This is a genomic window from Methylobacter sp. S3L5C (genome assembly GCF_022788635.1).
In the GTDB taxonomy this organism is placed as follows: Bacteria; Pseudomonadota; Gammaproteobacteria; order Methylococcales; family Methylomonadaceae; genus Methylobacter_C.
In genome coordinates, this window is sequence record NZ_CP076024.1 from 1497535 (window position 1) to 1555205 (window position 57671).

At 43.0% G+C, this 57671-nt stretch carries 52 protein-coding genes (2 of these 52 only partly in view); 39 read left to right on the plus strand and 13 right to left on the minus strand.

Annotated features, from left to right (window positions below; genetic code table 11):
* Both KKZ03_RS06950 and KKZ03_RS06955 read left to right on the plus strand, forming a co-directional pair.
* A protein-coding gene (locus tag KKZ03_RS06950) for a pyridine nucleotide-disulfide oxidoreductase (RefSeq protein WP_243220793.1) crosses the window boundary here: on the plus strand, positions 1 to 2436 show its 3' portion. The gene continues 1275 nt to the left of window position 1, outside the view; 2436 of the gene's 3711 nt are visible here — the last part of the coding sequence; its start codon lies off the left edge, out of view; the stop codon is at positions 2434 to 2436.
* Between the two features lie 123 nt (positions 2437 to 2559).
* Positions 2560 to 3045: a YchJ family protein gene (locus tag KKZ03_RS06955; protein ID WP_243220794.1), complete on the plus strand. Its 486-nt coding sequence runs from the start codon at positions 2560 to 2562 to the stop codon at positions 3043 to 3045.
* Between the two features lie 215 nt (positions 3046 to 3260).
* On the opposite strand, the gene KKZ03_RS21885 is transcribed toward KKZ03_RS06955, so the two are convergent.
* From KKZ03_RS21885 to KKZ03_RS06970, 3 genes are all read right to left on the minus strand, one after another.
* Positions 3261 to 3737: a septal ring lytic transglycosylase RlpA family protein gene (locus KKZ03_RS21885; RefSeq protein WP_305852368.1), complete on the minus strand. Its 477-nt coding sequence runs from the start codon at positions 3735 to 3737 to the stop codon at positions 3261 to 3263.
* A gap of 378 nt (positions 3738 to 4115) precedes the next feature.
* Positions 4116 to 4880 carry a hydroxypyruvate isomerase family protein gene (locus tag KKZ03_RS06965; protein ID WP_243220795.1) on the minus strand — a complete coding sequence of 255 codons (765 nt, stop codon included), beginning with the start codon at positions 4878 to 4880 and terminating at the stop codon, positions 4116 to 4118.
* A complete protein-coding gene (locus KKZ03_RS06970; protein WP_243221557.1) occupies positions 4873 to 5757 on the minus strand; it encodes an NAD(P)-dependent oxidoreductase in 885 nt (294 codons plus the stop codon). Before KKZ03_RS06970 ends, KKZ03_RS06965 begins: the two co-directional genes overlap by 8 nt.
* 447 nt (positions 5758 to 6204) lie before the next feature.
* Between KKZ03_RS06970 and KKZ03_RS06975 the strand changes: the two genes are divergently transcribed.
* The 31 genes from KKZ03_RS06975 (at position 6205) to KKZ03_RS07125 (ending at position 39838) form a co-directional block, all read left to right on the plus strand.
* On the plus strand, positions 6205 to 6732 hold the full coding sequence (locus tag KKZ03_RS06975; RefSeq protein ID WP_243220796.1) for a DUF177 domain-containing protein: 528 nt from the start codon (positions 6205 to 6207) through the stop codon (positions 6730 to 6732).
* Positions 6732 to 6911: a 50S ribosomal protein L32 gene (gene rpmF / locus KKZ03_RS06980; RefSeq protein WP_243220797.1), complete on the plus strand. Its 180-nt coding sequence runs from the start codon at positions 6732 to 6734 to the stop codon at positions 6909 to 6911. The genes KKZ03_RS06975 and rpmF overlap by 1 nt, the downstream gene beginning before the upstream one ends.
* 83 nt (positions 6912 to 6994) lie before the next feature.
* Positions 6995 to 8023, plus strand: coding sequence for a phosphate acyltransferase PlsX (gene plsX / locus KKZ03_RS06985; RefSeq protein WP_256452000.1), 1029 nt, complete (start codon positions 6995 to 6997; stop codon positions 8021 to 8023).
* Positions 8020 to 8988, plus strand: a complete 969-nt coding sequence (locus KKZ03_RS06990; RefSeq protein WP_243220798.1) for a beta-ketoacyl-ACP synthase III — start codon at positions 8020 to 8022, stop codon at positions 8986 to 8988. Before plsX ends, KKZ03_RS06990 begins: the two co-directional genes overlap by 4 nt.
* A 17-nt stretch (positions 8989 to 9005) precedes the next feature.
* Positions 9006 to 9956: an ACP S-malonyltransferase gene (gene fabD, locus KKZ03_RS06995; protein WP_243220799.1), complete on the plus strand. Its 951-nt coding sequence runs from the start codon at positions 9006 to 9008 to the stop codon at positions 9954 to 9956.
* Positions 9949 to 10677, plus strand: a complete 729-nt coding sequence (gene fabG / locus KKZ03_RS07000; RefSeq protein WP_243220800.1) for a 3-oxoacyl-ACP reductase FabG — start codon at positions 9949 to 9951, stop codon at positions 10675 to 10677. The genes fabD and fabG overlap by 8 nt, the downstream gene beginning before the upstream one ends.
* A gap of 140 nt (positions 10678 to 10817) precedes the next feature.
* Entirely contained in the window at positions 10818 to 11048 is a 231-nt protein-coding gene (gene acpP, locus KKZ03_RS07005; protein WP_243220801.1) for an acyl carrier protein, read from the plus strand.
* A gap of 174 nt (positions 11049 to 11222) precedes the next feature.
* Entirely contained in the window at positions 11223 to 12467 is a 1245-nt protein-coding gene (fabF, locus tag KKZ03_RS07010) for a beta-ketoacyl-ACP synthase II (protein WP_243220802.1), read from the plus strand.
* A 30-nt stretch (positions 12468 to 12497) separates the two neighbouring features.
* On the plus strand, positions 12498 to 13331 hold the full coding sequence (gene pabC / locus KKZ03_RS07015; RefSeq protein WP_243220803.1) for an aminodeoxychorismate lyase: 834 nt from the start codon (positions 12498 to 12500) through the stop codon (positions 13329 to 13331).
* Complete coding sequence (gene mltG, locus KKZ03_RS07020) at positions 13321 to 14331, plus strand: endolytic transglycosylase MltG (protein ID WP_243220804.1); 1011 nt, start codon at positions 13321 to 13323, stop codon at positions 14329 to 14331. The genes pabC and mltG overlap by 11 nt, the downstream gene beginning before the upstream one ends.
* Positions 14328 to 14951: a dTMP kinase gene (tmk, locus tag KKZ03_RS07025; RefSeq protein WP_243220805.1), complete on the plus strand. Its 624-nt coding sequence runs from the start codon at positions 14328 to 14330 to the stop codon at positions 14949 to 14951. Before mltG ends, tmk begins: the two co-directional genes overlap by 4 nt.
* Positions 14948 to 15937: a DNA polymerase III subunit delta' gene (locus tag KKZ03_RS07030; RefSeq protein ID WP_243220806.1), complete on the plus strand. Its 990-nt coding sequence runs from the start codon at positions 14948 to 14950 to the stop codon at positions 15935 to 15937. Before tmk ends, KKZ03_RS07030 begins: the two co-directional genes overlap by 4 nt.
* Before the next feature lie 2 nt (positions 15938 to 15939).
* A complete protein-coding gene (locus KKZ03_RS07035) occupies positions 15940 to 16290 on the plus strand; it encodes a PilZ domain-containing protein (RefSeq protein ID WP_243220807.1) in 351 nt (116 codons plus the stop codon).
* Between the two features lie 11 nt (positions 16291 to 16301).
* Positions 16302 to 17066 (plus strand): TatD family hydrolase, encoded by a 765-nt coding sequence (locus KKZ03_RS07040; protein WP_243220808.1) that lies wholly within the window; start codon positions 16302 to 16304, stop codon positions 17064 to 17066.
* Positions 17067 to 17389: 323 nt separating this feature from the next.
* Positions 17390 to 18031, plus strand: a complete 642-nt coding sequence (hxlA, locus tag KKZ03_RS07045; RefSeq protein WP_243220809.1) for a 3-hexulose-6-phosphate synthase — start codon at positions 17390 to 17392, stop codon at positions 18029 to 18031.
* 2 nt (positions 18032 to 18033) lie between these two features.
* Positions 18034 to 18567 (plus strand): 6-phospho-3-hexuloisomerase, encoded by a 534-nt coding sequence (hxlB, locus tag KKZ03_RS07050; RefSeq protein ID WP_243220810.1) that lies wholly within the window; start codon positions 18034 to 18036, stop codon positions 18565 to 18567.
* Positions 18568 to 18696: 129 nt separating this feature from the next.
* Complete coding sequence (gene tkt, locus KKZ03_RS07055; RefSeq protein ID WP_243220811.1) at positions 18697 to 20691, plus strand: transketolase; 1995 nt, start codon at positions 18697 to 18699, stop codon at positions 20689 to 20691.
* 124 nt (positions 20692 to 20815) lie between these two features.
* A complete protein-coding gene (locus KKZ03_RS07060; protein WP_243220812.1) occupies positions 20816 to 21526 on the plus strand; it encodes an LPXTG cell wall anchor domain-containing protein in 711 nt (236 codons plus the stop codon).
* A gap of 3 nt (positions 21527 to 21529) precedes the next feature.
* Positions 21530 to 22318: a hypothetical protein gene (locus tag KKZ03_RS07065; RefSeq protein ID WP_243220813.1), complete on the plus strand. Its 789-nt coding sequence runs from the start codon at positions 21530 to 21532 to the stop codon at positions 22316 to 22318.
* Between the two features lie 213 nt (positions 22319 to 22531).
* Positions 22532 to 23518: a transaldolase gene (locus KKZ03_RS07070; RefSeq protein ID WP_243220814.1), complete on the plus strand. Its 987-nt coding sequence runs from the start codon at positions 22532 to 22534 to the stop codon at positions 23516 to 23518.
* Positions 23519 to 23614: 96 nt separating this feature from the next.
* Positions 23615 to 24694 (plus strand): class II fructose-bisphosphate aldolase, encoded by a 1080-nt coding sequence (fbaA, locus tag KKZ03_RS07075; RefSeq protein ID WP_243220815.1) that lies wholly within the window; start codon positions 23615 to 23617, stop codon positions 24692 to 24694.
* Positions 24695 to 25110: 416 nt separating this feature from the next.
* Positions 25111 to 27060 (plus strand): exo-beta-1,3-glucanase, encoded by a 1950-nt coding sequence (locus tag KKZ03_RS07080; protein ID WP_243220816.1) that lies wholly within the window; start codon positions 25111 to 25113, stop codon positions 27058 to 27060.
* 162 nt (positions 27061 to 27222) lie between these two features.
* Positions 27223 to 28452, plus strand: coding sequence for a nucleoside recognition domain-containing protein (locus tag KKZ03_RS07085; RefSeq protein WP_243220817.1), 1230 nt, complete (start codon positions 27223 to 27225; stop codon positions 28450 to 28452).
* Between the two features lie 3 nt (positions 28453 to 28455).
* Entirely contained in the window at positions 28456 to 29757 is a 1302-nt protein-coding gene (gene mtaB / locus KKZ03_RS07090) for a tRNA (N(6)-L-threonylcarbamoyladenosine(37)-C(2))-methylthiotransferase MtaB (RefSeq protein ID WP_243220818.1), read from the plus strand.
* 154 nt (positions 29758 to 29911) lie between these two features.
* Positions 29912 to 30925: a tryptophan--tRNA ligase gene (locus KKZ03_RS07095; protein WP_243220819.1), complete on the plus strand. Its 1014-nt coding sequence runs from the start codon at positions 29912 to 29914 to the stop codon at positions 30923 to 30925.
* Positions 30922 to 31635, plus strand: coding sequence for a hypothetical protein (locus KKZ03_RS07100; protein ID WP_243220820.1), 714 nt, complete (start codon positions 30922 to 30924; stop codon positions 31633 to 31635). The genes KKZ03_RS07095 and KKZ03_RS07100 overlap by 4 nt, the downstream gene beginning before the upstream one ends.
* A gap of 454 nt (positions 31636 to 32089) precedes the next feature.
* Positions 32090 to 33565: a carbohydrate porin gene (locus KKZ03_RS07105; RefSeq protein ID WP_243220821.1), complete on the plus strand. Its 1476-nt coding sequence runs from the start codon at positions 32090 to 32092 to the stop codon at positions 33563 to 33565.
* 274 nt (positions 33566 to 33839) lie between these two features.
* The gene (locus KKZ03_RS07110; RefSeq protein WP_243220822.1) at positions 33840 to 35195 is read left to right on the plus strand and encodes a TolC family protein; all 1356 of its coding nucleotides are present in this window, start codon (positions 33840 to 33842) and stop codon (positions 35193 to 35195) included.
* Between the two features lie 74 nt (positions 35196 to 35269).
* The gene (locus KKZ03_RS07115; RefSeq protein ID WP_243220823.1) at positions 35270 to 36421 is read left to right on the plus strand and encodes an efflux RND transporter periplasmic adaptor subunit; all 1152 of its coding nucleotides are present in this window, start codon (positions 35270 to 35272) and stop codon (positions 36419 to 36421) included.
* 12 nt (positions 36422 to 36433) lie between these two features.
* Positions 36434 to 39502 (plus strand): efflux RND transporter permease subunit, encoded by a 3069-nt coding sequence (locus KKZ03_RS07120; RefSeq protein WP_243220824.1) that lies wholly within the window; start codon positions 36434 to 36436, stop codon positions 39500 to 39502.
* Between the two features lie 9 nt (positions 39503 to 39511).
* Complete coding sequence (locus KKZ03_RS07125) at positions 39512 to 39838, plus strand: P-II family nitrogen regulator (protein WP_243220825.1); 327 nt, start codon at positions 39512 to 39514, stop codon at positions 39836 to 39838.
* Between the two features lie 1590 nt (positions 39839 to 41428).
* On the opposite strand, the gene KKZ03_RS07130 is transcribed toward KKZ03_RS07125, so the two are convergent.
* From KKZ03_RS07130 to KKZ03_RS07140, 3 genes are all read right to left on the minus strand, one after another.
* Positions 41429 to 42298, minus strand: coding sequence for a DUF6731 family protein (locus tag KKZ03_RS07130; RefSeq protein ID WP_243220826.1), 870 nt, complete (start codon positions 42296 to 42298; stop codon positions 41429 to 41431).
* Positions 42299 to 42359: 61 nt separating this feature from the next.
* Complete coding sequence (locus KKZ03_RS07135; protein WP_243217345.1) at positions 42360 to 43760, minus strand: transposase; 1401 nt, start codon at positions 43758 to 43760, stop codon at positions 42360 to 42362.
* Positions 43761 to 44303: 543 nt separating this feature from the next.
* Positions 44304 to 45233, minus strand: coding sequence for a Tim44 domain-containing protein (locus KKZ03_RS07140; protein ID WP_243220827.1), 930 nt, complete (start codon positions 45231 to 45233; stop codon positions 44304 to 44306).
* Positions 45234 to 45385: 152 nt separating this feature from the next.
* On the opposite strand from KKZ03_RS07140, the gene KKZ03_RS07145 reads away from it, so the two are divergent.
* From KKZ03_RS07145 to KKZ03_RS07165, 5 genes are all read left to right on the plus strand, one after another.
* A complete protein-coding gene (locus tag KKZ03_RS07145; protein ID WP_243220828.1) occupies positions 45386 to 45793 on the plus strand; it encodes a hypothetical protein in 408 nt (135 codons plus the stop codon).
* 105 nt (positions 45794 to 45898) lie between these two features.
* Positions 45899 to 47209 carry a TolC family protein gene (locus tag KKZ03_RS07150; protein WP_243220829.1) on the plus strand — a complete coding sequence of 437 codons (1311 nt, stop codon included), beginning with the start codon at positions 45899 to 45901 and terminating at the stop codon, positions 47207 to 47209.
* On the plus strand, positions 47206 to 48333 hold the full coding sequence (locus KKZ03_RS07155; RefSeq protein ID WP_243220830.1) for an efflux RND transporter periplasmic adaptor subunit: 1128 nt from the start codon (positions 47206 to 47208) through the stop codon (positions 48331 to 48333). Before KKZ03_RS07150 ends, KKZ03_RS07155 begins: the two co-directional genes overlap by 4 nt.
* On the plus strand, positions 48333 to 51395 hold the full coding sequence (locus KKZ03_RS07160) for an efflux RND transporter permease subunit (RefSeq protein ID WP_243220831.1): 3063 nt from the start codon (positions 48333 to 48335) through the stop codon (positions 51393 to 51395). Before KKZ03_RS07155 ends, KKZ03_RS07160 begins: the two co-directional genes overlap by 1 nt.
* Complete coding sequence (locus tag KKZ03_RS07165) at positions 51392 to 51697, plus strand: DUF3240 family protein (RefSeq protein WP_243220832.1); 306 nt, start codon at positions 51392 to 51394, stop codon at positions 51695 to 51697. The genes KKZ03_RS07160 and KKZ03_RS07165 overlap by 4 nt, the downstream gene beginning before the upstream one ends.
* A 263-nt stretch (positions 51698 to 51960) precedes the next feature.
* Here the strand turns inward: KKZ03_RS07165 and gstA are convergent, their stop codons facing one another.
* The 7 genes from gstA to KKZ03_RS07200 all read right to left on the minus strand — a co-directional run bounded on the left by gstA (position 51961) and on the right by KKZ03_RS07200 (position 57288).
* On the minus strand, positions 51961 to 52569 hold the full coding sequence (gene gstA, locus KKZ03_RS07170) for a glutathione transferase GstA (RefSeq protein ID WP_243220833.1): 609 nt from the start codon (positions 52567 to 52569) through the stop codon (positions 51961 to 51963).
* Positions 52570 to 52602: 33 nt separating this feature from the next.
* Positions 52603 to 53169 (minus strand): YceI family protein, encoded by a 567-nt coding sequence (locus KKZ03_RS07175; RefSeq protein ID WP_243220834.1) that lies wholly within the window; start codon positions 53167 to 53169, stop codon positions 52603 to 52605.
* A gap of 23 nt (positions 53170 to 53192) precedes the next feature.
* Entirely contained in the window at positions 53193 to 53837 is a 645-nt protein-coding gene (locus KKZ03_RS07180) for a bifunctional 2-polyprenyl-6-hydroxyphenol methylase/3-demethylubiquinol 3-O-methyltransferase UbiG (RefSeq protein WP_243220835.1), read from the minus strand.
* Between the two features lie 164 nt (positions 53838 to 54001).
* The gene (locus KKZ03_RS07185) at positions 54002 to 54499 is read right to left on the minus strand and encodes a hypothetical protein (protein ID WP_243220836.1); all 498 of its coding nucleotides are present in this window, start codon (positions 54497 to 54499) and stop codon (positions 54002 to 54004) included.
* A 24-nt stretch (positions 54500 to 54523) separates the two neighbouring features.
* Positions 54524 to 55018 carry a HugZ family protein gene (locus tag KKZ03_RS07190; protein WP_243220837.1) on the minus strand — a complete coding sequence of 165 codons (495 nt, stop codon included), beginning with the start codon at positions 55016 to 55018 and terminating at the stop codon, positions 54524 to 54526.
* The gene (locus KKZ03_RS07195) at positions 55011 to 56615 is read right to left on the minus strand and encodes a glycoside hydrolase family 57 protein (protein ID WP_243221559.1); all 1605 of its coding nucleotides are present in this window, start codon (positions 56613 to 56615) and stop codon (positions 55011 to 55013) included. The genes KKZ03_RS07190 and KKZ03_RS07195 overlap by 8 nt, the downstream gene beginning before the upstream one ends.
* 4 nt (positions 56616 to 56619) lie before the next feature.
* Positions 56620 to 57288, minus strand: a complete 669-nt coding sequence (locus tag KKZ03_RS07200; protein WP_243220838.1) for a DUF4912 domain-containing protein — start codon at positions 57286 to 57288, stop codon at positions 56620 to 56622.
* 292 nt (positions 57289 to 57580) lie between these two features.
* On the opposite strand from KKZ03_RS07200, the gene nadC reads away from it, so the two are divergent.
* Positions 57581 to 57671, plus strand: partial view of a carboxylating nicotinate-nucleotide diphosphorylase gene (gene nadC, locus KKZ03_RS07205; protein ID WP_243220839.1) — the start only. Its footprint extends 758 nt past the window's final position; the window shows 91 of its 849 coding nt (coding positions 1-91); the start codon lies at positions 57581 to 57583; its stop codon lies beyond the right edge, outside the window.

Sequence of the window (57671 nt, forward strand, 5' to 3'; positions counted from 1 at the left end):
CGCCCCACCATGTTGCCTTATAACGGTAAAAATGCCTTGGTGGTAGGATTAGGTCCTGCCGGCTATACCATGAGCCATTATTTATTAAATGAAGGTTTTGGTGTTGCCGGTATTGATGGCTTAAAACTGGAGCCTTTGCCTGTGGCTTTAACCGGCGATGCAAATAATTTGCCGGTACCGATTGTTGATTTTAACGATCTTTATGAAGATTTGGATAAACGCATTCTGGCAGGTTTTGGCGGTGTGGCTGAATATGGTATTACCGTGCGCTGGGACAAAAACTTTCTAAAAGTGATTTACCTGACGCTACAAAGACGTGAAGCCTTCCGCGCTTATGGGGGTGTGCGTTTTGGTGGTACATTAACTATTGATGATGCCTGGGGTATGGGGTTTGATCATATTTGCATCGCGTCGGGAGCGGGAAATCCAACCATTATCGGCCTGAAAAACAATTTGATGCGCGGCATACGTAAAGCCTCGGACTTTTTGATGGCGTTACAATTGACCGGTGCCGCCAAGGCTTCTTCAATGGCTAATTTACAGGTGCGTTTACCTGCAGGTGTTATTGGTGGTGGTTTGACAGCAATTGATACCTCTACTGAATTGATGGCGTATTATCCTGTGCAGGTTGAAAAAATCCTGCATCGTTATGAAAAGCTGTCTGAGACTTATGGTGAACAGACTGTTCGTGGTCGTTATGATAAAGAAGAAACCATTATCCTCGATGAATTTCTGGAGCATGGTAAAGCCATACACGCAGAACGCCAACGCGCCGAAGCTGAGGGCGAATTGCCGCATTTTCAACCGTTGGTGGAATCCTGGGGCGGCGTAACGCTGTTTTATCGCAAAGGCATGAAAGATGCGCCTGCCTATCGTCAAAATCACGAAGAAATTAACGAGGCACTGCAAGAAGGTATTGCATTGGCAGAAGGCATGAGTCCGCTCAGTGCAGATGCTGATGAATACGGGCATTTAGAGGTCGTAGAATTTGAAAAGCTGACGTTGGAAAATGACGGTTGGAAGAGTTCAGGACAAATTATCAAAGTTCCGTTACGCAGTTTATATGTCGCGGCAGGAACATCACCGAATATTATTTACCAAAATGAATATCCCGACACCTTTGTTATGGATAAATGGTTTTTCCAGCGCTATGAACCCGAATGGACAAACGATACTGTTGAATTAATACCGATGAGCGATGAAGCGTTCCCAAAGCTGGGCAAGCCTGCGCCGCTGACATCCTATCAAAAAGACGGTAAATTTATCAGTTTTTATGGCGATAATCATCCTGTCTATGCAGGTAATGTTGTTAAGGCCATGGCCAGTGCAAAAAATGGTTACCCTTATGTTGTTAAATTATTTGAAAAACAATTGGCAGGCTTAAATTCGGCGCAACAGCCGGAACGTGATGCCGACTTAAAAGCCTTGTTTGCACGTTTGGATTCAGCGTTTAAAGCAACTATTATCGCGATTAACCGACTGACGCCAACAATTATTGAAGTTATTGTAAAGGCGCCACTGGCTGCTGAAAAATTTCATCCGGGGCAATTTTACCGCGTACAAAATTATGAAGCTTTTGCGCCAACCGTTGAAGGTACCGTGTTGGTTGCTGAAGGTTTGGCGCTAACCGGTGCGGAGGTTGATAAAGAAAATGGCACGATTTCCTTGATCGCACTGGAAATGGGGTCATCATCTCGTCTTTGTGCGACCTGGAAAGTGGGCGATCCGCTCGTTATCATGGGCGTAACCGGAACACCGACTGAAATACCTACCAAGCAAACCGTATTGCTAATCGGTGGTGGTTTGGGTAATGCCGTACTGTTTTCTATTGGCAAGGCATTGCGTGCTGCCGGTAATCGCGTGATTTATTTTGCGGGTTATAAAAATACGCAGGATCGCTTCAAAATTGAAGACGTTGAAGCGGCCGCTGATCTGGTTATTTGGGCTGTTGACAAAGGTACTGATGTGATTGCTATTGAACCCACACGTCCGCAAGATAAAACTTTTGTCGGTAATATTTTGGAATGTATGGTTGCTTATGCTCAAGGTGATTTGGGTGAGCAGCCGATTTCGCTGGCTGATGTTGATCACCTGGTGGTTATCGGCTCGGATCGTATGATGGCAGCAGTTAAATCGGCCCGTTTTGATGTCTTAAAACCCTATCTTAATAAAGCTCATCATGCGGTTGGTTCTATCAACTCACCCATGCAGTGCATGATGAAAGGTATCTGTGCCCAGTGTTTGTGTAAACACGTTGATGCCGAAACGGGCAAGGAATATTTTGTTTATTCTTGCGACAACCAGGATCAGGATTTGGATAAAGTTGATTTTCCACATTTAAATGCACGTTTACGACAAAATACCGTGCAGGAAAAGCTGTCTAATTTGTGGCTGGATTATTTGCTGGAAAAGCAAAAATCTGGAGAAGTAGCATAGGTTGGATTAGTAGATAGCTGTAACCCAACATGTCGATGTCGGCAATGTTGGGTAATAGTGCAGTCACATGCAAAAGTCAAACAGCACAGCAACAAATGCCTAATGCCGTTATAAGGAATTTTTTTGAACAATCAAACACTTTGTCTCTGCGGCTCGGATATTGAATATCAACAATGCTGCGGGCCATTTCATTCCGGTGAAACAATACCGGTAACTGCCGAAGCCTTAATGCGTTCGCGTTACAGTGCTTATGTTTTACGCAATGGGGTTTATTTACAGGAGACTTGGGAGGTAACCAGACGACCTAAGGCGATAGATTTTTCCAGAGAAAATATTGCTTGGTTGCGGCTGGAAATTACTGACATAAAAAAAGGTGGAATTAAGGACAACAAAGGCGTGGTGACATTTAAGGCCTTTTATATACAGGATAATCAAGAGCATGTCATGACTGAAATTAGTCGCTTTACAAGAACAAATGGGCGCTGGTTTTATCTTGATGGGGTTATTAAATCAATGAGTAAAGTTGATCAGCAAACTAATCAGGGTAAAAATGCACCATGTTCTTGCGGTAGCGGGAAGAAATTTAAGCGGTGTTGCGGGGTTGGGTGAGCAGTTGTATTTCTATAGTCTTGGTAATATTTTATAGAAGGCAATGGTTCAATAGTAAGGATTTAATTTATTTTACAATGATGACAAATAATAGCTGAAGTTTACTATAGATTGGATAATTTTGTGTAGTAGAGTGTTTGGTTTTAGCCATACACCCTACTATGAAAATTGTAATAATTCATTGGATGTAAAAAGATTAACGAAGATTATTGAAGTTATTGGCTCAATAATGCCAATGTTTCATTGGATCCCAGCGGCGTGATTTGCACTGAAGCAATACCTTTGATGCCAAGTTTTTTGGCGGCAGCATAGGATAAATCCATTGCTCTTCTGCCATGAAAAGGTCCTCTATCATTGATGCGAACAACAACGCTACGATGATTTTTCAGGTTGGTGACTTCTGCGTAAGATGACAGAGGCAATGTTTTATGTGCCGCAGTCATTGCATACATGTTAAATCTTTCACCATTAGCGGTTTTTTTGCCATGAAACTCGGCACCATACCAAGAAGCTTTGCTTTGATGATTGTCATGTGAATGTGCTTTTGCCGCATGACTCTTATGACGACCTGCCGCTTCTGCAGATTGTATAGGGTTGGAAAGATAACTGCATATAACAACTAAAGAAACTGCTAGTATCAGTTTGTTCATAAATAAAAAACCTTTGTAATTAAAATCTATGGCCTGTTTCATAGGTGGCCATTTATAAAGAATCCAGAGGATTGGCTTGTGTCCAACTTGTCCTGATCCTAGTTTTAAAGCACTAAAGCAATTGTTTTGCTTTGAGTGTATTTTTAATGCGAAACAATTTTAACTTGGCGAGTCTTAAGGCTGCCTTAAATTGTAACGCAGGGTTAAAAAATACAGGTTAATAATAATCAATGGGTTATCTGTATATGCCAGGTGATTTTTGGATGTCTATTCTTTGATAAGTCACGTCTGATCATGTACGAAGAGCTCAGGATGATTAAGCGGGCAGGTTTTTCGAACAGGTTTTAAACGGTAGTAATATGGCTGGTTTTTTTTAGATGTTTCATGCTATGGGTGGCATGAGGTGCCTGTTTTTTAGGATTAAAGCCAGTCCAGGCTTTCAGTTGTTGTGCCAACCGGTTTGTATTCAGCGCCAGTCCATCCGGTATAAGTCGACCTTTCAATAACCGAGAAAAGTCGTTCAAAATTAATCTGTCCTGTACCTGGTTGGCCTCGTCCCGGGCAATCTGCAAATTGAATGTGACCGATTTTATCAGCATGTCGAGTAATAAATTCATTGGGCTTGTCACCCATCCTATGCATATGGTAAATATCGTATTGCATCAATAAATCAGGATGATTTAATTGCTTTAACACATTCAGCATTTGTTCGCTGTTATGGATAATAAACCCTGGCATATCATGGCTGTTAATGGCTTCAAAGACGGTTTTAATACCCAGTGATGAAAAAGCATCGGCAGCAAAATTCAGGTTTTCTTTAAAAGTTTCCAGATAGTCCTGTTCTCGTGTTTTATTAAAGCAACAGCCAGGTAATATATTGATGGCTTCCGGCTTTAATAGTGCAGCATATTTCAGTGATTGGGCGACCGCCTGACGAAATTGGTCTGTTTTTTCCGGTACACAAGCCAGCCCTTCGCCGCCATGAAGAAGGTCGCCCGCGTCTACATTAAATAATATTAATTTTAATTGTTGCTCTTCCAGAGTTTTTTTAAGGGTTTCTGCGCTCAAGCTATAAGGAAATTGTATTTCAACAGCATCAAACCTGCTTTGCTTTGCTGCTTTGAAGCGATTGATAAGTTCTACTTCAGTAAATAACATGCTTAAATTAGCCGTGAATTTAAGCATCGTTTTTAGTAAACAGTTTAATTAAAGTTGAAGGGTTTTGTTCCAAATAGCCATGACTGCCATGCAATTGCATAAGCTGCGCCGCCAGACTGGACATAGGGATAGCATTGCCTTGTTTAATGCCTAAATCAACTGCCATATTCAAGTCTTTTAACAAGGTTTTAACTCGCCATTTAACGGGTTCAAAAGTAGTTGTTGCCATTTCCGGGCCGACGATTTGCAAGGGTGTAGAATCAGCAAAGCCACCGGATAGCGCTTGCGGTATTTTCTCGGCAACTACCCCGGCTTGTTGGGCTAGTGCGATCATTTCAGCGATAACCAAAACATTGCAACTGACAATCATTTGGTTGCAGATCTTGGTGACCTGGCCGCAGCCTGTGTCGCCCATGTGGGTCAATTGTTTATAAAGCGGAGCCAGGACCATGCGGGCAATGTTGATATTTTCTATGCTGCCCCCCGCCATAATTGCCAGACTGCCTTGTTCGGCTCCGGCAACACCGCCTGAAACGGGTGCATCGACCCAAGACATCCCACATCGATTATGTAGCATTGCCGCTAGTTGTCGGGTATTTTCCGGGTGGATGCTGGATAAATCAATCAGCAACTGGTTTGCTGAACCGTTTTCCATAATAGCATTGCATACAACCGATTCAACAGCCAGAGTATCAGCCAGGCACAGTAAAATAATATTGGATGTTTTGACTAATTCAGCAACAGATGAGCAAGCCTTCGCTCCCGCATCAGTAACGGGTGATAGTTTTTCAGGACTGCGATTCCATACGTTGACACTAAAGCCGGCATTTAACAAGCGCAAGGTCATGGGATTGCCCATTAACCCGATACCTATGAAGCCAAGAGTGGGTTTTTTATCGAGCATATTTGTTTTTATGGATTTGGTTGTCATTGATTTTGAATTTAACGTCATACAAAACGATCTTGCAGCTAACTATAATGCAGGAAAAAACAGTAAATTAGCAATAGTTTGTCTTGATTGCCTGACATTGGTTGGCTCTGCTTGTGTTTGATAATTATAAAAGAAAAAATTAAACGATTTTTTAGTCATGGGTGCATTTAACGAAGAAAAATGCCGGATAATTTTTTGTCTTAAAGTATAATGGGCCGATATTATAAGTGACTCCAAGTCAGTGAATGAAGGTGCTTTATTAAGTCAGAAGAGTAACGCCTTTTAAAGGTTGCTATGTCTATGCGCTGTTGGTTTTATTCTAAATAGTGAAGCTTTTTAATGAGAGCCTTTCATTTTATATAATGAAAATTGTATTTAGAATTTGACGCTGTTATTTTTTCCCTATATTATTTCACGGTTATGTTAGATAGATTACCCGAATATATAGATCCTTTACATCTCGCTGACAAGCGTGGTGAATTGAAGGGTCAAATACCATTAAAAAATCTGGATCGGTTGGCGAAAATGCTGATTAACGACACCGGTACAGTTACTGTCGACCTTTTTTTTGGTCGGGAAGGGCGACTGGCCAAAGTTGAGGGGCATATTAAGGCTGTTTTGGAACTTGAGTGCCAAAATTGTCTGGAGGCTGTTGACTGGCCTATTGATTGTACGATCAAATTAGGTATTGTTAACTCGATGGATCAAGCGAACAGATTGCCTGAAGATTACGAACCATTGATGGTTGAAGAAGAAAAAATTCTTCTTAAAAATATTATTGAAGATGAGATATTGCTCATATTACCCGCTTTCCCAAAGCACCAACATGCTTGTTTTGTCCAGAAAATTGACAATAACAGCGTAGATCCATTAGTGAATGACGAGTCGTCATCCCCTGAAAACCCTTTTTCCATTTTAGCCAAACTTAAAAACACTGGAGATTTATAATGGCCGTACAGAAAAGCAAAGTGTCACGTTCAAGACGTGGTCAGCGTCGTTCACATGACGCCTTAACAGCAAAAGCATTAACTCAAGATCCAATCACTGGTGAAATGCATTTGCGTCATCACATGACTCCGGACGGTTACTTTAAAGGTCGTCAGATAGTAGGCGCAAGCGAAGAGTAATCGTTTTTTTTGCTCTGAAATGATGCTATGCCGAACCATATCTGGTTCGGCTTCCTTTAATAACTGCGGAGTTGTTCGTCGGCGTGAGTTTAACAATTTCAATTGATGCGATGGGCGGGGATCTCGGTCCTAAAGTCACCATTCCGGCATCATTGGATTGTTTAAAAAACAATCCAGACTTAAAACTGATTTTAGTAGGCGATGAAGCTGTTATTAAACAGTTAATGCCATCAGAATTAGCCGATTATCAAGACAGACTCACTATCTATCATGCATCCCAGTGCGTTGATATGGATGAGTCACCATCCAAGGCGCTTAAAAATAAAAAAGATTCATCAATGCGGGTTGCTATCAATATGGTTCGTGATGGCCATGCCGATGCTTGCGTGAGTGCTGGTAATACTGGCGCTTTAATGGCAACTGCGCGCTTTGTTTTGAAAATGATTCCAGGGATTGACCGTCCTGCCATTATTTCTACGTTACCATCAATTCATGGGCATACTCATGTGCTTGATTTGGGAGCAAATGTAGATTGTACTGCGGAGCATCTTTTTCAATTTGCCATTATGGGCAATGAATTGGTTAAAGCGGTTGATGCAATTGATAACCCAAAAGTTGGTTTGCTCAACATCGGCGAAGAAGATACGAAAGGTAATGGGCAGGTTAAAGCTGCTGCAAAATTATTGGAAAATTCATCGTTAAATTATATTGGTTATGTAGAAGGTGACTCTTTAAATGCCGGGCATATCAAAGTTGATTTGATTGTTACTGATGGATTTGTTGGTAATGTTGCGCTTAAATCAATTGAAGGAGCGGCCAAAATGATTGGCTTTGGATTAAAAGAGGCCTTTGGCAAAAACATTTTAACCAAGCTGGTTGGTTTGCTTGCCTATCCGGTTCTTAAGTCGTTTAAACAGCGTATAGATCCTCGTTTGTATAATGGCGCCAGTTTTTTGGGTCTTAGGGGATTAGTTATTAAAAGTCATGGTGGGGCGGATGTTCTTGCTTTTAAAACGGCTATTCAGCTTGCTGAAATTGAAGTTAAAAAAGATGTCATTAGAAAGATAAGCGAGCAAGTAGAGAAAATCTTGGCTCTGAGAGAGATTGCATGATTCGTTATTCAAAAGTAATCGGTACTGGTGGTTATCTTCCAGAAGAAATTCGCACTAATGAACAAATATCAGAGACTGTTGACACCTCAGATAGCTGGATATATGAACGGACAGGCATTAAAAGCCGTCGAATTGCAGGGCCGAATGAATCCGCTGCCAGCATGGCCGAAATTGCTGCCAGACAGGCCATAGAGGCCGCGGGTTGCGATCCGGAAGATATTGACTTGATAATTGTTGCAACAGGCACGCCTGATCTCGTTTATCCGAGTACAGGTTGCTTGCTGCAGCAACGTTTAGGCATTAAAAACGCCGTTGCTTTTGATGTGCAGGCCGCTTGTTCAGGATCGATTTTTGGCTTGAGTATTGCCGATCAATATATCAAGTCAGGTGCAGCCAAGACGGTGCTTGTTGTCGGCACTGAAATTTGTTCGCGCATTGTCGACTGGACGGATCGGGGTACCTGCATTTTATTTGGCGACGGAGCGGGGGCTATATTGTTGGGCGCTTCAGACGAGGCGGGTATTTTATCTACGCATATTCATTCCGATGGGGAATATAAAGATTTGTTGTATTGCCCAAATCCTCACGTTGCTACGGATGCAAATAAGCATGAAGCTGCTTACATCAGCATGTGCGGCAACGAGGTGTTTAAAGTCGCTGTTAATACCCTGGGCCGGATTGTCGATGAAACGCTGGAAGCAAATAATATGGAGCAGTCGGATATTGACTGGCTGGTTCCCCATCAGGCAAATATACGAATCATTGCCGCGACCGCTAAAAAATTAAAAATGTCCATGGACCAGGTTGTGGTGACGCTTGAAGATCAGGGTAATACCTCTTCTGCTTCGGTGCTGCTTGCCTTCAATGAAGCGGTTCGTGATGGCCGCATTAAGCGAGGACAAATGATCTTGCTTGAAGCCTTTGGCGGCGGATTTACTTGGGGTACTGTGTTAATTAAATACTAAAACAAGCATTTTTGAAAATGAGCAAGCAAATGAACAACTTGGCTTTTATTTTTCCCGGGCAGGGTTCCCAGTCTTTGGGTATGCTGTCGGATTTGGCGGTCAACCATGATGAGGTAAAGCATACCTTTGAGCGTGCCTCTGATGCGCTAGGCAAGGATTTATGGTCTATTGTGGTCAAGGGGCCAGAAGAGGATCTTAATCAGACGCAAAATACACAACCTGCCATGCTGGCTGCAGGTGTCGCCGTTTGGGAGGTTTGGCGTAAGCATAGCGCTATTCGGCCAGGCTGGATGGCAGGACATAGTCTTGGAGAATATACTGCGCTGGTTTGTTCAGGTGCCATGTCTTTTGAAGATGCTATAAAGCTGGTTGCAGTGAGAGGGCAATTAATGCAGGACGCTGTGCCTGTTGGTGTCGGATCAATGGCGGCAATTTTGGGGCTTGACGATCAACAGGTTGTTACTATTTGTGCTCAGGTTGCCGAAAATGAGGTGGTATCTGCAGTTAACTTTAATGCGCCTGGTCAAGTAGTTATCGCTGGTAATCTTGCTGCTGTTGAAAGGGCAATGCTTGCGGCTAAAGAAGCAGGGGCTAAGCGCGCCCTGTTATTGCCGGTTAGTGTGCCTTCTCATTGTGCCCTGATGCAATCAGCTGCTGATAAGCTGGATCAATATCTGCTGAATACAGTTATTGATGAGCCGAAAATAACTCTGATTCATAATGTCGATGTGGCTTCACATACTATGCAGGAATTAATTCGTCAGGCATTAAAAGAGCAGTTGTATAAGCCGGTGCGCTGGGTTGATACCATTAAGCTGATGCAGGATAGAGGTGTCACCCGTTTTGTTGAGTGCGGTCCTGGCAAGGTATTAATCGGGTTAAATAAGCGCATCGCCAAAGAGGCTGAACATTTTTCCATGTATGATCCTGAATCGTTAAATAAAGTATTGGAGCAATTCAATGGTTAAGCAAATAGCCTTAGTAACCGGTGCAAGCCGAGGTATCGGCAGGGCAATCGCCGAAAGATTGGCAGATGACGGCTTTTTTGTTGTCGGCACTGCAACATCAGATGCTGGTGCTGATTTAATTTCCGTTTATTTGGACGGGAATGGCAAGGGTATTAAGCTTGATGTTTCTGATGCTGAATCTGTTGCACAAGTTATCAAAGAAATTAATACCGAGTTTGGTGCGCCTACTGTATTAGTTAACAATGCCGGTATCACCAAAGATAATTTGTTGATGCGGATGAAAGATGATGAATGGGATGACATTATCAATACCAACTTAACATCTGTTTTCAGGATGAGTAAGGCGGTGTTACGCGGGATGATGAAAGCCAAGACAGGCCGTATTATTAATATTTCATCTGTGGTCGGGTTTACCGGTAACGCAGGTCAGGCGAATTACGCGGCTGCAAAAGCCGGAATGATTGGTTTTGCCAAATCAATGGCGAAAGAAGTTGGGTCGCGTAATATTACCGTTAATACGGTTGCTCCCGGATTTATTGATACTGATATGACCCGGGAATTAAATGATGATATTAAAAATGCCCTGTTGGCATCGATTCCTTTGTCTCGATTAGGGGAGGCAAAAGAAATTGCCCACACTGTTGCATTCCTTGCTTCTGCTGGTGCTGGTTATATTACCGGTGAAACCTTGCATGTAAATGGTGGGATGTTTATGCCTTAATATGGTGACAATGTTGGAATCTTTAGTATAATTGCCACGCCGTCTGGATTTGCCGGAGACGTGATTTCTAGTAAAAACTAATAACAATACCAGTGTAATTTCTAATAATTGAAAATTTACATTGTTTGAGGATAATAATTATGAGTAACATTGAAGAACGAGTAAAAAAGATTGTTGCAGAGCAATTAGGTGTTAAAGAAGATATCGCTATCGATGCTTCATTTGTGGATGATCTTGGTGCCGATTCTCTGGATACAGTTGAACTCGTTATGGCTCTTGAAGAAGAATTTGAATGCGAAATTCCAGACGATGAAGCTGAAAAAATTACTACTGTTCAGCAAGCTATTGATTACGTAGGAAAACACGCGTAATAATGATTATAAGAGGATGAACTTCTGGTTCGTCCTCTTAGTCGCTGTTTGTGAATAATTGTGCAACGTGTACTTATTTATTCTGTAAAATTCTGGGTTGTCAGTTATATTTAAGACAATCTTCAGATCATTATCCCATCATCTTCTTCTTCACTTTTCTTACGGTATACTACATTGAGCAAACGTCGAGTTGTAATAACTGGATTGGGTGCGGTTACGTGCTTAGCCAACTCTGTTCCAGAAACCTGGGATGGTATTATTAACGGTAAAAGCGGAATAACACCAATCGATTCTTTTGATATTTCTCTTTTTGCCAGTACTTTTGGTGGTGTCATAAGAAACTTTGACATTGCCCAGTATATTCCTGACAAAGATGCCAAGCGTATGGATGGTTTTATCCATTACGGCATAGCGGCGGGTTCTCAAGCCATTGAAGATTCAGGCCTTGAAGTTACCGAGGCAAACGCAGAACGTATTGGCGTAGCGATTGGCTCAGGTATTGGCGGCATCACCGGCATTGAAGAATGTTATGCCACTTATGAGAAAGGCGGACCCCGCCGCATTTCCCCATTCTTTGTTCCTGGCAACATTATCAATATGATTTCAGGTAATCTTTCCATTAAATACGGGTTAAAAGGACCTAATTTTGCCATTGTTACTGCCTGTGCCACAGGTACGCATAACATTGGTGATGCCGCACGTTTAATTAAATATGGTGACGCCGATGTGATGATTGCTGGCGGCGCGGAGCGCTGTACAACATCACCGACAGCTATGGGTGGGTTTGCTTCCTCCAAGGCGCTATCGCGTCGTAATGATAACCCGCAAGCGGCAAGTCGTCCCTGGGACAGGGATCGTGACGGCTTTGTCTTGAGTGATGGTGCGGGCGTCGTTGTTCTTGAAGAACTGGAGCATGCCAAGGCTCGTGGTGCAAAAATTTATGCTGAATTAGTCGGTTATGGTATGAGTTCTGATGCTTATCACATCACAACGCCTTCAGCTGGTGGTGAAGGTGCGGCTAGGTGTATGAGAAATGCGCTTCGTGATGCGGGCATAAACACCGATGCTGTTGATTATATTAATGCCCACGGTACCTCAACACCGGCAGGTGATGTCGGTGAAACTCAAGCAATGAAAGCTGCATTAGGCGATTCTGCCTATAACGTGGCAATCAGTTCGACAAAATCCATGCTTGGTCATATGTTGGGCGCTGCAGGCGGTATTGAGGCAGTCATTACGGCACTAAGTATTCAAAACCAAATTGCTCCGCCAACCATTAATCTTGAAAATCAGGATCCTGAATGCGATCTTGATTTTGTACCGAATACGGCAAGAAATATGAAAATTGACATCGCCATGTCCAATTCGTTTGGTTTTGGTGGTACAAATGGTTCTTTGGTTTTTAAGCGTTACGAGTAAGACAAAGGCGCGAGTATTGCGCCTTTACCGATGATTCTCGTTAATGGTGAATGCCGGGCGCATATTGAAATATCCGATCGTGGCTTTCAATACGGTGATGGTTTATTTGAAACAATAGCCATCACTAATGGACAGCCTGTTTTTTTTGATCAACATATGGCCCGGTTACAGGCAGGTTGTCGCCGCTTGGCTATTCCTTTTCCGGATATTGGGTTGCTCAGGCTTGAGGCTCAAAAACTTTCCCAACATTCCGGTAGTGCCGTTCTTAAGCTGATAATCACTCGTGGTTCCGGTGGGCGAGGCTATCGTCAACCTGATGTTATTCAGGCTACCCGCGTATTAAGTTTACATCCGTCTCCTGATTATCCTGATATCTTTAAACAACAAGGTATCGTTACCCGTTTCTGTGATATCCGTTTAGGATTAAATCCTGCGTTGGCGGGTATTAAGCATCTAAATCGGCTTGAGCAGGTACTGGCTCGTGCTGAATGGTCTGATCCTGCCATTCAGGAAGGAATTATGCTGGACATAAATGAGCATGTCATTGAAGGAACAATGACCAATTTGTTCTATGTTAAAAACAATACCCTGTACACATCATTACTTACGTTAGCCGGTGTTGCCGGTATTATTCGTGGCCTTATAATGATAAACTCATCTTGTGACGGAATTTCTGTCATAGAGCACACCTTTACTAAAGATGAATTGCTGTCTGCCGATGAGGTATTTGTCTGTAATTCGATTATAGGTATTTGGCCTGTCAAACAAATCGCCGGGACCTGTTTTTCGGTGGGAGCGATAACCAGGCAGTTACAAATCAAGCTGGCGCAATTTGAAAAGAAGGCCATTAGTAGTGGTCTTTAAAATCATAGTTTGTCTATTACTGGTATTCATTATCGGATCTGATTGGCTGTGGCGGGATTATCAGCGCGCATTGCATCAACCGGCGGTAGTGGGTAATTCGGTTATTATAGAAATCAATAAAGGCGAGTCTTTTAATCAAATTACCGAGAAGTTGTTAAGTCACAACGTTAATATTAAGCCGCTTTGGTTTAAGGTTATCGCTGTTCAGGAAAAAGCAATCAGCAAGCTTAAAACCGGGGAATATGAATTAGTTTCCGGTTTAACCTTGCCCGAAATATTGGCACTGTTTGTACAAGGAAAAACCAGGCAGTATGCGATTACTTTTCCGGAGGGCTGGAATTTTAAAGAAGTACTTCATGCCATTGAAAGTAATCCCAATATAGAACATACCTTGTCCAATAATAATTTTGGTGTGTTAATTTCGCAGTTTGGTACCGCAACGTCTGCACCCATGCCACCGCTTGAAGGGATGTTTTTTCCGGACACTTACTTTTTTGAAAAGCATACTTCTGATGTTGCTTTACTAAAAAGAGCCTATGAAAAAATGCAGGTAGTATTAAATCAGGAATGGAGTAATAAAGCCGAGGGACTGCCTTTTAAAACGTCTTATGAAGCATTAATTCTTGCCTCCATTGTCGAGAAAGAAACCGCAGTGGTTGCGGAGCGACCTTTAATCGCCGGGGTTTTTGTACGCAGGCTTCAAACCGATATGCTGCTACAAACCGATCCTACGGTTATCTATGGCATGGGCGAAAGTTACCAAGGCAATATCGGTTATAACGATTTAAAAACCGCGACACCTTACAATACTTATGTCATTAGAGGTTTGCCACCTACGCCCATCGCCATGCCGGGTCGGGATGCCATTTATGCGGTCCTGCATCCTGATCATGGTAATAGCCTGTATTTTGTCGCTCGTGGTGATGGCACCCATCAGTTTTCTGCGACATTAAAAGATCATAATATCGCAGTCGACAGCTATCAAAGGAAGAAAAAATGATCAGAGGCAAGTTTATTACGCTGGAAGGTGGAGAAGGTGTAGGCAAGACGACTAATGTTGCTTTTATAAAGGATTATCTGCAACAGCATAATATTTCTGTTGTTGTTACACGCGAACCTGGAGGAACGGCATTAGCCGAAAAAATACGCCATTTATTGCTGGATAAAGACAGTGAAGCCATTTCAGAACATGCTGAATTATTGTTGATTTTTGCGGCCCGCGCCCAGCATATCAAACATGTCATTGAGCCTGCTTTAGCTCAAGGAAATTGGGTGCTTTGTGATCGTTTTACTGATGCAACTTATGCTTATCAAGGTGGTGGTAGAAATATGCGTATTAGCTCTATAGAGTGGTTGGAAAATTTGGTACAAGGTAATCTAAAGCCTGATTTGACTGTGTTGCTGGATGCGCCTGTTGAAATAGGTATAGAGCGAGCCAGGGTAAGAGGTGTTTTCGATCGTTTTGAATCAGAAAAAATCAGTTTTTTTGAGAGTGTCAGACGGGCTTATTTATTACAGGCAGAGTTGCATCCTGAGCGTATCAAGCTCATTCAGGCTAATCAGCCGTTAGGAGATGTGCAAAGGGCACTGATTGATACTATTCGTACTTTTTTAAGATGACAATATTGCCTTGGCAGCAACAAAGTTGGGCACATCTCTGTGATTATAGAGCGCAAAACCGTGTCCCTCAGGCTTTATTAATAAGCGGTAATAAAGGTCTCGGTAAACAACAATTGGCCAAGCAATTTGCTTTTTCGCTGCTTTGTGATGCGCCACAAAACAACGGTTTGCATTGTGGTCATTGTGATCGTTGTTTATTGCTTAATGCGCAAACCCACCCGGATTTTCTGCAAATAACGCCTGATGAGCCGGGAAAAGCTATTACTATAGGACAAATTCGCGGTCTGGTAACCAGGCTGACCTTAAAGCCCCAGTTTGATTCCTGGCGCGTTGTTATTGTCAGTCCGGCTGATCTTATGAATAATGCCGCAGCGAATGCATTTCTAAAGTGTTTGGAGGAGCCGACAGAGCGCACAGTTATTATTTTAATTTCTGATAAACCGGCCTGTTTGCCGGCGACTATTGTCAGTCGTTGCCAGAAACTTGTTGTTGTCAAACCTGATAAAGAAGCTGTCTTTGCCTGGCTCAAGGAGCAGAATGTAGCGATAGTGCATAGCGATGTTATTTCGCTTTATGGATTAGCGCAGGGTTCGCCGTTACTGGCACTGGCTTACTCCAATGACGGTACGTTAACTCTGCGTAATGACTGCTTTAAGGCATGGATTGATATAGCCAAACAACGCAGGCATCCGGTTGTTATTGCCGAGGAATGGCATAAGTTACCTAATTCATCTTTATTATTCTGGATAACATCCTGGATTATCGACATGATTAAATGTTGTTACCCAATAAATGCCGACTGGTTATATAATCCGGACTTGAAAGAATCTTTGCAAGAGTTGTCTTTGCAAATTGAACTGAAAGAGCTTTATAAGTTGTATGATTTAATATTGGCGAGTCGGCAACGACTCAATACTCAAATAAACAAGCAGACAATGTTTGAAGAAATTTTAATAAAGTGGCTTGAACTTAATCTGGTTAAATAACCATGGCAGAATCCGCGCCCAGGCAAGGGATATTGACTGTTTCAATTAAGGATAAAAGCGCTTTATATGCAGCCTACATGCCGTTTGTTATAAACGGAGGCTTGTTTATTCCCACTAACCGGGACTATGACATGGGGCAGGAAGTCTTTCTATTACTTAATTTAATGGAAGAAACCGAGCGGTTACCGATAGTCGGAAAAGTAATTTGGAAAACACCGCCTCGATCAGGCAGTTATCGAACCAGTGGTATTGGTGTGCAGTTTAGTGATCAGGATGGTGGTGTCGCACGAAATAAAATAGAAACCTATTTGGCGGGCGTTTTAACGTCTGACCGATCAACCCACACTATGTAACTCTCTCATTCATGTTAATTGACTCACATTGCCACTTGGATCGTATTGATCTGAAACCTTATCAAAATGATTTTTCTTGTTTTATGCAGGAAGCAGAAGCGAATCAACTTGAGCACTTATTGTGTATTGCTATCGATTTGGAGTCTTATCCGGCCATGTTGGATTTGGTAGCAGGTTATTCAAAAATATCCGTGACGGTTGGTGTGCATCCAAATGTTCAGGATTGCAAAGACCCTGGTGTTGATGAGTTAATTGCTTTAGGGCAGTCCGACAAAGTGCTTGGTATAGGTGAAACGGGCCTGGATTATTTTCGTAGTGAAGGTGATTTGAGTTGGCAGCATCAACGTTTCAGAAATCATATTAATGCGGCAAAAAGTTTAAAAAAACCGTTAATTATTCATACCCGCGAGGCCAAGGAAGATACTTTACGCATTCTCAAAGAAGAAGGTGCCGGCGAGGTTGGGGGAGTTATTCACTGCTTTACCGAAGATTGGGAGTTTGCCCAGCAGGCGCTGGATTTGAATTTTTATATTTCTTTTTCCGGTATTGTTACGTTTAACAATGCCACGGTAATCAAAGAAGTGGCAAAAAAAGTACCTGCTGACCGTTTTCTTATTGAAACAGATTCGCCCTATTTGGCTCCGGTACCTTTTCGTGGCAGACCAAATTATCCAATTTATGTGCGCTATGTGGCAGAGCAGATAGCTGATTTGCGAGGTATGCCAGTAAATAAAATAGCCGATCTGTCAACCAGGAATTTTTATGATTTATTTTAATTATGTTGATTTGCGGCAGGGTTAAAAAATAGTAAAAAATGGCGAACTACCGCTAAGTTCTTCTTAGTAAGGCAAATTAGTTGCTGGGCCTTGTATTAACAACTCCATACTTGAGAGTAATCGTGTAAAATACCGTTAGACGCGTGAAATAAAAAAACATTTTGATGTTATTTAGACTATTTTATACCTATGCGGACCGGTTGGGATATTGATCATTGATCATTTGGGATTGACATCTGTCCCCATTCTACTTTACAGTTGTGTCCGCAAAACAAGTATGTAACCAAATATAATTATTAATATAACCCTTCGGAGCACTTATCATGGCAAAAGCATTAATTCAAATGGCATTAGATTCACTGGATTTTGACGCAACAGTAGGCCTTGCTACATTGGTAGCACCTTATGTTGACATTTTTGAAATTGGAACTCCTTGTATCAAACATAATGGCATCAATCTGGTTAGAGAACTAAGAGAAAGATTTCCGGATAAATTGTTGTTGGTTGATCTTAAAACAATGGATGCTGGCGAATACGAAGCAACTCCATTCTATGCAGCAGGCGCTGATATTGTTACTGTTCTTGGTGTATCAGGTCTGGCAACTTGCCAAGGCGTGATCAAAGCAGCTAATGCTCATGGCGCAGAAGCTCAAATCGATTTGATCAATGTTGACGATAAAGTAGCTTGTGCAAAAGCAACTGCAGAAGCCGGCGCTCAAATCATGGGTATTCATACAGGTCTTGATGCTCAGGCAGCAGGTCACACTCCTTTTGCTGATTTGAATGATATCGCAGCATTAGGTTTGCCTGTAAGAATTTCAGTAGCGGGCGGCATTAAAGCATCAACAGTACAAGATGTTGTTAGAGCCGGTGCAAGCATTGTCGTAGTTGGCGCAGCCATCTATGGTGCAGCATCACCTGCTGATGCAGCACGTGAAATTCGTGAATTGGTTGACGCCGTATAATTATGCATCAGCAACTTATCATAGAAAAGATTTCAGGTATTCTTGAAGCAACCGATGATACGTATGATGTTAAGCTGACCCACTTGCTTGATAATGCTAAACGCGTGTTTATCGCAGGCGCTGGACGGTCCAAACTGGTTGGCAATTTTTTTGCCATGAGATTGGTACATGGCGGTTACGATGTAAGTGTCGTTGGCGAAATTGTAACGCCAAGCATTAAAAGTGGTGATCTGTTGATTATCATCTCCGGTTCTGGAGAGACTGAACAACTGATAGCATTCACTAAAAGTGCTAAAAAAGTAGGTGCTAACATTGTGTTGATTTCGGCAAAAAACGATTCAACAATTGGTGATATGGCCGATGCAGTGTTCCAAATTGGTCGTTCAGATCTATATGGCAAAGTTTTAGGAATGCCAATGGGAACCGTATTTGAGCTTTCTACCTTACTATTTTTGGAAGCAACCATTGCTCATGTTATCCATGACAAAGGTATTGCTGAAGAAGTTATGAGAGAAAGACACGCTAATTTAGAGTAATGTCAAAAGAACGAGTGGTTATGCCACTCGTTCAAACGTCATATGACGCATCAAAAAAATTTCGTGACAAAATCGCCCAGTTGATAGAAGTCACTACACATAATTTATAAGAATAGTAAGGGGAACAATATGACTTCGCGCCGAGAATTAGCGAACGCCATACGCGCTTTGAGCATGGATGCCGTTCAAAAAGCAAACTCTGGACACCCTGGTGCTCCAATGGGAATGGCAGATATTGCCGAGGTTTTGTGGAATGATTTTATGCGCCACAACCCGACCAATCCACAATGGTCAAATCGGGACCGTTTCGTGCTTTCTAATGGCCACGGTTCAATGCTGATTTATTCTTTGTTGCATCTGACTGGCTACGCTTTGCCAATCGAAGAGCTAAAGAATTTTCGCCAACTTCATTCTAAAACGCCTGGTCACCCGGAATATGGCTATGCGCCAGGCGTAGAAACAACTACCGGTCCTTTAGGTCAAGGTATTACCAATGCGGTAGGTATGGCGATTGCTGAAAAAGCACTTGCTGCCCAATTCAACAGGGATGGACACAAAATTGTTGACCATCACACCTATGCTTTTTTAGGTGATGGCTGCTTGATGGAAGGTATTTCTCACGAAGCCTGTTCATTGGCTGGAACCTTGGGCTTAGGTAATTTAATCGCTTTCTGGGACGACAATGGCATTTCCATTGACGGTCATGTTGAGGGCTGGTTTACCGACAATACGCCGATGCGTTTTGAAGCTTACGGCTGGCATGTTATCGCTGATGTCGATGGACACGATTCTGTTGCGCTCATTAAAGCAATCCAAATGGCCAAGGCCATGACCGATAAGCCCACCATGATTTGTTGCAAAACAACCATTGGTTTTGGTTCGCCAAATAAAGCCGGTAGCCATGCCTGTCATGGTGCCGCTCTGGGTCAGGATGAAATTAATCTGACTAAAGCCGCTTTGGGTTGGGATCATGAAGCCTTTGTAGTCCCAGCGGATGTTTATGCGGGTTGGGATGCTAAAGCCAAAGGTGCTCAAGCTGAAAACGAATGGAATGAAAAATTCGCAGCTTATCAAGCAGCTCATCCTGAGTTAGCCGCTGAATATCAACGTCGTACTGTTGGTGAATTGCCCAAAAACTGGCAAGCTGATGCGGACGCTTTTGTCAGTGCAGTTGATGCTGAAGCCAAAACAACGGCTACACGTTTGTCTTCACTCGCTGCAATTGAAGGGTTTGCAAAGCTTTTACCTGAAATTTTTGGTGGGTCTGCCGATTTGGGCTGTTCCAACATGACTGAATGGACTGGCTACAAGCCTATGCGTGCCGATAAGCCTGATGCCAATTACATCAATTACGGTGTGCGTGAATTTGGTATGTCTGCGATTATGAATGGTATCGCCTTGCATGGCGGCTTTATTCCATTTGGCTCGACTTTCCTGATGTTCTCGGAATATGCCCGTAATGCCTTGCGTATGGCTTCTTTGATGAAGATTCGTGCACTTTTTGTTTATACTCATGACTCTATCGGTTTGGGTGAAGATGGTCCTACTCATCAACCTGTTGAACAAATCGCAACACTGCGTCTGATTCCAAATATACAAGTGTGGCGTCCTTGTGATGCAGTTGAAACCACAGTGTCTTGGAAAGCCGCTATAGAGCGTCAAAACGGGCCTTCTATTTTGGTTTTTTCCCGTCAGAATTTGCCTCATGTACCACGTACTCAAGAGCAAATTGAGGCGATTTCACGTGGTGGATATATATTGAGTGACTGCGATGGACAACCAGAAGCTATTATCATCGCTACCGGTTCAGAAGTTGAATTGGCACTGAAAGCGGCTGAGCAGTTAACTGCAGCAGGTAAAAAAATTCGTGTAGTTTCTATGCCGTCTACCAATATCTACGATGCTCAAGATGCTGCTTATCGTGAGTCAGTATTGCCTGCTGCGGTGACTCAGCGTGTCGCGGTTGAAGCGGGTGTGACTGATGGTTGGTGGAAGTACGTAGGAACCAACGGTAAAATTGTAGGTCTCGACCGTTTCGGCGAGTCTGCTCCAGCGGGTCAGCTTTTCAAAGAGTTTGGCTTCACCGTTGAAAACGTAGTCAAGAACGTAGAAGCAGTACTTTAGTTTTAAAACAAAATATAGAGTAGTTATACACATTAAATTTGGAGAGAGCTCCTCACTTTAGAGGCACTAATAATCTGGTGTGTCGGGCTCTCTAACCACTTCTTCCGACTTTTAGGTGAACAACGTGAAAAAGAATAATTTGACCAAATGTGCATTCGCGGCATTGCTATTAGCAAGTACCGTTGCTGGCGCAGATCAACAATACCCTGCTGCAGATTTCCAGCCTGAAGTGCTTTATCAGGATGCTGACTATATCGCCAAGAATAGCCCGGCAAAAGCTGCTGCCAAGGCTCCTGCTGCCAAAGCGCCTGTCTCTGCTCCAGCCGCTGCAGTTACTCCTGAAAGCACTGCTGATTCAAAATATCCTGCAGCAGACTTCCAGCCGGAAGTTTTGTATGTTGATCCTAACTACAAAGCTATCGAGTCAGTGAAAGCGACTGTAGCGAAAAAAGAAGCTGCTTCAACTGCGGTAGAAAGTGAAGCTGTCAGTGAAAGTATCACTGCTCCTGAAGCTACTGAAGAAGCATCCATGTCGAGCTATCTCATTGGCTTGGTAGTTCTTGCTTTAGCTGGATTTTATTTCTTCAAAAGACGTAGTGCTGTTGCTGTTGAGAAAAAAGCCTCAGAACCTGCTAAAAGAACTTATTCGCTTACAGGTGTTGGTAAGTATTTAAACAAAATATCAGGTACCGGCGTTACCAGATATCTGGAAAAAAATGTAAGATCCGCATCAGTAACCGGCGTTGCCAAATATATGGCAAAACAGGCTGCATCACCAAAAGAAGCAGGAAAAGCAGCAACTGGTGTTGAAAAATACATGCGCGACCGGGGATAATCAATGAGCCAGAATAACTTGAGTGGATTGTTTTTTCCTGCTGTTGCCGGCTTATTCTTTTTTATGAAACGGCCTAAAACCGAGGAAATTAAGGCTGTTTATCCTGTCTATTCCAGAGATTCCGACGGGCTTACTGGTGTTGCCAAGTATTTGGATCATCAGAATGCTTTAAGCAGAAAAGAAATTGAGCAGGAAAATCGGATGTCAAATCAATCGGCGACTGGAGTTGCCCGGTATTTGGAAAGCCAGAGCAAGTCTTCTGCCAGTCGTGTAGCCAAGTATATTCTGAGACAGTCAATAGCTGAAAAACAGAAAAGACAGTCCCTTGGTGAAAACGAAGTTACAGGCGTTGAAAAATACCTTAAAAATAAAAAAGCAGCACCAGGACTTAGTGGCGTAGAAAAATATCTGAAACATCAGGCAAGTTTGCCGCAACCTAGTAAAGTTGCCAAGTATCTGGCAAAACAATCAGCTTTGTCTGCCCTGCAAGTGCAGCACGCTCAAGTAGAAGTATCTGGAGTTGCCAAGTATTTACAACATCAGGCAAGTTTGCCACAGCCAAGCCGGGTTGCCAAGTATATGGCAAAGCAAGCGGTTTTGGCCGCTTTGGCAGCGAAGCAGGTTAAGCAAGCTGTAGGTCAAACCAAGGTTGATCAGTATCTGCAACATCAGGCGAGTCTGCCGCAGATAAGTAGGGTTGCCAAGTACATGGTAAGACAAGCTTTGGTTGACAGGCAAAAACCCGTTGCGGTTGAAACAGGTGTCGAAAAGTACATGCGGCACCAAGGTTAATAAATCTTTTGAGAAACAGACTGCCGTCATAGCGATTTTAACGATCGCTGGCGGAGTTTTTCTCTGTTTCTCCTCTATTGGGGCTGGTTTTAAATCACTTTGCCTTAATTATTATCGTTTCTACCAACGGCCAAATTCAAGCATTCGCGATACTGATTAATCATTACGCGCGACCATTCGATTTTTTAATTATAAATATAAAAGGCACCAATTATGGGAAAAAATTTACTAGAGCAACTTAAAGAATTCACTGTTGTTGTGGCTGATACCGGAGATATCCAGGCAATTGAAACTTTTAAGCCTCGTGATTCTACTACAAACCCATCGTTAATTACTGCAGCTGCACAAATGCCGCAATACCAAGGCATTGTTGATGATACGTTGAAAGCCGCCAGAGCCAGTAAAGGAAAAGCGGCTTCAGCTGCCGAGGTAGTTTCACTTGCCTTTGACAGCCTTGCTGTTTCTTTTGGTCTTAAGATTCTTGAGATTATTCCTGGCCGCGTTTCAACTGAAGTTGATGCCCGTCTTTCTTTCGATACTGATGCTACCATTGCAAAAGGTCGTGAGTTAATAGCGCAATACGAAGCAAATGATGTTGCTCGTGACCGTGTATTAATTAAAATTGCTGCTACCTGGGAAGGTATTCAGGCAGCTGCCGTTCTTGAAAAAGAGGGTATTCATTGTAATTTGACGCTATTGTTTGGTCTTCATCAGGCTATTGCTTGTGCCGAAAATGGCATCACTCTGATTTCTCCTTTTGTTGGACGTATTCTTGATTGGTACAAGAAAGATACCGGCCGTGATTCTTATGCGCCTGCAGAAGATCCAGGTGTGGTTTCAGTCACTGAAATCTACAACTATTACAAAAAATTTGGTTACAAGACTGAAGTTATGGGTGCCAGTTTCAGGAGTCTTGGTGAAATTACAGAATTAGCCGGTTGTGATTTGTTGACGATTGCGCCTTCTTTGTTGGCCGAGTTGCAAGCCACAGAAGGTGACTTACCACGCAAGCTTGATCCAGAAAATGCAGCAACATTGTCAATTGAAAAATTAACTATTGATAAAGCAACTTTTGATCGTATGCACGTTGAAAACCGCATGGCTAACGATAAATTAGCTGAAGGTATCAGCGGCTTTGCGGCTGCACTGGAAGCCCTTGAAGAGCTTCTTGCTGCCCGTTTGGCTAGCCTGGAAGGTTAAAAAAGCGCTACGTCATTGGGTATGGACGATTGTCATGTCCGAATGACGCCGAGTTTTATTACCCCTCAAGCAAATTGACTTAAACAGGATACCAAAATGTCACAAAAAATTTTAGATGTAGTTAAACCCGGCGTTGTAACCGGTGAAGATGTCCAAAAAATCTTTGCAATTTGTAAAGAAAACAAGTTCGCAATGCCGGCTGTTAATGTTATCAATACTGATTCAATTAATGCCGTATTGGAAGCCGCCGCCAAGGTGAAATCACCTGTTGTTATTCAGTTTTCTAACGGTGGCGCTCAATTTGTTGCAGGTAAAGGTCTTAAATTAGACGGTCAGGATGCTGCGGTTCTTGGTGCTATCTCAGGCGCTCAGCATGTTCACCTGATGGCAGAAGCTTATGGTGTACCGGTTATTCTTCATACAGATCACGCAGCAAAAAAATTATTGCCCTGGATTGATGGCTTGTTGGATGCTGGCGAAAAACATTTTGCTGCAACAGGCAAACCTTTATTCAGCTCGCACATGTTGGATTTATCGGAAGAAAGTCTGCACGAAAATATTGAAATTTGTGGTCAATACCTGGCACGTATGTCCAAAATGGGCATGACACTAGAAATCGAATTGGGTGTTACCGGTGGTGAAGAAGACGGCGTTGATAACAGCAATTTGGATCATTCATTGTTGTACACACAGCCAGAAGACGTTGCTTATGCTTATGAAGAATTAAGCAAAATTAGTCATCGTTTTACCATCGCGGCTTCTTTTGGCAATGTGCATGGCGTTTACAAGCCAGGTAATGTTAAATTGACACCTGCCATATTGGCCAATTCGCAAAAATATGTCACTGAAAAATATGGCATACCTGCGAATACATTGAATTTTGTTTTCCACGGTGGTTCGGGTTCTTCTGCGGCAGAAATCAAAGAATCGATTAGCTACGGTGTCGTTAAAATGAACATTGATACTGATACTCAGTGGGCTACTTGGGAAGGTATCATGAACTTTTACAAGGAAAATGAAGGTTATTTGCAAGGTCAAATCGGCAATCCTGACGGTGACGACAAGCCTAACAAAAAATATTATGATCCACGTGTTTGGCAACGTGCCGGTGAAGTGGGAATGATCACTCGCCTGGAACAAGCTTTTAAGGAATTGAACGCTGTACATACTTTGTAATAGCAGCAGACGATTCAATTAAAAAAGCCGGTGTTTGATGCATCGGCTTTTTTTATGCCCGACATTCCGCAACTTACCCCAAGAAACCTGGACAATAAAAAGTCGAAAAACAACTTTCGTATCGATAAGGGTATTTGGTTGATGGCGACCCCACGTGTTTCTTAAATCACCAAAGCGCATTATGGCGCTAATGATGATGATCCTCTGACTTTTAATAGTTGTCGATAGGTCATTTTGAATTGCAAGCTGCTGACAATTTGAATAAGAATGAATGCTGCCGTGTTGTGACGAGCCAACAGGTATTACTTATCGATAATATTTAAATAGCTATTTTATAAAACAGACTCGCCATACTGTACAATTAAGTCCGTTATAGTTGTTAACATATTAATTTATCTCTCGGTGATTTCCATGAAATGCACTATATCCTTCTTAAAGTTATCAATAATGTTTTAAGTTTAAATATGAAAATCTCCAGGCTCATTGTGTTTTTTTTATTGGTTATCGCTGTTAACGGTTTGTTGTCGTGGTTAAGCAATTTACCACAGGATGCAGGTCCCGATGTTCCTGACGGTAAAATCAGCAGCGTTTCTTTTGCCCCGTTTCGTGAAGGACAAAGTCCATTAACAGAAGTATTTCCTAAAGCTGAAGAGATAGACGAAGATTTACGGTTGTTATCTACCGAAACCCATACCATACGCACTTATGCCAGCACGCGCGGCTTGACCGATGTAGCGGCTATGGCTCAAAAATATGGCCTTAATGTTATACAAGGTGCCTGGATAGGTGGGATGACCATGGCCGAGGAAAATCAGGCCGAGATTGATCAATTAATTAAAGTCGCCAATCAATATCCGGATGTTATCAAGCGGGTTATCGTCGGCAATGAAGTCCTGCTCAGGGGGGAGTTGGAGCCGGAACAACTGCTGCAATACATCCGGCAAGTTAAAAAAGCAGTTAAACAGCCGGTTTCTTATGCTGATGTCTGGTCTTTTTATATGCGTTATCCGGAAATTGCCAAGGAAGTTGATTTTTTCACTGTGCATATTTTGCCATACTGGGAAGATGAACCCTTAACAATTGAAGAAACTGCTGCACATATAGAAAAAAATTACCGGAAAATCCGCGAAGCTTATCCAGATAAGCCGATTTTAATCGGCGAGTCGGGTTGGCCAAGTGCAGGACGTCAGCGTGGTTGGGCGGTACCCAGTGTCGTTAATGAAGCCAAGTTTATTCGCTCGCTGGTGCAATTGGCCAATAAGAACGGCTTTGACTATAACGTTGTCGAGGCATTTAATCAGCCGTGGAAAAGCCAACTTGAAGGCGTGGTCGGTGCTAATTGGGGGCTTTATTCTGCAGATCGCGAGCTGGTCTTTCCATTGACCGGCAAGGTAACGGAAAATCCTTTGTGGCCGAAGCGCTTGCTTTATGCAGCTTTGATTACGTTACTTGTGGGCGGCTGGCAAGCAAAAGCGCTCTTTAGGCTTGCGCCAATTCGCTTATTAGGTTTTCTCGGCTTTACTCAATTACTCAGTACTTTATTAGTTAATCAGATCGGTGATTATTGGTATACCAGCTATAGCCTGATCGAGCGACTACAAGTCTGGTTTATTGGCGGGTTGAGCTTGTTGTTGGGCTGCTTGATACTCGGTCGTACATTAGATGTGTTAAAAGACAGTATGAGCGAAAAATGTGGTCTATGGATACGTTATTTAATACTGGCCTTTGTTGCTATTGCGCTATATGAATCCCAGGCTTTGGCGTTGAATGGACGTTATCTTAGTATGCCTTATCCAATGACTTATATACCAGTGGTCGGCATAGTAGGTTTTATGGTTATTCGTTATTTTGTAAAAGGCGAAAATTATATCTTCTCGTTAAGAATTAATGACCTGTTCAGTACACAAGCCCTCTCAGTAAAATCGGCTAAAATAGTCAGTCTCGTATTAGCGTTAACAGGCTTGCTTTTAATTGTTATTGAAATGGATTTTATTATGCATAACTCAAATTATGAAGAGGCTTATCCTGTTTTATTTGACAGGATTTATGCGACATTCATGGTCACCTGCAACTATAGCCAGTTAATGGGCTGGCCTATGTTGATCGCGGCAGTTCTTTTTCGAATCCCTTTGCGGGCTTGCGCTTATGCGTTGATTTTTATGGTTCTAGCCATTATCATAGGCGAAACTTGTACGTTCCTTATGGGGCACGATTTTATCGAGAGCTACCCCAATGTTGGCGAAAGAGTATCGATGGCCTTTATTTATACAATAACTAACTGCGAGTTACTGCTTTGGTTAGCCAGTTTACTGATACTGGCGTTCCCGTTGTGGCAGTACCGAGACAATAAAACCTCTGGTGCGTAATCAGATTATTCAGCAAGTAGCAATACCCAGTATTGGTAAATTATATGTATGGGGTTGTAATTAATAATGCCATTACCTGCGCTTTTTTGTTCAGAACAAGACAATCCCTATCTCAGGCAATAGAATAGGTTGATCATTAGTTAACTTATTATATTTCCTGCCTTGTTAAATATCATCTGGATTTGCTTCTTCCTTGCCGCTTTTTTTACTGCGCTATTTAAACTGATTTTTCTGGGCGACCAGCAAGTTTTTGCACAAATCATGGAAGCCATGTTTAGCTTGTCTAAATCGGCTTTTGAAATTTCGCTAGGCTTAACCGGTGTACTGGCGTTGTGGTTAGGGATTATGCGGATTGGTGAAAAGAGCGGTTTTATTCTGTTATTAACGCAAAGTCTTACGCCTTTATTTAGCCGTTTAATGCCCGATGTGCCCAAAGGACATCCGGCCTTGGGCGCTATCGTGATGAATATTTCCGCCAATGCCTTGGGTCTGGATAATGCAGCAACGCCTTTAGGAATTAAGGCGATGAAGGAACTGCAAACATTAAATCCCAATCCTGACACGGCTACCAACGCGCAAATTTTGTTTTTGGTTATTAATACGTCAGGCGTTACGCTATTTCCCATTACTATTTTTACTTACCGTGCTCAGCTCGGTGCGGAAAATCCTACAGACGTATTTATTCCAATTTTAATTGCGACTTATATATCCACGCTGGTCGGTTTGCTTGCCGTCGCTTTTGTGCAAAAAATCAATTTGCTGGATAAAGTTGTAATGGCTTATCTGGGCAGCTTTACGCTGGTCGTTGGCGGTTTGCTGGTTTATTTTTCCAGTTTGCCGCAACAGCAAATGCTTCAGCAATCTGCGATTATCAGTAATATTATTCTGTTTTCGTTAATCATCAGTTTTATTTTTGGTGCCCTTTATAAGGGTATTAATGCTTACGATGCCTTTATAGAAGGTGCTAAAGAAGGTTTTCAAACGGCTATATTGATCATTCCTTATCTGGTGGCCATGCTGGTTGCCATTGGGGTATTCAGAGCCAGCGGTGCCCTGGAGATGCTCGCTGATTTGGCAAGAACTCTTGTGCATTATTTTGGCATTGATGACCGTTTTGTTGATGCTCTACCTACGGCTTTAATGAAGCCTTTCAGTGGCAGTGGTGCCAGAGCGATGATGATAGATACCATGAAGACACATGGTGCCGATTCATTTTCCGGCCGTCTGGCGTCTGTGGTGCAAGGCAGTACGGAAACCACTTTTTACGTATTGGCCATTTACTTTGGCTCAGTGGGTATCAAACGTATTCGTCATGCCGCTGCCTGTGGGATAATAGCCGATTTTGCAGGCATTATTGCCGCAATTTTTGTTACCTATTGGTTCTTTGGATAATTAATGAAAGTTCACCTTAAAACACTCGGCTGCCGTCTTAACGAAGCAGAATTGGAAACTTGGGCGCAAGCGTTTCAAAAGTCCGGGCATTCAATTACCAGACAGGCAGAAGCGGCCCAGCTGATTGTGATTAATTCCTGTGCGGTTACGCAGGACGCCGCCAGGAAATCACGTCAACTTATACGTCGTATACACCGAGATAATCCACAAGCCAAGCTGGTGGTCAGTGGTTGTTACGCGACCTTAAACCAGGATGAAGCGGCGTCTTTATTGGGTGTTGATTTGGTTGTGAGCAACAAGGATAAAGATCAGCTGGTAGAAAAAACATTAACCGAACTTAATATGGATGTTATGCCTGCGATGTCGACAGAGCCGGGTGAAATATCATTATTTACTCGTGGACGGCAACGCGCTTTTGTTAAAGTCCAGGATGGCTGTCGTTATCGCTGTACATTTTGTATTGTTACCGTGGCGCGTGGTGATGAAATTAGCCGCCCGGTGCAGGCGGTGATAGATGAAATCAATGCCCTATATAAACAAGGCATTACTGAGGTTATCCTTACCGGTGTACATTTAGGTGGCTATGGTAGTGATTTGGGCAATAATTTGTCCGATTTAATCAACGCTATTTTGTCTGAAACAGACATTCCAAGGCTTAGACTCGGTTCTTTAGAGCCTTGGGAATTACCGGAAGATTTTTTTACGTTGTTTCATAATCCACGCTTGATGCCGCATTTACATTTGCCGCTGCAAAGTGGTTCGGATACCGTTCTACGTAGAATGGCGCGGCGTTGTAAAACAGAAGAATTTAGCCTAATTGTTAGTCAATTGCGGGCGCAAATTCCTCACTTTAATATTACTACAGATATTATTGTCGGCTTTCCCGGCGAAACCGAGGAAGAATGGCAGGACAGTTTTAACTTTATCAAACAAACCGGTTTTGGGCATATTCATATTTTTACCTATTCCAGTCGTGAAGGTACAAAAGCGGCTACCTTGCCAAACCAGTTGACCAATGATATTAAGAAACAGCGTAGCCAGCAGTTGCATGTTTTGGCGAATGATATGAAATTGGCATTTTGCCAGGAAAATATCGACAATGAATTTCCGGTATTATGGGAAGGTTACCATGAACCACTGGAAGGCGGAAAACAGCGGGTGTTTGGCTATACGCCCAATTACCTTAAAGTCAGTTGTGTGATAAACAACGATGAATCGGTTGAAAATAAAATCATTACCACAAAATTAATGGCGGTCAAGGAAGGCTATATTGTTGGTGAGCTTGACGGTAACCGCTTGCTTTAAACAAGAGATAAACTAACCTGAGAATTGCTTTATCAGTAAAATCAGGTATACCGAAGTACTATGAGATAACAGTTATTACAGGATTCAAAGGTAGGATATCAGGTTGAATCTGAGTAATATTTTACTCCCAATACGTTAAAAATAGATGGAACAGATGACTAAAGCAATTGTTTTAACCGGTATTACCACCACGGGTACGCCGCATTTGGGTAATTATGTTGGCGCGATCAGACCCGCTATTAATGCCAGTAAAGATGAAAATGTTACGCCGTTTTATTTTCTGGCTGACTATCATGCCTTGATTAAATGTCAGGAGCCGGAAAGGGTCAGGCAATCCAGTCTTGAAATTGCTGCAACTTGGCTGGCTTTAGGATTGGATACGTCAAATGCAGTCTTTTATCGGCAGTCAGATGTTCCGGAAATTATGGAGTTGACGTGGATGTTAACCTGTGTCTCTTCCAAAGGTTTAATGAACAGGGCGCATGCCTATAAAGCGGCGGTTGCTGATAATGAACAAGGCGGCGAAAATGATCCTGATAAAGGCATTAATATGGGCTTGTTTAGTTACCCGATACTCATGGCCGCTGATATTTTACTATTCAATGCCAATAAAGTACCGGTAGGTAGGGATCAGATACAACATATCGAAATGGCCAGAGATATTGCCGGACGCTTTAACCATATTTATGGCGAACATTTTGTTTTGCCTGAGGCAGTGATTGATGAGCATGGTGCTATTTTGTCGGGACTTGATGGCCGTAAAATGAGTAAAAGCTATAACAATACGATTCCATTATTTGAGCCCGAGAAAAAGTTAAAAAAACTGATCAACAAAATTAAAACCAATTCCCTGGAACCGGGCGAGCCAAAAAATCCTGATGATTGTACTTTATTTAGCATTTATAGGGCGTTTGCTACTACCGCAGAAGTACTTGAAATACGCCAACGTTATGCAGAAGGTATTGCCTGGGGTGAAATGAAGCGGGTGTTGTTTGAGCATATTAATGATCATATTACCCCGGCAAGAGAGCGCTATGAGGCTTTATTACAAGCTCCTGAACATATTGAAGAACAATTACAGGAAGGCGCAATAAAAGCCCGGGCTGTTAGTGTGCCTTTTATTAAGGAGTTACGTAAAGCCGTTGGTATTTCCAGGATTTCAGTGTGAAAAAGATAAAGTTCAGCGATTGGCTTAAACAGTCATTGCTGTTTGTCAGCCATGATCCTTGGCTTTGGGCAGGATACACGCTCTTTGTGGGTGTCTTTATGACGATTGGACGAGCATCTCTGCTGTTGGGGGTTTTATTTTCGGTAACGGCTTTGTTTGTTGGCGTAGGTATTACAAAGTATATTGATCTTAAGCGTTCGTCAGAAAATCCGGTAGGTATTTACTGGGCGCTTAATAAAAGTTTACCGTTAGCTATATTGGCGGCAGGCACCATTATGCTTTTTTGGTTTGCTTTTATGGTGGTGTCCAACCTTTTAACGGGGGAATTGTATAAAACCGGTCAGTTCTTTTTTTATTGGGAGCTAACCCCCGAGAATCTGGATCATCGGTCAGCACGCGAGATAGCCAACTGGATTTATGCCTATGCTAATGTTACGTTGATTTTTACCTTATTGATGCTGACCACTTTTGCCAGTTGGTTTAGTTACCCGTTGATGTTGTTTAAAAATTACAGTTGGAGTGAGGCAATGGAACGTGGTGATCATGCCGTTTCCAGAAACCGGAAGGCAGTATATACAGCGTTGGGGTTTATTATTGTCGAGGCATTATTGTGTACGGTTGTCACGCCTTTGTTAACACCGGTTTTATATATGCTGACTTCAACAATGATGTATGTCTCATACAAGAGTATTTTTGAGGCGAGTGAATAACCATTTGCCGGGCCAGATTTTGTCGATATATCCGCTTATAATCCCTCTCAGCTTTCAGTATTCCAAAAATATTTAGACGTAAAGTTTTAGTGGCACGTCAGTAAGGTTTTGATCAAAACCTCGCATCTGTATAGTATAGAAAAAGCGTCATATTACCATCACATTAAGATGCTACTTTGTCCATTATAGGCAATGTGGTGATCAGATTAATGTCATTTAAAAGCGAAAATTTAACTTGGGACAGTCGATGGTTTTTATGAAAATCCTGTTTTACTGGCCGCTTGTTTTCTGCTGCATTTTTGTTCACCGTTAAGTAAATCAATATTACGTGCAGGCTGCGCAAATGATACCAATGTAAGAAATTATTTTTATAGACTCGATTCCCCCCCCTCAATCATGCCGTCCCCGTCTATTATTAAGTGGTTCCGTTATGGCACTAGTAAATTAAATCAAAATGGTCAGAGTTATATTAACAGGGATTAATATTTTAAAAATTTTGCTGTTATGCACTGTGTTTATAGCAATGACTGTTCAGGCCGACAATGCTACCTATCCAGAGTTGGATGATAAAGATGAATTTTCACTCATGGGACTGTTATCTGATCATGATTGGCACGACCTAAAAGATGAACGCTGGAATATTTATTCACAGGGAACTTATATTTCCAGCTTTAAACAGGCCTTTCCTGCTGCCTATACCAATTTAAACGGCTCTACCAATTCATTGTCACGTAGCGCAGAGCGCAGTTTTACCGCAACATTTACGTCTTATATTGGCCTTAAAGGCTGGAAAGGTGCTGAATTCTATGCTGCACCGGAAATGTTTTCCGGTCAACCTCTTTCAGAACTAAAGGGAATAGGCGGAAGTATTCAAAACTTTGAGCTGCAGAAAAATGGTGAAACCCACTCTACCTGGTATTTATCAAGAGTTTATTACCGGCAAACGTTATCATTCGGTGGAACATCGGCTGAAGTTAAATCGGGCCCGATGCAATTAGCCGGAACTGTCGATAGCCGCCGTTTTGTTTTTACCGCAGGTACTTTTAGCATTCTCGATTTTTTTGATAAAAATACCTATGCCGGAGACCTTCGGCATCAATTTTTGAATATGTCTTTTATGACTAATGCGGCTTATGACTTTGCTGCTGATGCAAGGGGCTATACGACAGGATTGGTTGGCGAATATTATTTTGATGACTGGGCATTTCGATTTGCACGAATCGCCGCTCCTAAACACCCTAACGATTTACCTTTAAATTTTTATATGTTCACGAATTATGGTGATCAGGTAGAGCTGGAACATAAACATATTATCAAAGAACAGCCGGGGGCTATAAAAATTCTGGGTTATAGAAATCGTGAAAATATGGGCAGTTTTACTGATGCTATCGCGGCATATCAAACTGATCCCTCAAAAAATGCGACAACCTGCCTTGGCTATAATTATGACTCTCAAAACTCTTCTGCCCCCGATCTTTGTTGGGCCAGAAAATCGAATGTAAAAATGGGCATTGGCATCAATATGGAACAGCGAATCACAGAAGATGTAGGCTTGTTTTTTAGAGGTATGGTTTCAGACGGAAAAACCGAAGTTTATTCTTATACATCCTCAGATCGATCGTTATCTTTTGGTACATTAGTCAAAGGTTTGCGTTGGGGGAGGGAAAAAGACTCGGTAGGTTTTGGCTATTCACAGAGTTGGATTTCAAAGCAGCATGTCGACTATATAAACATGGGTGGCATTGATGGTTTTATCGGTGACGGCAAGATTAATTACCATCCTGAGCAGTTAGTTAATATTTACTATCAATGGCATGTGATTACTTCTAGCTGGCTTTCTTTTGATTATCAACATTTAGCCAATCCGGCTTACAATGCAGATCGTGGCCCGGTAAATATTTATGGGGTTCGGGTGCATTTTGAATTTTAAGTCTGTGCAAATAAACCGCTGATAGGTTGCTTTACACCTGTTAGTGGTTTTTATCTTCTCATTTCATCAAAATAACAAATTCATTTACATAGAAAATCAGCGAGTTAAGCAATTAGCTTTGATTGGCATGATAATCGCTTGCAACAAATGAAAAGACAGTGACTAAAGTATTTTAAATGCGCTAGCCAATCAAGTCATAACACCACTTTGGTTAAATGATATTTAGATTTATCGGGTTCACTGGTCTTGAATGCCTTCCATATAGATAAAATTCATGAACAAAAAAACTTTAAAATCAGCGGCACTCGTGCTGTTGTTAAGCTTTCTTGGTATCTTTAATTCAGCAGCACAGAGCCAGGAACTCTCTGTCGATGAAGTGCTGTCGATTTTTTATCAGCGTAATCTTGATTTGATTGCAGCTCAATACAATATCGACCGGTCTTTAGCTGACGCGGTGATTGCTTCGGCTATTCCCAACCCAACGGTTGGCTTTCAGATTGGAGAACTTAGCGCCAGCAATATGAACAAGGGCTCGAACGCGACGGGTTGTAATCATAATACAGATGTTTCCTGTGGCGCGGCGGAGTACTACTCTTTTAGCCAGTTGATTGAAGTTGCCGGTAAACGAGGCTTGCGCATACAAAGCAGTGGCTTTGCAACGCAAGCTGCCGAAAGCGATTTTCGGGATGCCGTGCGTATTTTTTCCAACATGGTCAGGAACAGTTACTATCAATTGTTGCAGACGCAGAAAAACCGCTGGCTTGCTCAGGAAATTGTCGACCATTACGAGATTATTAGTAAAGCCAACAGTCTACGCATGAAAAAAGGCGACATTTCAGAGTCTGATTTTTTGCGGGTCAAAATGGAAGCCATGCGTGGACAAGCTGATCTCGACAATGCACAAGCTGCCGTGGAGTTGGCGCAAGCTGATTTGGCGGTAATCTTGCGCTGGCCGGATAAAAGTCTGCAATTTGAAGCCAAAGAACAGTGGCCTGAAGTCAATAATATCGGTCAGAACCTTTCTAAAGAGGATTTGATTGGCAAAGCCTTGCAACAACGTCCTGATTTACAGGGTGATAAATTGCGTGCCGAACAAGCGGACAGGCAATTGGAATTGGCACGGCGACTTAAATATCCCGATGTCACTGTCACTGGCGGCTACGCTCACGATCCCAGCAATAATGCACTTAATACCGGCTTTGTCGGTGTCAGTGTGCCGTTACCCTTGTTTTATCAATACCAAGGCGAAGCTGATAAAGCCGCAGTTAATTTAAGTCAGAGTCGACTGGTTGCAGAGCAAACCGAACTGGTTATCCGTAGTGATGTTATCGGTGCTTTGGCAACCTGGAATAGTGCCAAAAAAATAGTGCAACGGTTTAGAGATGGTTTGCTTGATGACGCCCTGGCGGTAAGAAACAGTTCTGAGCTGGCTTACAGTAAAGGTGCTACCAGTGTGTTGGATTTTATTGAAGCGCAGCGTAGTTATAAAAATGTGATGCGGGATTATTATGCCGCAGAGATTAATCGCGCCAATGCTTATTACGACTTGGAAAAATCTTTGGGTGCAGCAGTGGATGGTGATAAAGCGCCGGTTGCTCGCGGTAACAAGAACCAAGACACTACAAAATAATCGTGGGTTTATACGGCGTAGCTCGCCAAAACCCGACAATTAGCCCTGTGCAGATAATGGACGCGAATAAACAGATGCCTCATCAAAGAAAAAAACAGTTTTTATGCGGGTTACTGTTAGCAGCAGTATTAACGGCTTGTTCCGATTCGGCTGACAAAACTCAGCAGGTTCCGCAACCGCCAAAAGTTAAGGGCGAGGTGCATTTGGCACCTGATTCACCGAAAAAAGCCTATGTTAAGGTCACCAGTTTGAGCTTGACACAGCATCCCTTGCTGGAGCCGTTGACCGGAAAAATAAGCTATAACGAAAGTGTCACTTCACGGATTAGCTCTCCCGTTGCCGGTCGCGTTATTGCCATACCGGTTGTCTTGGGGACTCAGATTAAGGCTGGATCAATATTGCTGGAACTGGATAGCCCGGATGTTGCTGCTGCCGAGGCTGATTATGCTAAGGCGCAAGCTGACTTGATCCTGCGTAGTAAAAGCTTTAATCGTCAGCAAGAGCTTTATGAGGGTAAAGCTGTTGCTCAAAAAGATCTGGAACAAGCGCAAAATGATTTTAATGATGCTCGTAGCGAAGTACGCCGCGCTCAAGATAAATTAAAGAACTTGCATATTAGCGCACCGCAAAGTGACGGTCGTTTTGCCCTGCGCTCGCCGGTTGCCGGCATCGTGGTTGAGCGTAATGTCAATCCTGGTATCGAAGTCCGTCCTGATCGTGAAGTCCCTTTATTTGTGGTATCGGACACTAAAAAGCTGACGCTGCTGATGGCCGTTTTTGAAGTTAATCTGGCTAAAATAAAGCTGGGCCAGAAATTATCTATTACAGTCCCGGCTTATCCAAACGAGATTTTTCCTGCAACGGTGGAATACATAGGCCAAGTATTGGATGAGAAGACTCGCACCGTTCAGGTACGGTGCGACCTGCCCAATCCGGATGGTCGTTTGTTACCCGGTATGTATGCTGCTATTACAGTAGAAAGTAATGTCGAGGATACGGCTATTGTGATTCCGTTAACCGCTGTTTTTACCGAAGGCGATGCGGATTTTGTGTTTATTGCTGTCGATGAAAATCACTATCAACAGCGCCCGGTTGAAATAGGTCTGCGCTTAAAGGATAAAGCGGTAATAACGAAAGGGCTTCAACCTGGCGAAAAGCTGGTGACGGAAGGTGCGCTAACGCTACGTGCCGAAGAAGAAGTTGAAACCGGTACTGATAAACCTTAAGAGGCTGCTGACATGATTGAGCATATTATTGCGTTTTGCCTGCAACAGCGGTTAATGGTTATTGGTGCGACCTTGGCTATTGCCATTTCCGGGATTATTGCTTTTGAACATTTGCCGGTACAGGCTTTTCCTGACGTGCAAAATGTTTTTGTTCAGGTTGTAACCCAATATCCCGGTCAGGCACCTGAAGAAGTGGAAAAACTTATCTCATTGCCGATTGAGCGGGTGATGAACGGCTTGCCGCATTTGATGAGTATGCGTTCGGTTTCCATCTTTGGTCTGTCGGTAGTTACCCTGACTTTTGAAGACAGCGCCGAGGATTATTTCTCCCGGCAACAGGTGTTGGAGCGTTTGCAAAATGCCGATATTCCTGATGACAGTAAGCCTCAGTTGGGGCCTTTATCGACCGGTGTTGGCGAAATTTTGCGTTATGTCGTTGATGCCAAAAATTTACCGTTGATTGAGCAACGCGCCCTGCAAGATTGGGTGATTGAACCGAAGATTCGTACGGTTCAAGGGGTTGCCGATGTAGTGTCTTACGGTGGGGGTGTCAAGGAATACAAGGTGACTGCCAAACCTGATCGCCTGAAAAATTACAATCTGGATCTTAAACAAGTGTTTGATGCCATTGCCGCCAACAATAATAATACCGGCGGCGGCTACATTGAATACGGCGACGAAGCACTGGTGGTGAGAAGTATTGGTTTGTTAAAATCCGCCGCAGAAATTGGCGAGATTGTCATCACTACTGTTGATGGCGTACCGGTGCGAATCAAGGATGTTGCAGAGATTGGTGTCGGTCCGCAGCCGCGAACCGGTATCGTTGGCATGAACCAACGCGATGATGTGGTCGAAGGTATTGTCTTGCTGATTAAAGGCCGTGATGCCGTCAATGTGCTGGGCGGTGTTAAACAGAAAATCAAGGAACTCAACGACTTTGGCCTGCCGCCAGGCGTTAAAATCACCCCTATTTACGATCGGACTGAACTGGTCGGTCATACCATCCGCACTGTTGAGCACAATATGCTCGAAGGTGCTGCACTGATTATGATTATCCTGTTGGTGTTCTTGCGACGTTTTATGGCGGCATTTTTGGTAACGTTGATTATTCCGTTATCACTGCTGTTCGCTTTTATTCTGGTTGATCTTGGCGGTATTTCTGCCAACCTGATTTCTCTGGGGGCAATAGATTTCGGGATTATTGTCGATAGCGCCGTGGTATTGGTTGAGGCGGTCATGGTGCAGGTGACCCTGGATTTGCATCGCAATGTTGATATTCGCCATCTGCGACAAACACTGCTGGTTACGGCCACGGAAATGGGGCGACCGATTTTATTTTCTAAAGCGATTATTATTATCGCTTTTTTACCGATTTTTACTTTTCAGCGGGTGGAAGAGAAAATTTTCTCGCCGATGGCTTATACCCTCAGTTTTGCCTTGGTGGCCTCCATGCTGTTCAGCCTGACTTTTGTGCCGGCGATGCTGACTTATTTATTGGGGCCGAAAATGGCTGAAAGCCATAATCCGTTGGTTCACGCCATGGAGCACCATTACCGTCGGCTTTTGGAATGGGTACTGAAAAATGCCCGCATGGTGTTTATTTCGGCAATCGTCGCGTTAGTGTTGAGTTTTATGTCGGTGAAAATGATCGGCACCGAATTTATGCCCAAGCTTGATGAAGGCAATATCTGGTTGACCATCACCTTGCCAACTCCGGTATCGCTGACGACAGCCAAAGACTTTGAACGCAAAGTGCGCGAAAAACTGGAAACATTTTCCGAAGCCAAAATGGTCTTGACGCAACTGGGTCGGCCGGAAGATGGTACTGATCCTAAAGGCTTCAATAATCTTGAAGTGTTGATTGATCTCAATCCTAAAGATACCTGGCGCTATAAGAAAAAAGATCAACTGGTGCAGGCGATGGATAAGGAACTATCGATCTTTCCGGGAATCCTTACCAACTTTTCGCAGGTCATTCAAGATAACGTTGAAGAAGCTATTTCCGGCGTCAAGGGCGAAATTGCGGTAAAAATATTTGGTAGCGATTTAAAAACCCTGCAAGATAGAGCCGATCAGGTTACCCATATTCTGGCCTCTATTCGTGGTGCTACCGATGTAGCCGCTGAGCAGCAAGCCGGTTTGGCGCAGGTCATGGTTGATATTGACCGTGCCAAGGTATCCCGTTATGGCATCAATGTTGCCGATGTCGAGCATGTCATGGAAATCGGCATGGGTGGCAAGGCGGCGTCGCAGTTTCTGGAAGGTGAGCGGCGTTTTGACATTACCCTGCGTTATGAAGAAAATGCCCGTAATTCGGTAGCGGGACTGGAAAATCTGACAGTGCAAACTCCGGGCGGTTTACGTATCCCCCTGTCGGAATTGGCGACGATTAACATCAATCAGGGTGCTTCCCGGATTAGTCGGGAAGACAACATGCGCCGAATTGCCATTAAATGTAATTTGATCGACCGCGATCAAGGTAGCTTTGTCGCCGAAGCCCAGCAAAAAGTGGCCGCTCAAGTCGATTTGCCGCCGGGTTACCGTATTGTCTGGAGCGGACAGTTTGAAAATCAGCAACGGGCCATGAAGCGATTGGCAGTTATCGTACCGATCAGTTTGGGACTGATCTTTGTGTTATTGTTTTGGGCTTTTATGTCGATTAAAAATGCACTACTGATTCTTATGAATGTGCCCTTCGCAATGATCGGTGGTATCCTGATTTTGTTGGCGACCGGGATTAACCTTAGTGTCTCCGCAGCGGTCGGTTTTATTGCCTTATTTGGTATTGCCGTACAAAATGGCGTAATTTTGGTTTCGCAACTGAACAAGCTGCGAAGAGAAGGCCAGTCGCTACACGATGCCATAGTCAATGGCTCGGTCAGTCGTCTCAGACCTGTGGTAATGACGGCTATGATGGCCATGCTGGGGCTGTTTCCTGCCGCTCTTTCTACCAGTGTCGGTTCGGAAACGGCAAAACCTTTCGCCGTAGTGATTATTGGTGGCTTATTGACGGCCACTCTTTTAACCTTGACCTTGTTGCCGGCGTTGTATCGCTATTTTGCCGAACCTGACGAACTTTAAAGGAAATTAATGAAAGAAATACGTGCCTTTATTCAGCCTCACAAGCTTAGTCATGTCACCATGGCACTGCTTGAAGTCCCCGGATTTCCCGGTATGACGGTTATGGATTGTGATGGTTTTGGTCGTGAACGTACGCAACACGTTCAGGATTACAAGCCTTTTTTGCCTAAAAAACGCCTTGAAATTTTCGCCCCGGACAATTTGGTGGAAATTATTTTTGAAACTATCATACAGGCTGCCTATAGCGGACAGCATGGTGACGGCAAAGTCTATATCATGGATATGCTTGAAGGCACGCGTATCAGTACCGGTGAAAGGGATGCTGATTTGGGGTAGTGTTGAGTCTTTAATCGGCACATCTAAAGGCATGTCACCACGAAGACACGAAGGACACGAAGAAAAAGCGTAGAAATTATGGTATTCACTGGTTCTGAAAATCACACTTTACTCCCGCTTGGGAGCCAGTGAATAGAGCAATCAGGTTCGATTACCCTCGATGCCACTATGTTTCATCAAGGCTACTTATTGATGAGTGGTTTGCGCACCTCGATAAACACTTAACCAGCACAAAAATAGCTTTAGCAATGACGGATGAGCAGTTAGCACACCTCAATGAGCTGTTTATATCCCTCAAATAAGCAGTTAGCACATCCTGATTAGTACCTAAGCATTTCAAAAAAGTATAAGTAATATCGGATTAACTGTCGGCAAACCCTGAGAGAAGGTTTTCCAACCCTGATATTCACTTAACCAGCATAAAAGAATTTAAGCAATATAGAACCAGCGATTTGCACACACGGATAATCGGTTTGCATTTTTTGCATAAGCGGTTTGCGCACCTTGGTAAGTACTTAAACTTTTCAAAATAGTATAAGCAATAACGGATTAGTGATTGGCAAACCCTGATACCCGGTTTGCAAGCTCTGAAAACTCCCTAACCGGCATAAAATAATTTAAACAAAGCCGGATAGCCGGTTTGCCTATTAGCATAGTCGGTTATGCGACTAGCAAAACCACTCAGCCGGCACAAAATAACCATAATAATAATGGCTTACCGGAAAATAAGGCAATGTATTGCTCGGTAAGACTTGATGAGTAATCAACAAGCACAAAATAAACTAATTAAGGCTTGAATACCGACTATCAAGGTGTGAAAAGTCACTAGCAAGGTCGCAAAACCAGCCTGTCCAATCGGCAAACCAGAAAATAATCATTGGTAATTTGAAGATAAAAACCACAGCGCTTCGATGCTACTCAGAGTTTGTAATTCAATTCTCCCTTCTCTGATTTCCAAGTTTCAGAGACGATGAAAGTATTATCAAAAACAACCAAAATCAACACAAAATAGCAAAAAATATGCTGTAAGTTATTGATTCTTGGTTGCCGAAATCAAAATTCAACCCGAATTTTGATTGCTTTCACAGTCTCTTCAGCTTGGGAATCAGAGAAGTAATGACCGATTAGCGTTCAGCAAATTGAAGTTAGCTATTAGTTCCCGGATGCTTGAGTATTTTGAGCATTATGTTTGTAACTCGAATAAAAGAGACAATCATGGCTAAACAAGTTGCAATCCATAAGAAGCCATATGTATCCCATAATAATCCATATATACTGCTACTTGTATTAATAAAATATCCCATTAATGCAACACAACAGAATAAAAGGCTAAGCCATATTGCTTGGCCGAGATATGAAACCAAATCTACTAGATAATTTGTATTACGTATTCTCTTCATCACAGGAGAATCCAAGGCCATCAAGATAGCCTTTGCTGTAGCTAAGAAACCTGTAAGAATTGCACCTATAGTTAATGATGACCCTAATAGACCCTCCTTATTTGGCAAAGTTATGCCCATGCACCACCAAAGCAATGACCCAGAAGCGGCAATAAAATATGGAAGCCATCTTTCTAGGAATAACTGCATATTAAAACAGCCTAACCCAGCTATTAAAAGCTGAATTTAAGGCTTGATATCTAGCTTCTCGGGTGAAGCGAAGGTCTTCGCCAACACAAATATCATTGAAAGAACGAGATAATCGTTGTGCTATGAGATCAACGATTTCTATTTTGGCATCAAGGTTTTGAAGGATACCTACTTGAAGCCTTGACACAGAAAACGGGTTTTCTTCAGATTTTAATTTTAGTAGGACAGCAGTATTATCAATAATATCAGATAGATAATGATTGCGCTTGCGGCCAGCTGAAATGGTCACTTCTAATTTACTACCATTTGACTGATTACCAATGTCTATAGCTTGTGCTAGTGATGTACCTGCTACCCTGTCATCGTTATTAAATAATCGAGGGTCAATTGCAAAATCTAATTTTGTTATTGCTTGGCGCTCTAGGAAGCGTCGCTCGACATCAGCGTCATATTTAGGACGAAACTCATAGACATATACCTCGGCATCCACAAAGGAATTAAAAAAATCTTGCATAGCACCAGCCCTAGTACCATAGTGGTTATATTGGATTATTGCGTGCTTTGTATGAGGGTCGTATAGAAAGGCAGTTTCTTCACAGAAAACTTCATCTGTTTGGAAGACGAAGCCTCTTATTGGTGTAGTCTTAGATGCCGCACCTGGGCCATGCGTTGAGCGAAATTTTCCAAAATCGACATACCAATAACCATCATCCTTTTGCTCAATATGCTCAATTCTGTAGTCAGTCATACTGACTGTTCGAATACGTAGCTCAAGAGGCAGTTTTGAAATTTCTGCTAGAAGTGTTTCTAGTGATGCCGTGTTATTAACAGGGACGACACTAAAAGCATGGACGTTCATCTTTTCTTGCATGTAATTTCCTTATACTCGATGTTCAAGTTTTTAAATTCTTTACATTCTTATTTTTGGCAAATCATCCAGCGGCACGGTACTGTAGCGAAGTCGTGGGTTCCAGTCGGCCTAAATCTCTGCCAACCATATGCTTGCCGGAAGGCATTAACTGAAAAATATCGTCAACAAGTACAGCCAATTCTTTAAGTTTCTCTGCTGGATTCTGGTGCTCCAGCAATGTTTTGATAAATTCGAGCAGCACATCCATTTGAGACTTTCTTTGCAGGCTACCTACGGTATACGCGGGCAGTTTGTTTTCTATACGGGCCATCTGCTCTGGGTGAAGGAGAAGGCAATGGTCAAGCAACAGACTCAGAATCAGGCCACGGCTTGATCCCTCTTCATCCAATTGTTTGGCCTCACGCCCCCATCCTTCATAAAGCTTCCAGTCCTCAAAGAAAACCTCTACAAGCCATCTCAATGTGTAGGCTTGAATAATATCCATGGTGCGCCACGTCATATTGGTGGCCACTAAATAGCGGTAATCGCTTTCGCCTTCATATTTCAGGGCAACGACTAAGCGTTTCTTGCCATGCGCAAGCACTTTTAATCGAGCACTGCTCACGGTCGCTTTAACCTCTTCACCGCCACGCACCCGCAAAGTCACTTCTACGCCGTTGTTGATGGTATTGAAATAGTCCTTCAAATTCCTTTTCTTGCTTCGATATTCAATGATCTGGTTCTCGCGTAACTGGCTGATAACTTGGTTAATATCAAATATCCGTGAAGCGGTATCCATAAAACCCGCTTCGCCGTACAAGGCATCAGCCAACACGGCTTTGATTTTGATATCACCATGGGCATCCTTAAAAGCTTGCAGCAGTCGTAAAGCAAGTTGCGTTTTTGTTGGATACCGACTATCGCGCATAGGCTGAACAGGGCGATCTTTTTTCGCCATGCCCGCTTTTTTCAAGCGTTTATCTTCCTTACTCCATGCCGTTAGCGCCGGATCAGGCCTGTAAAAAGCAAAGCCTACCGGAAGCGTGACGGTCTGCGTCACCAGCAATAATAAAACCACCGTCTGTCCGTTGACATAGCCCCCTGAAACCTTGTGTTTTTGCTTATGAACGCCATAAATTCGCTTGGTTCGCTTTGAGCGTGCCCGATCCGATTCATCGAGGACCAGTACACCTTCTGTAATCCCGTGCCGTTTCAAAACCAATGTCACACTCGCCAAAAGCAAATAATCCCAGGCTACTTTTGCTTCGCGAAACATCCACGAAAGTGCGGCAATCTTGCGTTCTCCCAAGCTCGCACGCTCGAACTTCGCCCAGCACACCGAATTGGTCAGTAATATTCCCGTCAAACAAAATCCCAACCAAATCTTTTGTAGTGGCGTCAGTTTAGCGGTGGGCTTTAGCTTTCTCAGAGCCGCATCTAAATCGGTGACAAAAGTTTTTATAAACTGCGCAGGCTCGTTCATCAACATATTGTTGAAATACGTCCAATTCTAGCACTGATTGGCTTACCCGTTTTCCTGCTGTTTTTCTAAGCTAAAAAACTTGAACATTGAGTTATAGTCACTTTGGTAGATCATTACTACTAAATTATTATTAAGTAAGTATAACAGAACGGTGATGATAAAATACTAAAAAAACTTTAAACACCGTAATTTATTATCAGGATAACTTCTGCTAAATATATAATATTTTCAAGAATAGAGCTTTAGAAAAGATATTTTAGTGATATTGTTGTAATGTTTCGGTCAAATGAAACTAACTGGCGATAATTTTTTCGTGTATGGTCAGGTAGGTATATCTTTTCGTGCCCGGCATTTTCGTGTTACAGAGCATGAATGGCATTGAGGAAATCTCTCGATATTTTGATTTTGACCGTTGGGCAAGGAAAAAGATGTTGCTCAACATATAATACGACTTGCCAATCGAAAAGCCTTATTCCGGCAAAGGAGTTATGCTGATTCCCAAGCTTCAGCTTGGGAATCAGAGGTGTTTGGAAAGCAAAGAACCTAATCTTCCAACTGCTGAATGCCATCCAACAGCCATTTGGGTTGGATACTGATTTTAGGTTTAACAAAATGCCAAACTTCTCTGACTTGTTCGGTTTGAGCATTGATGTCTTCGCGCATGATGGCATCAAACAATACCACGGCTTCCAGTTCTGAACCGATTTCCCTGACTTCCAGTAGCTCGGCATCGAGTTTTAATATGTCGGTGTGGTTTTCAGTCGGAGAGCTTTTAAGTTGTTGCTGAATTTCGGCAAAGACTTTGTCGGTTGATAAGCCTCTGATTTCACCGAGATCACCATCATCCCAGGCTTTTTGAAGGGTAGTGAACGCGATTTTGGCACCCGATAAAAAGGCTTGTTGATCAAAGTCGGCAGGAACAACAATGGCGTTATTAACGCTGGTATCCGGTTGAAAATTTTGATTGGTTGTGGATGTTTTATCTTTTTTGAATAAAATATCGGTATTAAAACCCGCCGGATTACTTTGATCTGATTGCGCTTCCTGATAATTATCAGCGGTACGGTTATAGGCTGGTTGCTTTGCCGCTTTTGCTTTGGCGGCAAATAGTTTATAGAGTAAAAAAGCGACTCCCCCCAATACCAGAATGTCCATAAAGTTAAAGTTTTCAAAAGCACCGCCAAAGAACAGCGAGCCTAATAAACCACCCAGTGCCAAACCTCCCAACATACCCATTAAACCGCCGCGACTGGCCATGCCTTGTCTCGCGGTCTGGTTTTGAGCCGTCGCCTGTTGTTGGCTGGCAGAACGGCTGGGCGGTATTGCCGAGCGTTTATAGGGGGCACTGTAAGAAGAGCGACCGCCAAAAGAGCCTCCGCCGCCGAAACGTTTGGCATCGGCATCCGATATAACACCGATGCCTAAAGATAAAATGATTAAACAGAAAGCAATAATACTGGTATTTTTTTTCATAAATCACCAAAGTTAAATAAATTTGTTATGGACTATTAGTTATGAGATATGGGCTAAAGGTAAATTTTTAAGGGCTAATTGATATTTACGCTTATAATCACCCAACCGAAATTGATACCCCTTACTTGTTTTACTAATATAACATTGTCTGCATGTTTTCAACACTTCGCATATTATTAGTCATTTTTCTGACGATGTTGCAATTCATTGCACCGTTGGTACATGCTCATGCGAGTATGGATGAGGCAAAGCAAGGGCTGCATATTCCAGGGCTTGAGGGCTTTGGTGCTGCTCACAATCGACTGGCAGGCCAAGTAAAGGCATTGCCTTATAACATCTCTGTAGACGGTCTGATTGTGGCTGTTGACATGGGTATCCGGCAAAGCCAGACCAAAGCTCCGGTTGATGCCGATAGCAATTATTATCTTCACCAACAACACCGCTTCATATTTGCTGACGTAGCCTCCCGGTTTGATGCCAATTTTTCTCCGCAGCCACAACAGCTGGCTTTTTGTTTATTTATTCCATCCCCGCCTTCACGTGCGCCTCCTGCACAATAAAATTCCCCCTGTTTTGTAAAGATACGAATTATCGTATTTTGTTAAGTCGGCGCTATTTTGGCGTTGCTACCTATCGCGCGGTTAAATCCGCATTGAGCTTACCTTATGTTTTTATTAAACATTTTCAGTAAACCACTGTCTGGTATCTTGCTTCGGCAGGCATTTTTTTTACTGGCAATATTATTGCTGATTCCTTGGTCGGCTTATTGTCAAGCGGCTGCCTGGGAACTGGATAACACTATATCTATGGTTGATCATCATGATTCCATTACTATTGATGCCACCTTAACGCTATCCAAGCTCATTGATTTAACGATGGAGAAATACCCTGATGTGAGTTGGCTTAACGCTTTGGAAGAAGAAGCTGCAGCTATTTCAGAGCGTAGTAAAAGTTGGACCGCCGGAGCATCACAAGCCACTGTTGGCTATCAGTCCATAGCGTCTTTCAAACTCAATTATGGAACAGCCGGTGTGCAGGTACCGTTATGGAATTTGGGGCAGCGTGACGCCGAACATAATCTGGCCAATCAGGCTGAAACCAGTGCCCAATCACAGGCAGTGGGGATTAAGTTACGTGTTGCCGGCTTGGTTAGAGGCGCTTTGTGGAATATGGCTCTGGTAAATATTCGTTATGAGCAGGCACAAGCGGAGCTGGATATTTATGAAAAATTATTGGCGACTATCAAGCGCCGCGTTGAATTGGGAGACCTGCCACGTGCGGATGAGTTATTGGCGCAAACCGAATTATTGCAACGGCGGTCAGTGTTTACCCAGGCTGAAGCGGAATTAATGCATGCCCGCAAACGTTATTCTTCCATTACTCAACTGACTAAAATGCCGGTTATTTATGAAGAAAAATTAGTGGCATTAAAAGAAATTGAGCAAAGCCACCCCGCTTTAGTGGCAGTTAACAGTCAGATTGAGCGTAAACAGGCAGAGATTACTGCCATTAAATCAATAGGTTCAGGGCAGAGTCATGTTCTCGCGGGATTATTAAGTGATGAAGGTAATGATCCACGTAGTAATAAAGCCGAATTTTTTAATGTTGGCGTCATTGTTCCTTTTGGGGGTAACGCACATTTACAACCGCAGATTGCTGCAGTCAATGTTGAGTTAAACAAATTATTTGCCGAGCGTGAACAGTTGTTCCGTGATTTGGAGCAGGCGCATCATGAAGCCGAACATAATCTGGAAGTTAATCGGGTTGAATTAGGTACCGCCAATGAACAGAAAAAAGTATCCGAAGAATTGTTAACTATGACGCAACTGGCGTTTTCTGTGGGCGAAATTAATCTGCTGGATTTGTTAAAAATTGAGTCACGAACACAACAAGCCATTCTCAATGCTAAAGAACGTAAAGTTATGTTACAGCGAGATAGAGCTTTTTATAACCAGGCAGTAGGAGTTATGCCATGAGATCGTATAAATTTTTACTGCTGTTAAATTTTCTGGGCTGGGCGCTATGGTTTTGCCCACCGGCGAACGCTGAAAATACGTTTAAAATAACTCAGGCGTATTTTGATAATTTAGGCGTTACGTTAAGCAAACTGGAATCAACCCAACAAATTCCGGTATTAACTGCACCAGCCAAAGTAGTGGTTCCTCCTGCTCATGAATATATTGTTAGCGCCTCTCAGGCCGGATTAATCATTAAACTGAATGCAGCAATCGGCGATAAGGTTACCAAAGGTGACGTATTAGCTCAGCTAAACAGTCCTGACTTGCTTTCCATGCAGCGTCTATACCTTAAAGCGGTTAACGAGATGCAATTAAGTTTTCTGTCCTTTCAACGTGATAAAAAACTGCTGGAAGATGGCGTTATCGCTGACAGACGTTGGCAAGAAACGCTTAGTAAATACAATGCTATTGTTTCCGAGGCGAATGAATATAAGCAGCTTCTGCAAATATCGGGAATGACCGCGACCGAAATTGATCATCTGGGTAAAACCCATCAATTAAGTAGTCAGTTAAGTGTCCATTCACCTATTTCAGGTGTGGTTATGGAACGGGTAGCGGTCGCTGGAGAGCGAGTGAATATATTGGCTCCGTTATATCGTATTGCCAATCTGGACGAGCTTTGGCTGGAGATTAATATCCCTCATGAGCGCATAGGCAGCGTTAAAGTAGGTGATCAGGTTTTGGTTGAAAATAGTGCGGTTATTGCACAGATTACTTTATTGGGACAAAGCGTTAATCCGGAAAATCAGACGTTATTGGCGCGGGCTATTATCCTTACCAAGCAGTTGCCAGAAAATGAGCAATCAGAGGTAAGGGTAGGACAAACTATCAATACCCAAATTATTGAATTTAGTGAAAAAGGCGCATTTAAAGTACCCAATACCGCGATTGCCCAAAATGAAGGCAAGTTTTACATTTTTGTCCGTAATCCGGAGGGCTTTACTGTCAGCCAGATAACGGTAAAAGGCAAGCAGGGTGATGAGTCGATTATTACGGGTGATTTTAGCGGTGCTGAAGATATTGCCAGCAAAGGCGCGGTGGCGCTGAAGGCCAAATGGCTGGGTTTGGGGAGTGCTGAATAATGGCCGGCTTGATTCGTTTTGCACTGAGTCAGCGGTTATTGATGATGGTTGTGGTCTTACTGCTATCCGGCGGCGGTTATTATGCCTTAAAAAATATTCCTATTGATGCTTTCCCTGAGGTTTCGCCAACTCAGGTAAAAATTATTGTTAAAGCGCCCGGGATGACACCTGTAGAAGTTGAGGCGAGAATAACGGCTCCTATAGAGATTGAACTGCTGGGGATTCCGCACCAAACCATGCTGCGTTCTATTGCCAAATACGCCTTAACGGATATTACCGTTGATTTTGCCGAAGGCACCGATATTTATTGGGCGCGTCAGCAGATTGCAGAGCGCTTGAATACCATGTGGAGTAACTTGCCGGAGGGAGTTCAAGGTGGTATTGCGCCAATGACGACGCCCTTGGGTGAAATGTTTATGTTTACCGTAGAAGGCGGCGGTTTAAGTTTAATGGAACACCGTGATTTACTGGACTGGGTTATTCGTCCGGCGTTACGAACCGTTTCAGGGGTAGCCGATGTTAACTCTCTGGGTGGTGTGGTGAGAAGCTTTGAGGTGATTCCTGATAATACCCGGTTATCCGCCAGAGGCATTAGTATTGAGAAGCTGATACAAGCATTAAAACGCAATAATCGCAATGATGGAGCCGGTCGCATGACCGATGGTGAAGAAGCGCTTATTGTCAGGGCTGAAGGCCGAATTAAGGTTCTGGCTGATGTCGGTACTATTGTCGTCGATAATAAAAACGGTATTCCGATTACGGTCGGTGATATCGCCGAAATTAAAATTGGTTCGCTGACACGTTATGGTGCCGTGAGTAAAAATGGCGCAGGCGAGGCGGTTACCGGCTTGGTATTAAGTTTGCGCGGTGCCAATGCCAAACAAACCATTGCCGGAATTGAAAAAAAACTGGCTGAAATCAGTCCGGGATTTCCACCAGGCGTTACCGCTAAAGTTTTCTATAATCGCGGTAACCTTGTCGACAAGGCCGTCGAGACGGTTTTGCATGCCTTGCTCGAAGCGATAGCTTTAGTGGTGGTTTTACTGCTTTTATTTTTAGGTAATTTGCGCGCTGCGGTCGTGGTTGCCTTGTCTTTACCGTTGGCGGCCCTGTTCACTTTTATATTGATGAACTACATGGGTATGTCGGCAAACCTCATGAGCTTGGGTGGTTTGGCGATTGCTATCGGCATGTTGGTGGATGCCGCCGTTGTGGTCGTTGAAAATCTTATTACCCATCTGGCTCATGTCGAAAAGGCACGGCGTTTGCCACGTCTGCATGTTATTTATAGGGCCACTTGCGAAGTGGCAGGGCCGGTTACTTCCGGCATTTTAATTATTATTATCGTTTTCTTGCCGCTGCTGACTCTGCAAGGTCTGGAAGGTAAATTATTTACGCCGGTTGCCTTAACTATCGTTTTTGCACTGAGTGGTTCGCTGATATTGTCGCTTACCGTTATTCCCGTTGTCGCCTCTTACTTGCTGAAAGAAGTTTCCCATGAAGAGCCCTGGCTGCCCAGACAGTTACAAAAGGCTTATCAGCCGGCTTTATTATGGTGTCTGGCAAACAGTAAAAAAGTATTTATAGCCGCCGGTGCTTTATTAGCCGTGACTATCGTGGTGTTTTCCCAGATAGGCAGTACCTTTATGCCAACGATGGATGAAGGCGATATTATTTTGCAACTGGAAAAACTGCCATCGATAACGCTTGAGCAATCGGTAGCGCTGGATGGTCAGGTTCAGAAAAATCTGCGTAAAAATATTCCTGAAATAGTGACTATTGTTTCTCGGGTGGGTTCTGATGAATTGGGCCTTGATCCTATGGGTTTGAATGAAACGGATACGTTTTTAATACTAAAAGCCAAAGACCAATGGCGGATGGAGACCAAAGAAGCGTTGATTGAAGAAATTCGTAAAGTAATGGCACAAACCCCAGGCATTGCCTTTGGTTTTACTCAGCCCATTGAGATGCGGGTTTCAGAAATGTTAACGGGTACGCGCGGCGATGTGGCGGTTAAGTTATTTGGTTCTGATCTGGCCGTATTAAATGAAAAGGCTACGGAAATAGCGGAAATATTAAAACATATTACCGGTTCCACCGATGTCTTTGCCAAACAAAACAGCGGGATGCAATTTTTACAGTTAACGATAGACAAGCTGGCTGCCGGACGTTTGGGTTTGGATAGTGACACGATTGAAACGCTGTTACGTGCCCAGATTGAAGGTTTAAATTTAGGGATTGTTCAGGAGGGTATTAAACGTACCCCACTGATTTTGCGTGGCAGCAGTAATACCGCTAATTTTGATGACCTGCAAATTACCTTGCCAAATGGCGGGCATGTGCCGGTAACCGCTATTGCCAAAATCGAAAAAGTTGAGGGTGTTGTTTCGATTGGCAGAGAACGGGGACAGCGTTTTGTCGTGATTCGCAGCAATGTTCAGGATCGTGATTTGGTTGGTTTTGTCGATGAAGCCCGTAAAGCGGTTGCTGAAAAAATTAAATTGCCGGCAGGCTATACCGTTGAATTTGGCGGTCAGTTTGAAAATCAACAACGTGCAGCGGCAACTTTGTCACTGGTTGTTCCGGTCTCGTTAGGCTTGATTTTTTTGCTGTTATTTTCAACTTTTGGCTCGGTACGCCAAGCTGTGCTGGTGTTATCAAATATTCCACTGGCAATGATTGGGGGTGTTTTCGCCTTGTGGGGTTCCGGTGAATATTTATCCGTACCGGCCTCGGTTGGTTTTATCGCTTTGCTGGGGATAGCGGTGCTTAACGGTGTCGTGATGGTCAGTTATTTTAATCAACTCATAGCAACCGGTATGGACTTGGTTAAAGTGGTGACGTTAGGCTCTTCACGGCGCTTAAGGCCGGTATTGATGACTGCCAGTATTGCAGCATTTGGATTGATTCCGTTACTATTTGCAACCGGTCCTGGCTCTGAAATTCAGCGACCTTTGGCTATCGTGGTGATTGGCGGGCTGGTTTCTTCTACGTTTTTAACTTTATTTTTATTACCGATTTTGTTTAAGTTATTCGGCTTGCCCAAGGAGATCAAACCATGAGTTGCACAGAGTATTTGGTGACACTTAATATTCCGCCCAGTCTTGAAGAATTGATGGTTGACAGTCTGTTGTTACTAGAGTCGGAGCATGGCTTTAGTAGTTTTCCGGTCAGGGCGCATCATCATAATAACAGCGGTTTATCGTTGGCTGAGCAAGTGGCCGGTCGTCAGAAACGAATCCGTTTTCAGATGTATGTACCGGTAGAAGAATTGCCGGCATTATTGGCGCAATTACGCGAGGAGTTTTCTGATTCGGGTATTCAATATTGGGTTTTGCCGGTGATAGAAGCGGGGATTATTTAAACTACACCCGGTCGGGGCAGGCCTGTGTGTCTGCCCCTAAATTGGACGAACCTGTTGGGCAGGGCGAACACATATAGACTTTTAGAAATTAAACTTCCAATTCACGTCGCTGTAAGTCCATACAGATACCATCCCTTCAAGGGATGGTATCTGTCGACATAGAAATTATTTATCTGAAAATGTATAGGATCGCCCTATGTATTTAATTCTGGTCGAGGTTTATTACCTCGACCGATAGCTTAAAAATCTAAACAAATTGCCATTTATTCGATAAGCCCTTCTGCTTTCATGGCTTTTTGCACGGTAGGACGTTCGGAAATTTTTTCAGCATATCTTGCCAGTGCCGGCCAGCGGGAAATATCAATATTGACATATTGCCCCCAGCTTAGCGTGACGAATAAATAAGCATCAGCCACACTAAAATGATCGCCAAGCAAATAAGGTTGTGACGAAAGGTGTTCTGCAACAGTATCAAGACGGGTTATCAGGATACTGGTCGCCAACTCTTTTGCAGTTTCGGAAGCGGTCGCATTAAACAGCGGCGTAAAACTTTTATGAATTTCAGTTGAGATAAAGTTGAGCCATTGTTGTAGTTTATAACGCTCGAAAGTACCCGCTGCCGGGATTAATTTTTTATCAGGTGCCTGATCGGCAAGATACTGGATAATGGCCGGGCCTTCACTAAGCTGGTTGCCATCATCTAGTATCAGCAGGGGCACGTAGCCGTTAGGATTGAGCTGGCGGAAGTCTTCGCCGTTTTCAGTCAGCTTGTTTGCTAAATCAACTTTAATCAGTTCGATTGGCAGTTCTGCTTCGCAGGCGACAATATGCGGTGATAGTGAGCAGGCACCGGGACTGTAATAGAGTTTCATTATTTATTCCTCTTGGGTTGTGTGAAGATTACATCAATCTTTGGTTACTTCAATCTGAATGGCAATATAGACGTCATCAGCCAGTTTTTGCGCATATTTGTCTATGCCAAAATCAGAGCGTTTGATGGTGGTCGTCGCATTTGCACCGCAGGTGTTCTTCATGTTGATCAGATTTATTCCGCAATAAAAATGATCTACCGTCAGATGTACGGGTTTGGAAATACCGTGTAGCGTTAATACGCCATCTGAAGCAACAAGTTGGTCTTTGATGAAGTGTAGCTTGTCTGATATAAATTTAATTTGTGGATACCGATCAGCATCAAGAAATTCTTTGCCGCGTAAATGCTTTTCCAGTTCAGCAAGTCCGGTGCTGATAGACGCTGTTTCGATAGATATTAAAATATAGCCGCTTGCCGATGCCGGGTCAATAAGCACTTTGCCGCTCGTCTCGTTAAAACGGCCTCTTTGAATTGAAAATCCTTGATGATTAATCTCAAAGCTTGGAAAAGTATGCTTTGGATCAACGGTATAAGAATTGGCAGCGGTGGCGGAAAAACTCAATGTACTGCCAATAATCAGTGCAAGGATGGTCTTTGTCATAATGTTTTTGATATTATCACTTTTTAAATTAATGTTTTATTAACTGCTGCAGCTTGTGCCACTATCGCTAACCAAGGTTGCTCATGACGGGGTTTGCCTGGTGGCCGGTAATAATGATCAAGCACTGCAAATCCGGCTTTTTCCAAAAATAGTCTGCAGGTTTCAATTTGCATGTAAAGGCCGTACCGTTGTTCTGACCAACCCTCATCATTACCGCGAGGGATGGATAAAAATAAAATTCCGCCAGGCTTCAAGGCGATGTAAAGGTCAGCAAGAACGCGAGGCAATTCCTGGCTGGGAACGTGAAACAGTGAAGCATTGGCAAAAATACCATCGAAAGCTTGGTTGGGTAATTCCAGGCCAAGAAATTTTTGATGAAGAATAACACAGCTTGTATGGCGGCGAGCCATGTTACAAAATTCCTCGCTACCATCGAGGCCCACTGGCCGGTGTCCCAAGGATTTAAAGTAGTTGACATCTCGTCCTGGCCCACAGCCAAAGTCTAAAATATCCAGTTTTTTTCCTGCCGGGAAGGGTGCCAAAAACGCCTGATAGTTTTGAGCGACATCGTGATCTTTTGTACCATTCCAAAACGCTTCAGCATTTTGGTTGTAGTGTCCTACCGTTACTGTTTCGATTTCATCCAAGATCTGATTTGTTTGTTCCATTATTACTTTTTATCTGTGTTACGTATGCTTTATGGTTTTTTATAGTACTGAAGCGTGACGGGGTTTGCAACCTTGTTACCCACGTTTTGAAAGCTACTGAAGTCTTCAAACGTGTTGGCCGGGGTTGGAGCGCCGGCCGGCGTTGTTTGTCGTTTTTTACTGGATCACGGTTTTTTCATGGTATCCAGAGCATTGAAATCTTCATAAATAATGGCAGGATCAGTGTTTAAAAACACGTTTTCATTTAATTGCTTTAAACAAACAGCATTTAAAGTCACTTGTTCATATAACCAATAATATCGGTCAGCTTCAAAAATACTATACCGGCAATTATATTTGCATTGTATCCATTGATTATCCACAGAGCCAATTACTTGGCGCATCTCGGCTGATTTTGCACCGAGATACGTCATGATTTTCGTATCTAAATCAATTTGAAAGCGATCAAACAGGATGTTTTTATTCATGTTTTTGGGCGGTTTTACGCGAGTACCTTGAATATCATCACCATGCTGATCGATAATGCATTGCCGGTCACACACATAAACAGCGGGTGGAAAGCTTAGCGGATATTTATCGGGGCTTTTGGCGCGCAAATTTTCATGAGCCTCGGTTCGTTGGCTTTTATCCCATTGCTTGATGACAATTTGTAAAATTAACACGTGTATTTCTTGGGCAAGAAGCAACTAAACAGCATGTAAACTGCCATCTTGACTATTGATGTTGAAGGCTTTACCAAAGCCGAAAACGTAACGTCCACTTTCTGGATGCAAAGCAAATAAATGAAAGTCTGATAATGAGCGCAATACACTAACAACTTCGCCAAATTTATCCTGCAAGGCTTCTAGTTGAGCCGTATAAACGAGTTCATCGGGCATTATTTCTTTAACACGACAGCTTAATGCTACCCGTTCCCGTGCAAAAAGGTTACCGGACTCAGCTTCTGGACGTATAAACAGGATTGATGCCAGCGGGTTATTGAGTAAATTGGTGGTATGGCTGGCCAGTTCACTGACATAGATATAAAAGGTGCCTGCGTGGTCACGTACAAAAGGTGCGTAGCTAATGCCAGGAACACCCAGTGTTGAGACGGTTGACAGTGTGAGTGTTTGCGAGGACAAGATCAGTTCATGATAACGCTGCGTAAACTCGTCAATTTCTCGTGTGCTTATTTCACTCATCGCGTTTTTTGGGATTGTAATCGCGAAAATCAATGTCGGGGAAAATGTTATCCATAATCTCCAGCGCGGCCAGATAACGTTCGTTTATTCTGTTTTTACGAATACAGTCGTGTAAATAGTTAAATCTGGCAAGGTGATCTGTTATGCGTTTATTCGCGTAGTCGATAGTCGTTCCTGATTTTATTATGAATGGCCAGTCAGATGCTTGTGCCAGTAAAATTGATCTTGCTGCCTGATTTAAGGCCCGGGTCTGTAATGGATTGACTGCCAAGCTTTGAAGATCTGACGCCAGTTTTTCCATATCGGTTTCGGCTTTGTGTAGAAAAGGATAAATCCAGCCATTGGTTTCATTGATCCAGTAACTGGAATAACCTTGGTCACCCCAGGTTGATGCACAAGGCGTGGCTATCTGGTGAGATGTTTGCCGTTTTAAATAATCACTACAACTAACCGTCTGCACGCTATTGGTATTTTCGCTTGCCAGACGCAGCACCGACTCTAACCAATGCGGTCCTTCAAACCACCAATGGCCAAAGAGTTCGGCATCGTAAGGGGCTACGATTATTGGCGGTCTATCCATGTTGGCACAAAGCGCATCAATCTGCTGCTGGCGTTTGTTGATAAAATCCCGGGCGTGTTGACGGGCTTTTTCTAGTGCTTTTTGAGGATTGTAGAGTTCCTTGGGCAAATCTTTGCCGGTCACGCGATAATATTTGATGCCGGTATTGATGCGTGTTTTATCATCGAGAATATAGGGGGCGATATAATCAAAATCAAGGTCGAAGCCTATATCCCGGTAGTATTCTCGGTAATCGAAATCACCAGGGTAACCTTCTTGAGAGCTCCAAACCTGTCTTGATGATTCCGGATCGCGTGCAAAAGCAGCGACGCCATTGCCACAGTCCAGCGGTGCGTAGACACCGTTACGGGGAGCCTCGGTTGCATCCATAATGCCATGGCTGTCGACAAAAAAATAGTTGATGCCGGCTTCTGCCAACAGTGTTTCAACGCCAGGGTAGTAGGCACATTCAGGTAACCAAAAGCCGGTAGGTGAGAAACCCAGATGCGCTTCAAAGGTTTTAACACCCATATTGATTTGATTGCGAACGGCCGTTTCGCTAACGTTGAGCAATGGCAGAAAGCCGTGAGTGGCTGCGCAGGTTATTAATTCAAGCGTACCTGCGTTGTGATGCTTTTTAAAAGCCGTTAACAAGTCACAGTTATAGTGATTCTGATAGATATCCAGCGTGTTTTGAAAGAAACCGAGGTAATACTGAGCCAGTTTTTGATAGTCAGGTTGTTGCCGGGTTCTGATGATTTCTTTTTCTGCCAGTTCCAGTAATTTATGCAGGTACTTGAGATAACGTGTTTGTAATAAATCATCACGCAGCATGGTAATTAGTGGCGGTGATAGAGATAGAGTCAGCCTATAATCCACACCATCTTTTTGCAGTCGGTCAAGTACGCCAATTAACGGAATGTAGCATTCGGTTATGGCTTCGAATAACCAGTTTTCTTCAAAAAAGCTTTCGTGCTCTGGATGTCGCACATAGGGTAGGTGTGCATGGAGTATGATGCCAAGAAATCCTGTTTTCATGTCGCTACGGGTTATTTTGCTGGCCGGAGGCACTATTATTTTGGTAACAGGAGGTTTCCCGACTAGCTGTGATGAGAGTTGGTATGGGTTTGAACAGATGCTGATTGTTTTTAGCCGGATTGAGCATTAGTTTTCCAGCTGGAACATGGGTCGTATTCGACTGAGCGAATGGAGTCAGACTATTGTTTTTATTGCGTTTTCCAATGGTCGCGCAATACGTTGTTTCATGGCTATGCATCGGTAGGGCAACATTTTGTTGAGCCTGGGCACTATCAATGGCAACGTCGAAGTATGGTTTTGGTTTAGTGGTGTCTGTGTTTTTGTCAGGCTCGGCATAAATTCTTAAGGTCAGTTGCTGACCTGAAGACATTTTTTGGGCATCAATTAGTTTATCCTTTACCAGATTCCAGTAGACATAAAGATGATCAGGATCGACTGGCAAGAGTATTAGTTCCTGTGTGTTGTTTGATGCGATGGGCGCGAAGTCCCTGCTGATTTCTTCGCTGATCTCAAGCATTTCTTTCGGTGAGAAAGCTTGATGATGAGCGGGGCTTACAATTTTAGTAGCAAAAACAGGCGTAAATTCTCGATTAATTTCTTGACTAATTTCAAGTATTTCTTCGGAAGACAGTCTGATTTGGGGGTTATATCTTGAATGCAAAAATGTCATCATCAGCCCTAAATCGTTACTGTTACTTGTCTAAAGTTTTTCCATACAGCCATGTTAATGAATGAAGTGCTTGTTTGGTTTTTAAAGTTGATTTTGAAAAGCAGTCACGATTACCAGTATACTTGTTAAGTTGGGTGCTATCATCCAATTTGTTACAAAAAATGCCAAACTTTGGCGATTGTTTTTACAACAACCCAAAGCTGTCAGCATCGATGACATAGCTTGATAACGCTATTTATTTCGTTTCCGGAATGCCGGATAACAACAATTTATTAATTTGCCAATACATAAATCCATGACCGTACCGCTAGATATTATAGACATAAAATACTTCCTTGATGAAGATATAGGATCCGGGGACATAACTGCTGCCATTATTCCTGAGG

Excerpts from the sequence above, each read along its gene's own strand:
- KKZ03_RS21885 (WP_305852368.1), bottom strand. The coding sequence starts at position 3,737 with ATGAAACAGGCCATAGATTTTAATTACAAAGGTTTTTTATTTATGAAC.
- KKZ03_RS06965 (WP_243220795.1), bottom strand. The coding sequence starts at position 4,880 with ATGCTTAAATTCACGGCTAATTTAAGCATGTTATTTACTGAAGTAGAA.
- KKZ03_RS06970 (WP_243221557.1), bottom strand. The coding sequence starts at position 5,757 with ATGCTCGATAAAAAACCCACTCTTGGCTTCATAGGTATCGGGTTAATG.
- KKZ03_RS06975 (WP_243220796.1), top strand. The coding sequence starts at position 6,205 with ATGTTAGATAGATTACCCGAATATATAGATCCTTTACATCTCGCTGAC.
- rpmF (WP_243220797.1), top strand. The coding sequence starts at position 6,732 with ATGGCCGTACAGAAAAGCAAAGTGTCACGTTCAAGACGTGGTCAGCGT.
- KKZ03_RS06990 (WP_243220798.1), top strand. The coding sequence starts at position 8,020 with ATGATTCGTTATTCAAAAGTAATCGGTACTGGTGGTTATCTTCCAGAA.
- fabD (WP_243220799.1), top strand. The coding sequence starts at position 9,006 with ATGAGCAAGCAAATGAACAACTTGGCTTTTATTTTTCCCGGGCAGGGT.
- fabG (WP_243220800.1), top strand. The coding sequence starts at position 9,949 with ATGGTTAAGCAAATAGCCTTAGTAACCGGTGCAAGCCGAGGTATCGGC.
- acpP (WP_243220801.1), top strand. The coding sequence starts at position 10,818 with ATGAGTAACATTGAAGAACGAGTAAAAAAGATTGTTGCAGAGCAATTA.
- pabC (WP_243220803.1), top strand. The coding sequence starts at position 12,498 with ATGATTCTCGTTAATGGTGAATGCCGGGCGCATATTGAAATATCCGAT.
- tmk (WP_243220805.1), top strand. The coding sequence starts at position 14,328 with ATGATCAGAGGCAAGTTTATTACGCTGGAAGGTGGAGAAGGTGTAGGC.
- KKZ03_RS07030 (WP_243220806.1), top strand. The coding sequence starts at position 14,948 with ATGACAATATTGCCTTGGCAGCAACAAAGTTGGGCACATCTCTGTGAT.
- KKZ03_RS07035 (WP_243220807.1), top strand. The coding sequence starts at position 15,940 with ATGGCAGAATCCGCGCCCAGGCAAGGGATATTGACTGTTTCAATTAAG.
- KKZ03_RS07040 (WP_243220808.1), top strand. The coding sequence starts at position 16,302 with ATGTTAATTGACTCACATTGCCACTTGGATCGTATTGATCTGAAACCT.
- hxlA (WP_243220809.1), top strand. The coding sequence starts at position 17,390 with ATGGCAAAAGCATTAATTCAAATGGCATTAGATTCACTGGATTTTGAC.
- hxlB (WP_243220810.1), top strand. The coding sequence starts at position 18,034 with ATGCATCAGCAACTTATCATAGAAAAGATTTCAGGTATTCTTGAAGCA.
- tkt (WP_243220811.1), top strand. The coding sequence starts at position 18,697 with ATGACTTCGCGCCGAGAATTAGCGAACGCCATACGCGCTTTGAGCATG.
- KKZ03_RS07065 (WP_243220813.1), top strand. The coding sequence starts at position 21,530 with ATGAGCCAGAATAACTTGAGTGGATTGTTTTTTCCTGCTGTTGCCGGC.
- KKZ03_RS07070 (WP_243220814.1), top strand. The coding sequence starts at position 22,532 with ATGGGAAAAAATTTACTAGAGCAACTTAAAGAATTCACTGTTGTTGTG.
- fbaA (WP_243220815.1), top strand. The coding sequence starts at position 23,615 with ATGTCACAAAAAATTTTAGATGTAGTTAAACCCGGCGTTGTAACCGGT.
- KKZ03_RS07080 (WP_243220816.1), top strand. The coding sequence starts at position 25,111 with ATGCACTATATCCTTCTTAAAGTTATCAATAATGTTTTAAGTTTAAAT.
- mtaB (WP_243220818.1), top strand. The coding sequence starts at position 28,456 with ATGAAAGTTCACCTTAAAACACTCGGCTGCCGTCTTAACGAAGCAGAA.
- KKZ03_RS07095 (WP_243220819.1), top strand. The coding sequence starts at position 29,912 with ATGACTAAAGCAATTGTTTTAACCGGTATTACCACCACGGGTACGCCG.
- KKZ03_RS07105 (WP_243220821.1), top strand. The coding sequence starts at position 32,090 with ATGGTCAGAGTTATATTAACAGGGATTAATATTTTAAAAATTTTGCTG.
- KKZ03_RS07110 (WP_243220822.1), top strand. The coding sequence starts at position 33,840 with ATGAACAAAAAAACTTTAAAATCAGCGGCACTCGTGCTGTTGTTAAGC.
- KKZ03_RS07115 (WP_243220823.1), top strand. The coding sequence starts at position 35,270 with ATGCCTCATCAAAGAAAAAAACAGTTTTTATGCGGGTTACTGTTAGCA.
- KKZ03_RS07120 (WP_243220824.1), top strand. The coding sequence starts at position 36,434 with ATGATTGAGCATATTATTGCGTTTTGCCTGCAACAGCGGTTAATGGTT.
- KKZ03_RS07125 (WP_243220825.1), top strand. The coding sequence starts at position 39,512 with ATGAAAGAAATACGTGCCTTTATTCAGCCTCACAAGCTTAGTCATGTC.
- KKZ03_RS07130 (WP_243220826.1), bottom strand. The coding sequence starts at position 42,298 with ATGCAAGAAAAGATGAACGTCCATGCTTTTAGTGTCGTCCCTGTTAAT.
- KKZ03_RS07135 (WP_243217345.1), bottom strand. The coding sequence starts at position 43,760 with ATGAACGAGCCTGCGCAGTTTATAAAAACTTTTGTCACCGATTTAGAT.
- KKZ03_RS07140 (WP_243220827.1), bottom strand. The coding sequence starts at position 45,233 with ATGAAAAAAAATACCAGTATTATTGCTTTCTGTTTAATCATTTTATCT.
- KKZ03_RS07145 (WP_243220828.1), top strand. The coding sequence starts at position 45,386 with ATGTTTTCAACACTTCGCATATTATTAGTCATTTTTCTGACGATGTTG.
- KKZ03_RS07150 (WP_243220829.1), top strand. The coding sequence starts at position 45,899 with ATGTTTTTATTAAACATTTTCAGTAAACCACTGTCTGGTATCTTGCTT.
- KKZ03_RS07155 (WP_243220830.1), top strand. The coding sequence starts at position 47,206 with ATGAGATCGTATAAATTTTTACTGCTGTTAAATTTTCTGGGCTGGGCG.
- KKZ03_RS07160 (WP_243220831.1), top strand. The coding sequence starts at position 48,333 with ATGGCCGGCTTGATTCGTTTTGCACTGAGTCAGCGGTTATTGATGATG.
- KKZ03_RS07165 (WP_243220832.1), top strand. The coding sequence starts at position 51,392 with ATGAGTTGCACAGAGTATTTGGTGACACTTAATATTCCGCCCAGTCTT.
- gstA (WP_243220833.1), bottom strand. The coding sequence starts at position 52,569 with ATGAAACTCTATTACAGTCCCGGTGCCTGCTCACTATCACCGCATATT.
- KKZ03_RS07175 (WP_243220834.1), bottom strand. The coding sequence starts at position 53,169 with ATGACAAAGACCATCCTTGCACTGATTATTGGCAGTACATTGAGTTTT.
- KKZ03_RS07180 (WP_243220835.1), bottom strand. The coding sequence starts at position 53,837 with ATGGAACAAACAAATCAGATCTTGGATGAAATCGAAACAGTAACGGTA.
- KKZ03_RS07190 (WP_243220837.1), bottom strand. The coding sequence starts at position 55,018 with ATGAGTGAAATAAGCACACGAGAAATTGACGAGTTTACGCAGCGTTAT.
- KKZ03_RS07195 (WP_243221559.1), bottom strand. The coding sequence starts at position 56,615 with ATGAAAACAGGATTTCTTGGCATCATACTCCATGCACACCTACCCTAT.
- KKZ03_RS07200 (WP_243220838.1), bottom strand. The coding sequence starts at position 57,288 with ATGATGACATTTTTGCATTCAAGATATAACCCCCAAATCAGACTGTCT.